Annotated in this window: 53 protein-coding genes and 1 pseudogene (1 of these 54 cut by a window edge); 21 read left to right on the forward strand and 33 right to left on the reverse strand. The window is 73.3% G+C overall.

The features are described 5' to 3' along the window. A pseudogene (locus AC5RWQ_RS24885) lies at positions 1-552 on the forward strand (hypothetical protein); the annotation flags it as partial. Positions 553-872: 320 nt separating this feature from the next. Here AC5RWQ_RS24885 and AC5RWQ_RS24890 read toward each other — a convergent pair. Then, positions 873-1661, reverse strand: a complete 789-nt coding sequence (locus AC5RWQ_RS24890) for a TioE family transcriptional regulator (protein WP_494285070.1) — start codon at positions 1659-1661, stop codon at positions 873-875. A 61-nt stretch (positions 1662-1722) separates the two neighbouring features. Between AC5RWQ_RS24890 and AC5RWQ_RS24895 the strand changes: the two genes are divergently transcribed. Then, positions 1723-2925, forward strand: coding sequence for an erythromycin esterase family protein (locus AC5RWQ_RS24895; RefSeq protein ID WP_494285071.1), 1203 nt, complete (start codon positions 1723-1725; stop codon positions 2923-2925). 164 nt (positions 2926-3089) lie between these two features. Here AC5RWQ_RS24895 and AC5RWQ_RS24900 read toward each other — a convergent pair whose 3' ends face one another. The 3 genes from AC5RWQ_RS24900 to AC5RWQ_RS24910 are packed head-to-tail and all read right to left on the reverse strand — an operon-like array spanning position 3090 to position 5478. Beyond that, positions 3090-3863, reverse strand: a complete 774-nt coding sequence (locus AC5RWQ_RS24900) for an ABC transporter permease (RefSeq protein WP_494285072.1) — start codon at positions 3861-3863, stop codon at positions 3090-3092. Further along, positions 3860-4798, reverse strand: coding sequence for an ATP-binding cassette domain-containing protein (locus AC5RWQ_RS24905; RefSeq protein WP_494285073.1), 939 nt, complete (start codon positions 4796-4798; stop codon positions 3860-3862). The genes AC5RWQ_RS24900 and AC5RWQ_RS24905 overlap by 4 nt, the downstream gene beginning before the upstream one ends. 11 nt (positions 4799-4809) lie before the next feature. Further along, a complete protein-coding gene (locus AC5RWQ_RS24910; protein WP_494285074.1) occupies positions 4810-5478 on the reverse strand; it encodes a DUF4097 family beta strand repeat-containing protein in 669 nt (222 codons plus the stop codon). A 226-nt stretch (positions 5479-5704) separates the two neighbouring features. On the opposite strand from AC5RWQ_RS24910, the gene AC5RWQ_RS24915 reads away from it, so the two are divergent. After that, positions 5705-6451 (forward strand): helix-turn-helix domain-containing protein, encoded by a 747-nt coding sequence (locus AC5RWQ_RS24915; RefSeq protein ID WP_494285075.1) that lies wholly within the window; start codon positions 5705-5707, stop codon positions 6449-6451. Positions 6452-6529: 78 nt separating this feature from the next. Here the strand turns inward: AC5RWQ_RS24915 and AC5RWQ_RS24920 are convergent, their stop codons facing one another. Continuing rightward, positions 6530-7132, reverse strand: coding sequence for a TetR/AcrR family transcriptional regulator (locus AC5RWQ_RS24920; protein WP_494285076.1), 603 nt, complete (start codon positions 7130-7132; stop codon positions 6530-6532). 48 nt (positions 7133-7180) lie between these two features. On the opposite strand from AC5RWQ_RS24920, the gene AC5RWQ_RS24925 reads away from it, so the two are divergent. After that, positions 7181-8074 (forward strand): alpha/beta fold hydrolase, encoded by an 894-nt coding sequence (locus AC5RWQ_RS24925; RefSeq protein WP_494285077.1) that lies wholly within the window; start codon positions 7181-7183, stop codon positions 8072-8074. 188 nt (positions 8075-8262) lie between these two features. Here AC5RWQ_RS24925 and AC5RWQ_RS24930 read toward each other — a convergent pair whose 3' ends face one another. Then, on the reverse strand, positions 8263-8757 hold the full coding sequence (locus tag AC5RWQ_RS24930; protein ID WP_494285078.1) for a DnaJ family domain-containing protein: 495 nt from the start codon (positions 8755-8757) through the stop codon (positions 8263-8265). A 159-nt stretch (positions 8758-8916) separates the two neighbouring features. Here AC5RWQ_RS24930 and AC5RWQ_RS24935 point away from each other — a divergent pair, with 159 nt between their 5' ends. Then, on the forward strand, positions 8917-9327 hold the full coding sequence (locus tag AC5RWQ_RS24935) for a YkvA family protein (RefSeq protein WP_494285079.1): 411 nt from the start codon (positions 8917-8919) through the stop codon (positions 9325-9327). Further along, complete coding sequence (locus AC5RWQ_RS24940) at positions 9324-10049, forward strand: sulfite exporter TauE/SafE family protein (protein WP_494285080.1); 726 nt, start codon at positions 9324-9326, stop codon at positions 10047-10049. The genes AC5RWQ_RS24935 and AC5RWQ_RS24940 overlap by 4 nt, the downstream gene beginning before the upstream one ends. Before the next feature lie 3 nt (positions 10050-10052). Here the strand turns inward: AC5RWQ_RS24940 and AC5RWQ_RS24945 are convergent, their stop codons facing one another. Then, on the reverse strand, positions 10053-10607 hold the full coding sequence (locus AC5RWQ_RS24945) for a GNAT family N-acetyltransferase (RefSeq protein WP_494285081.1): 555 nt from the start codon (positions 10605-10607) through the stop codon (positions 10053-10055). Between the two features lie 75 nt (positions 10608-10682). Here AC5RWQ_RS24945 and AC5RWQ_RS24950 point away from each other — a divergent pair, with 75 nt between their 5' ends. After that, positions 10683-11615 (forward strand): DNA-3-methyladenine glycosylase family protein, encoded by a 933-nt coding sequence (locus AC5RWQ_RS24950; RefSeq protein WP_494285082.1) that lies wholly within the window; start codon positions 10683-10685, stop codon positions 11613-11615. Between the two features lie 25 nt (positions 11616-11640). Next, entirely contained in the window at positions 11641-12291 is a 651-nt protein-coding gene (locus AC5RWQ_RS24955; protein WP_494285083.1) for a LysE family translocator, read from the forward strand. 26 nt (positions 12292-12317) lie between these two features. On the opposite strand, the gene AC5RWQ_RS24960 is transcribed toward AC5RWQ_RS24955, so the two are convergent. Genes AC5RWQ_RS24960 through AC5RWQ_RS24975 form a run of 4 tightly spaced genes read right to left on the reverse strand, consistent with a single transcriptional unit; the run spans position 12318 to position 15739 of the window. Continuing rightward, positions 12318-12827 carry an NUDIX hydrolase gene (locus AC5RWQ_RS24960; protein WP_494285084.1) on the reverse strand — a complete coding sequence of 170 codons (510 nt, stop codon included), beginning with the start codon at positions 12825-12827 and terminating at the stop codon, positions 12318-12320. Positions 12828-12836: 9 nt separating this feature from the next. Continuing rightward, positions 12837-13661 carry an SDR family NAD(P)-dependent oxidoreductase gene (locus AC5RWQ_RS24965; RefSeq protein ID WP_494285085.1) on the reverse strand — a complete coding sequence of 275 codons (825 nt, stop codon included), beginning with the start codon at positions 13659-13661 and terminating at the stop codon, positions 12837-12839. Next, the gene (locus tag AC5RWQ_RS24970) at positions 13658-15034 is read right to left on the reverse strand and encodes a flavin-containing monooxygenase (RefSeq protein WP_494285086.1); all 1377 of its coding nucleotides are present in this window, start codon (positions 15032-15034) and stop codon (positions 13658-13660) included. Before AC5RWQ_RS24970 ends, AC5RWQ_RS24965 begins: the two co-directional genes overlap by 4 nt. 60 nt (positions 15035-15094) lie before the next feature. Then, complete coding sequence (locus AC5RWQ_RS24975) at positions 15095-15739, reverse strand: TetR/AcrR family transcriptional regulator (RefSeq protein WP_494285151.1); 645 nt, start codon at positions 15737-15739, stop codon at positions 15095-15097. Between the two features lie 64 nt (positions 15740-15803). On the opposite strand from AC5RWQ_RS24975, the gene AC5RWQ_RS24980 reads away from it, so the two are divergent. Both AC5RWQ_RS24980 and AC5RWQ_RS24985 read left to right on the forward strand, forming a co-directional pair. Then, a complete protein-coding gene (locus AC5RWQ_RS24980) occupies positions 15804-17144 on the forward strand; it encodes an MFS transporter (RefSeq protein WP_494285087.1) in 1341 nt (446 codons plus the stop codon). Between the two features lie 31 nt (positions 17145-17175). Beyond that, on the forward strand, positions 17176-18336 hold the full coding sequence (locus AC5RWQ_RS24985) for a hypothetical protein (protein WP_494285088.1): 1161 nt from the start codon (positions 17176-17178) through the stop codon (positions 18334-18336). Between the two features lie 18 nt (positions 18337-18354). Here AC5RWQ_RS24985 and AC5RWQ_RS24990 read toward each other — a convergent pair whose 3' ends face one another. Beyond that, positions 18355-20412 carry a molybdopterin-containing oxidoreductase family protein gene (locus AC5RWQ_RS24990; protein WP_494285089.1) on the reverse strand — a complete coding sequence of 686 codons (2058 nt, stop codon included), beginning with the start codon at positions 20410-20412 and terminating at the stop codon, positions 18355-18357. A 44-nt stretch (positions 20413-20456) separates the two neighbouring features. Next, entirely contained in the window at positions 20457-21938 is a 1482-nt protein-coding gene (locus tag AC5RWQ_RS24995) for a peptide MFS transporter (protein WP_494285152.1), read from the reverse strand. A 218-nt stretch (positions 21939-22156) separates the two neighbouring features. On the opposite strand from AC5RWQ_RS24995, the gene AC5RWQ_RS25000 reads away from it, so the two are divergent. After that, a complete protein-coding gene (locus tag AC5RWQ_RS25000) occupies positions 22157-22498 on the forward strand; it encodes an RNA polymerase-binding protein RbpA (RefSeq protein ID WP_334494118.1) in 342 nt (113 codons plus the stop codon). Positions 22499-22562: 64 nt separating this feature from the next. Here the strand turns inward: AC5RWQ_RS25000 and AC5RWQ_RS25005 are convergent, their stop codons facing one another. The 3 genes from AC5RWQ_RS25005 to lnt all read right to left on the reverse strand — a co-directional run bounded on the left by AC5RWQ_RS25005 (position 22563) and on the right by lnt (position 25609). Then, a complete protein-coding gene (locus AC5RWQ_RS25005) occupies positions 22563-23090 on the reverse strand; it encodes an FxsA family protein (RefSeq protein WP_494285090.1) in 528 nt (175 codons plus the stop codon). Positions 23091-23181: 91 nt separating this feature from the next. Further along, entirely contained in the window at positions 23182-23961 is a 780-nt protein-coding gene (locus tag AC5RWQ_RS25010) for a polyprenol monophosphomannose synthase (RefSeq protein ID WP_494285091.1), read from the reverse strand. Between the two features lie 34 nt (positions 23962-23995). Beyond that, a complete protein-coding gene (lnt, locus tag AC5RWQ_RS25015) occupies positions 23996-25609 on the reverse strand; it encodes an apolipoprotein N-acyltransferase (RefSeq protein WP_494285153.1) in 1614 nt (537 codons plus the stop codon). A gap of 142 nt (positions 25610-25751) precedes the next feature. On the opposite strand from lnt, the gene AC5RWQ_RS25020 reads away from it, so the two are divergent. Then, entirely contained in the window at positions 25752-26378 is a 627-nt protein-coding gene (locus AC5RWQ_RS25020; RefSeq protein ID WP_494285092.1) for an alpha/beta fold hydrolase, read from the forward strand. A 382-nt stretch (positions 26379-26760) separates the two neighbouring features. Here the strand turns inward: AC5RWQ_RS25020 and AC5RWQ_RS25025 are convergent, their stop codons facing one another. From AC5RWQ_RS25025 to kdd, 6 genes are all read right to left on the reverse strand, one after another. Next, on the reverse strand, positions 26761-28098 hold the full coding sequence (locus AC5RWQ_RS25025) for a glutamate mutase L (RefSeq protein WP_494285093.1): 1338 nt from the start codon (positions 28096-28098) through the stop codon (positions 26761-26763). Further along, positions 28095-28487 (reverse strand): 3-aminobutyryl-CoA ammonia lyase, encoded by a 393-nt coding sequence (gene kal / locus AC5RWQ_RS25030; protein ID WP_494285094.1) that lies wholly within the window; start codon positions 28485-28487, stop codon positions 28095-28097. The genes AC5RWQ_RS25025 and kal overlap by 4 nt, the downstream gene beginning before the upstream one ends. Further along, positions 28484-29263 (reverse strand): lysine 5,6-aminomutase subunit beta, encoded by a 780-nt coding sequence (kamE, locus tag AC5RWQ_RS25035; RefSeq protein WP_334493955.1) that lies wholly within the window; start codon positions 29261-29263, stop codon positions 28484-28486. The genes kal and kamE overlap by 4 nt, the downstream gene beginning before the upstream one ends. Beyond that, positions 29260-30822: a lysine 5,6-aminomutase subunit alpha gene (kamD, locus tag AC5RWQ_RS25040; protein WP_494285095.1), complete on the reverse strand. Its 1563-nt coding sequence runs from the start codon at positions 30820-30822 to the stop codon at positions 29260-29262. Before kamD ends, kamE begins: the two co-directional genes overlap by 4 nt. A 75-nt stretch (positions 30823-30897) precedes the next feature. Continuing rightward, entirely contained in the window at positions 30898-32469 is a 1572-nt protein-coding gene (locus tag AC5RWQ_RS25045; protein WP_494285096.1) for an amidohydrolase, read from the reverse strand. A gap of 4 nt (positions 32470-32473) precedes the next feature. After that, entirely contained in the window at positions 32474-33535 is a 1062-nt protein-coding gene (kdd, locus tag AC5RWQ_RS25050; protein ID WP_494285097.1) for an L-erythro-3,5-diaminohexanoate dehydrogenase, read from the reverse strand. A 144-nt stretch (positions 33536-33679) separates the two neighbouring features. On the opposite strand from kdd, the gene AC5RWQ_RS25055 reads away from it, so the two are divergent. Next, entirely contained in the window at positions 33680-35086 is a 1407-nt protein-coding gene (locus tag AC5RWQ_RS25055) for a KamA family radical SAM protein (protein WP_494285098.1), read from the forward strand. 366 nt (positions 35087-35452) lie between these two features. Here AC5RWQ_RS25055 and AC5RWQ_RS25060 read toward each other — a convergent pair whose 3' ends face one another. The 4 genes from AC5RWQ_RS25060 to AC5RWQ_RS25075 form a co-directional block, all read right to left on the reverse strand. Next, a complete protein-coding gene (locus AC5RWQ_RS25060) occupies positions 35453-35788 on the reverse strand; it encodes a YnfA family protein (RefSeq protein ID WP_494285099.1) in 336 nt (111 codons plus the stop codon). Positions 35789-35850: 62 nt separating this feature from the next. After that, positions 35851-36042, reverse strand: coding sequence for a CsbD family protein (locus tag AC5RWQ_RS25065; protein ID WP_494285100.1), 192 nt, complete (start codon positions 36040-36042; stop codon positions 35851-35853). 188 nt (positions 36043-36230) lie between these two features. Next, on the reverse strand, positions 36231-36629 hold the full coding sequence (locus tag AC5RWQ_RS25070; protein WP_494285101.1) for a PIN domain-containing protein: 399 nt from the start codon (positions 36627-36629) through the stop codon (positions 36231-36233). Then, positions 36626-36931, reverse strand: coding sequence for a hypothetical protein (locus AC5RWQ_RS25075; RefSeq protein WP_494285102.1), 306 nt, complete (start codon positions 36929-36931; stop codon positions 36626-36628). Before AC5RWQ_RS25075 ends, AC5RWQ_RS25070 begins: the two co-directional genes overlap by 4 nt. A 474-nt stretch (positions 36932-37405) precedes the next feature. Between AC5RWQ_RS25075 and AC5RWQ_RS25080 the strand changes: the two genes are divergently transcribed. After that, entirely contained in the window at positions 37406-37909 is a 504-nt protein-coding gene (locus tag AC5RWQ_RS25080) for a maleylpyruvate isomerase N-terminal domain-containing protein (protein ID WP_494285154.1), read from the forward strand. A gap of 40 nt (positions 37910-37949) precedes the next feature. Next, positions 37950-38519: a histidine phosphatase family protein gene (locus AC5RWQ_RS25085; protein WP_494285103.1), complete on the forward strand. Its 570-nt coding sequence runs from the start codon at positions 37950-37952 to the stop codon at positions 38517-38519. A 9-nt stretch (positions 38520-38528) separates the two neighbouring features. On the opposite strand, the gene AC5RWQ_RS25090 is transcribed toward AC5RWQ_RS25085, so the two are convergent. From AC5RWQ_RS25090 to AC5RWQ_RS25110, 5 genes are all read right to left on the reverse strand, one after another. Then, positions 38529-39011 (reverse strand): Lrp/AsnC family transcriptional regulator, encoded by a 483-nt coding sequence (locus AC5RWQ_RS25090; RefSeq protein ID WP_334489081.1) that lies wholly within the window; start codon positions 39009-39011, stop codon positions 38529-38531. 10 nt (positions 39012-39021) lie between these two features. Continuing rightward, positions 39022-39249: a DUF433 domain-containing protein gene (locus AC5RWQ_RS25095; RefSeq protein WP_494285155.1), complete on the reverse strand. Its 228-nt coding sequence runs from the start codon at positions 39247-39249 to the stop codon at positions 39022-39024. Positions 39250-39294: 45 nt separating this feature from the next. Continuing rightward, entirely contained in the window at positions 39295-40437 is a 1143-nt protein-coding gene (locus tag AC5RWQ_RS25100) for an acyl-CoA dehydrogenase family protein (RefSeq protein ID WP_494285104.1), read from the reverse strand. Beyond that, the gene (locus tag AC5RWQ_RS25105; protein WP_494285105.1) at positions 40434-41549 is read right to left on the reverse strand and encodes a M24 family metallopeptidase; all 1116 of its coding nucleotides are present in this window, start codon (positions 41547-41549) and stop codon (positions 40434-40436) included. Before AC5RWQ_RS25105 ends, AC5RWQ_RS25100 begins: the two co-directional genes overlap by 4 nt. 114 nt (positions 41550-41663) lie before the next feature. After that, positions 41664-43127 carry a hypothetical protein gene (locus tag AC5RWQ_RS25110; RefSeq protein WP_494285106.1) on the reverse strand — a complete coding sequence of 488 codons (1464 nt, stop codon included), beginning with the start codon at positions 43125-43127 and terminating at the stop codon, positions 41664-41666. A gap of 154 nt (positions 43128-43281) precedes the next feature. Here AC5RWQ_RS25110 and AC5RWQ_RS25115 point away from each other — a divergent pair, with 154 nt between their 5' ends. Continuing rightward, entirely contained in the window at positions 43282-44316 is a 1035-nt protein-coding gene (locus AC5RWQ_RS25115; protein ID WP_494285107.1) for an aldo/keto reductase, read from the forward strand. A gap of 83 nt (positions 44317-44399) precedes the next feature. On the opposite strand, the gene AC5RWQ_RS25120 is transcribed toward AC5RWQ_RS25115, so the two are convergent. Next, a complete protein-coding gene (locus AC5RWQ_RS25120; RefSeq protein ID WP_494285156.1) occupies positions 44400-48848 on the reverse strand; it encodes a hybrid sensor histidine kinase/response regulator in 4449 nt (1482 codons plus the stop codon). Between the two features lie 324 nt (positions 48849-49172). Between AC5RWQ_RS25120 and AC5RWQ_RS25125 the strand changes: the two genes are divergently transcribed. Then, positions 49173-49505 carry a cupin domain-containing protein gene (locus AC5RWQ_RS25125; RefSeq protein ID WP_494285108.1) on the forward strand — a complete coding sequence of 111 codons (333 nt, stop codon included), beginning with the start codon at positions 49173-49175 and terminating at the stop codon, positions 49503-49505. Here the strand turns inward: AC5RWQ_RS25125 and AC5RWQ_RS25130 are convergent. Then, the gene (locus AC5RWQ_RS25130) at positions 49489-50403 is read right to left on the reverse strand and encodes a winged helix-turn-helix transcriptional regulator (RefSeq protein WP_494285109.1); all 915 of its coding nucleotides are present in this window, start codon (positions 50401-50403) and stop codon (positions 49489-49491) included. The genes AC5RWQ_RS25125 and AC5RWQ_RS25130 overlap by 17 nt on opposite strands. A gap of 85 nt (positions 50404-50488) precedes the next feature. Between AC5RWQ_RS25130 and AC5RWQ_RS25135 the strand changes: the two genes are divergently transcribed. The 4 genes from AC5RWQ_RS25135 to AC5RWQ_RS25150 all read left to right on the forward strand — a co-directional run. After that, complete coding sequence (locus AC5RWQ_RS25135) at positions 50489-51751, forward strand: MFS transporter (RefSeq protein ID WP_494285110.1); 1263 nt, start codon at positions 50489-50491, stop codon at positions 51749-51751. Positions 51752-51901: 150 nt separating this feature from the next. After that, positions 51902-53017, forward strand: a complete 1116-nt coding sequence (locus AC5RWQ_RS25140) for a MerR family transcriptional regulator (protein ID WP_494285111.1) — start codon at positions 51902-51904, stop codon at positions 53015-53017. A gap of 6 nt (positions 53018-53023) precedes the next feature. After that, a complete protein-coding gene (locus AC5RWQ_RS25145; protein ID WP_494285112.1) occupies positions 53024-53644 on the forward strand; it encodes a DinB family protein in 621 nt (206 codons plus the stop codon). A gap of 291 nt (positions 53645-53935) precedes the next feature. After that, positions 53936-55099 carry the 5' portion of an IS110 family RNA-guided transposase gene (locus AC5RWQ_RS25150; protein WP_494285113.1) on the forward strand. 138 nt of this gene lie beyond the right edge of the window, so only the first 1164 of its 1302 coding nucleotides appear in the window; it begins with the start codon at positions 53936-53938; its stop codon lies beyond the right edge, outside the window.

Here is a 55099-nt window from a genome sequence, read left to right on the forward strand (position 1 = left end):
GTCACGGGCCACCCGCACAACATCATCGCGGAACTCACGAGGGTAGGGCTTGGGCACAGCAACATCCTTCCAGCCCGCCACCAGGGCAAGCCATCTCAGATGTCACCTACCGGTGCAGCAGACCCGATCAACCGCCGGGTCTGCTCGGTGAGTTCGGTTATCTGCTTACCGGCGGCGCGGCTTGCGGCTGTGGTGAGGGCGGCCGCCGAGCGGCACGGCAGCTACGGGTACGGCAACCCGGTGATGCTGGTGCACGCCGTCACCGCACCGAACGCGGTCATGCGCGTCCTGCCGGTTCTTCCCGAGGCGATGTGGCCGGCAAGTCTCGCCGCGGCCTGGGCGGCAACGGCTGCGGTCACTGCCGCATACGCACCGGCCGAACCGCGCCTGCTACCGCAGCCTCGCCCCGACCTCACCATCGCGGAGCTGGCCGACCGGGCGGTGGCGATCGGCGATCCGCACGCGATCAAATACGCCGACGTACTCGCCGCCGCGCCCGACCCGGCGTTGCTCTCGGCGGCAGTACGCAGCGTTGATGAGCTGGCCGATTGACCGTGTCACCCCGAGTCTTGCGTGAGGTCTCGTAGCCGAATCTTCATGGTGATGACGTCCACGGCGGCCCGGTACATGTAATCACGTTCGTCGTACCGGGAGCTGCGGTCCGGCTGGGCCTGGTGGTCCTGGCTGCGGGTGGAGACCCGGGCGTACCTGACACGGATCCGGTCGTGCGGGCGCGCCGCGCCGTGGCGGTGTGGGCGGTCGTCATGCCGATGACCGTCCCGGGACCTGGTCGACGACACGCGGAGTCGGTACGGGTTTCGGGACCCAGTTGAGCGTCCCGGAAACGACCGTTTGGGGGACGACGGCGACGATCAGCGGGAGCTGTGGGGCGGCTGAGTCGGGTTCGTGGTTGACGAGGCGGCGGCGCGGGACCTCGGCCCGTCCTCGGGCGGGGTCGGTCGGCAGTCGAGGTAGGCGTCCAGTGCGGCAGCGCCGGTGAGCATGGCGCGGCTCCTGGCCGACAGGCGCGCACGCCAGTCGCGGAGCATGGACTCGAGCGGCGCGATGCCTCCGGCGGAGCGGACCTGGGCAATCAGCGGGGCGACCTGTTCGAGCAGGTAGCCGCCCCGTCTGAGCTGGTGGGTCAGCAGTGCGTCGCGCACGTCGGCCGCGCTGTAGACCCGATAGCCCGTCCGCGGGTCTCGGCGCGGCTGGACCAGGCCGGCGCGTTCCCACTTGCGCAGCGTGGCCGGGCGAATCCCGAGCCTTCTCGCCAGTGGACCGACGAACATGCTGCCTCGTTCCGGCGGAGCGGGTTCGAGGTCACGAACAGCGACTTCGACGGCCTGGAGGGTCCGACGGTCGTCAAGAAGCTGGGCGTGACTCTCGTCGATGAGCTGGAGCGCATCCCCGATCGCGTCCCGGTTGATCGCCTGCATGATCGACGTGGCCGTCTGGTGGCCGTGTCCGAGCGCGAGGGTGAGGAACGCACGCAATGCCTGCGCGTGCAGCGGCGTGTAGGTGCGGTAGCCATGCGGGGTGCGTTCAGCCGCCGGAAGGATGCCGGCCGCCTCGTAGTTCCTGATCGCCTGTGTGGACAGACCGTGCGCTCGCGCCAGGTCAACCGGCCTGAGTTGTCCGCCGCTTTGAAGGTTTCGCATCGCCGCTCTGCTCATATCGACGAGAAGTTTCCACCGTCGGTTCAACGATACCGTTGAGGGCATGACTGCTGGTATCACAGACGCCGCCCATGCCGTCGACGCTGCCTCCGTCATGGGGTTGCTCCCGGCCCGGCCGCGGCTGCTTGCCCTGGGTGAGCCGACCCATGGCGAGGACGCTCTGCTCGAGCTGCGGAACGAGATCTTCCGGCAACTCGCCGAGCAGGAGGGCTACCGGACGATCGCCATGGAGAGCGACTGCATGATGGGCCTGGTCGTGGACGACTACGTCACGTCCGGCACGGGCACCCTCGACGAGGTCATGGAGCGTGGCTTCAGCCACGAGTGGGGCGCCTTCGCGGCCAACCGCGAGCTGGTGCGCTGGATGCGCGCGTACAACGACGACCGGCCCGTGTCAGAGCGGCTGCGCTTCGCCGGTTTCGACGGCCCGCTGGAGATCACCGGCGCCGCGAGCCCTCGGCAGGCCCTCACCGCACTGCACGCCTACCTCACCGCCTGGGCCGACGCCGACCTGCTCCCCTGCGCCGCCGATACGCTCGACCGCCTGCTCGGCGCCGACGACCGCTGGACGAACCCTGCCGCGATGATGGACCCGTCGGAGTCCGTGGGGCAGACACCCGAGGCCAAGCAGCTGCGGCTGCTCACCGACGACCTGGTGACGCTGCTCGACGCGCAGACGCCACAGCTGATCGCGGCGTCCTCACCGGACGACTGGGACCGGGCACGCCTGTACGGGCGCACCGCCACCGGGCTGCTGCGATACCACTTCTGGATGGCCGACACGTCACCCAGCCGCATGGCGCGGTTGCTGGCCCTGCGGGACTCGATGATGGCCGCCAACCTGCTCGCCCTCGCCGAACGGAGTCCGACGCTGGTGAACGCCCACAACGGCCACCTCCAGCGGGACAAGAGCACGATGCGCATGGGCGACCTGCCGCTGCAGTGGTGGAGCGCCGGCGCGATCGTCAGCGCCCACCTGGGCGACGGGTACGCCTTCCTGCCCACAGCCCTCGGCACGATCCGCCACCATGGCGTGGACACCCCACCTCCGGACACCATCGAAGGTCTGCTGTACGCGCTCCCGAAGGACCGGTACGTCGTCGACGCCCGCCGGCTGGCCACCGTCCTCGGCGACGTGACACCCGTTCCCCGCGTCTCCCCCTGGTACGGCTACTCCCCACTGGACCCGGCCCAGGTGGCCAGCAACGACGGGATCGTGTTCGTCAAGGATGCCCGGCGGAGCTAGCCCTCCAGCGTTCAGCAACAACTGACCAGTACTGGTCCAGGTGGCGGTCGGCGTCGTCGGCTACTCGTCGAGGGCGTCCGGGCTGGCCAAGGCGCTGGACTACCTGCGGAGGTTCAGGGCCGTCAGACCCGGCGGTCTGACGGCCCTGTTCGTCCGGTTCACGGTCAGGCCTTGTTGAAGGTCTTCTTGGCCCAGAGGTAGGAGACGGCGCCGATGCCGACGCACCAGGCGGTGGCGATGGCGGCGCTGTTGCCGATCGGGGTCCCGAGGAGGAGACCGCGAACGGTTTCCATGATCGGGGTGAAGGGCTGGTATTCGGCGAACCAGCGAAGGACGGTGGGCATGGAGTCGGTGGGGACGAAGCCGCTGCCGAGGAAGGGCAGCAGGATCAGGGGCATCGGGGCGTTGCTGGCGGCCTCGGGGGTCGGGGAATTCAGGCCGAGGGCGACCGACAGCCAGGTGATAGCCACGACGAACAGGGTGAGCATTCCGGTGGCGGCCAGCCATTCACCGGCGGTGGCGTTCGGGCGGAAGCCGATCGCCAGGGCGATGCCGATGAGGACGGCCATGCCGAGGAGCTGCTGGATGACGCTGCCGACGACGTGGCCGGTGAGGACCGAGGCCCGGGAGATCCGCATGGTGCGGAAGCGGGCGATGATGCCTTCGGTCATGTCGGTGGCGACCATGACGGCGGTTCCGGTCGCGGCCGTGGCGGCCGCCATGAGCAGGATGCCGGGGACGACATAGTTGGCGTAGGTGTCGCGGCCGCCGCCGAGTCCATCGCCGAGGGTGCCGCCGAAGACGTAGACGAACAGGAACAGGATGATCACGGGCGTGGCGATCAGCTGCACGGTCATGGACGGGTAGCGCAGCAGGCGCTTGAGCTGGCGCCGGACCATGGTGGAGGAGTCGCGCATGGCCAGGGTGAGGGTGCTCATCGGGTGGCCTCCTTCTGCCGGCCGGTGAGGGTGAGGAAGACGTCGTCGAGGTCGGGGGTGTGGACGCTCATGGCGTCGATGTCGATCGAGCGTTCGTCCAGGAGGGCGAGCAGCTCGCGAATCGCGCGGACGCCTCCGTCGCTCTGCACCTGCAGTGTGAGCGCCTCGGGATCGGCGATCCCTGCGCCGAGGAGGTGGCGAGCGGCGTCGAGCAGGTGCGTGTCGGTGAAGGTGAGCTCGATGTGGCCGCCGGGGATGCGCCGCTTGAGCTCCTCGGCGGTGCCTTCGGCGATCAGCCGTCCGTGGTCGAGCAGGGCGATGCGGTCGGCGAGCTCGTCGGCCTCCTCCAGGTACTGGGTGGTGAGGAAGATGGTGACGCCGCTCGCGACGAGTTCGCGCACGATCTGCCACATGGAGCGGCGGCTACGCGGGTCGAGGCCGGTGGTGGGCTCGTCCAGGAAGATCAGGCGGGGGTCACCGACCAGGCTCATCGCCAGGTCGAGCCGGCGTTGCATGCCGCCGGAGTAGTTGCCGGCGGGTTTGCGCGCAGCGTCGACCAGGTCGAAGCGGTCGAGCAGTTCGGCGGCCCTGCGCTTACCGTCCCTGCGGGACAGGTGCCTGAGGTCGGCCATGAGGAGCAGGTTCTCCTCGCCGGTGAGCAGCTTGTCGACGGCCGAGTACTGGCCGGTGACGCCGATCGCGCCCCGCACGTCGTCCGGCCTGCGGGCCAGGTCATGGCCGGCGACCTGGACGGTGCCGCCGTCAGCCGGGGTCAGGGTGGACAGGATCTGGACGGTGGTGGTCTTGCCGGCGCCGTTCGGGCCGAGCAGGGCGAAGACTGTTCCTTCGGGGACGGCCAGGTCGACGCCGTCGAGCACGACCTTGTCGCCATAGGACTTGCACAGCCCGTTCGCCGCGATGGCCAGGTTCGTCATGTTGGTGCTCCTCAGAGGCTGCGGGCGACGATGTCGCCGTAGGCGGTGGTCGCGTGGATGTCGAGCTGGGCGGCGGCGCCTTCGGTGTTCTTGAGCGCGTTGTGGATCCGGCCGTAGGAGGTGCCGGCGTCCAGGCAGGCCGAGACTCCGGCGGCGGCGCCGACCGACACCTCGCCGGCCTCGGTACGCAGCACGACCCTGCCGCGCACGGCCTCGGCGATGCGGATGTCGCCCTTTCCGGTGCTGATCTCCCCGGGGCCGTTGAGGCGGCCGACCGAGACGTCACCGGCGACGGCGGTGAGGCGGACGCTCGCGGCCTCGTCGAGCTTGATCGAGCCGTACGCGCCTTCGAAGGTGACGTCGCCGAACCGTCCGACGGCCCGGAATTCGGCGCTGGCCGCCTTCGCCTCTACCCGGGAACCGGCGGGCAGCTGGACCGTCACCTCGATGGATCCGGAGGGGCCGAGGAGCTGGTTCTTCCCCGAGGCCCCAATCCGCAGGACTCCGTCGCCGTACTCGACCTTGGTCTGCTCCGCCATCTTCACGTCGCGGCCCTTCGAGGCGTCCGCGGGCAGGACCTCGACCGTGGTGTCGGCCCGGTCGGCGGCGATGAACCGGACGCGACCCGCGGGAATGTCGAGGACGGCGGAGATCGGGGCCGGGGTGTCGAACTTCTGCATCGTGCTCTCCTCCTGCGCTTTGTGTTTCTGACACCGGAAACGCTACGTTGCGTTCATTGATCCGCACAACAACGTTGTTGCGCACGGTCAGCAATGCTGCAGTTCAGGGCGCCTTTTTCGTTGCAACGTTATTAGTTTCAACGCAACGGCGGCTGGCATGTTCGTTGCATTGGATTGGAGTGAACGCTATGCTGCGGGCGTCATGAAAGCGTGAAGGGAGATCGCGATGCCGGGGGGCAGACTCACCCAGCAGGAACGCCAGCAGATCGCGCTGGGGCTGGCCGACGACCTCGCCTACGCGGAGATCGCCAGACGCATCGATCGTCCGACCTCGACGATCACGCGTGAGGTGATGCGCAACGGCGGCCCCACCGCCTACCGCGCCGACCTGGCCCACCGCGCCACCGAACGCCGCGCCCACCGGCGCAGGCCCGCCTCCTCCCGAGGGGCGGAGTCCGTCCCCCAGCCGCACGGACGCGACGCCGAGGCCGTGGCCGAGTACGAGGAGACGTTCACCACCGTCCTCATGGCCTCGGGCCTGACCAAGATGACGGCCCGGGTGCTGACCTGCCTGGTCACCACCGACGCGGGCAGCCTCACCGCGTCCCAACTCGCCCAGCGCCTCCAGGTCAGCCCGGCGTCCATCTCCAAAGCGATCGCCTTCCTGGAGAGCCAGAGCCTCGTCCGCCGAGAACGCGACGAACACCGCCGCGACCGCTACGTCGTCGACGACGAACTCTTCTATCAGGCGACGATCGCCAGCGCCCGAGCCAACGACCAGGTCGTCGAAACCGCCCGCCAAGGCGTCGCCATCCTGGGCCCCGACACCCCCGCCGCCACCCGCCTGGAGAACATCGCCCGCTTCCTCGACTTCATCAGCGAAAGCATCACCCGCGCCGCCGAACAGGCCCGCGAAGTCCTCCACGCGAAAGCCGAAGCGACCTCAGGCGGCACTGCCAACCCACGTTCCTGAGGCTTACCCCGGGGGGCGGCGTCGGTAGCCGCACAGGGAGCAAGGGGCGGCTTGCGAGGGCTACGGCCGGATGGTGCCTCAGGAGGGAAGGAACAGGCGGTCGAGGTGGTAGGTGAGGATGCGCAGTGCGGCGTCGGCGTCGCGCTGTCCGCCGAGGACGCTGGAGCCGAGGCCGTTGGTGAGGGCGAGCAGGCCTGCGGCGGTGAGTTCAGGGTCCAGATCGGTGTGCGCGGTGCCGGCCTGCTGGGCGGCGCTGAGCTGGTTGGTGAGAAAGCGTTCGAGCAGGTCGGGGTGGGGTGCTCCATGCCTGGTCAGTTCGGGCTCGGCGAGGACCAGGCTGTAGAAGGCCGCATAGGTGCGGGTCAGTCGGGTGCTCTCCGCGTCGGTCGGCAGGATCGCGGTCAGGGTCGCGGATACGACCTCGCGCGGGGCGGGTGGCGAGCCGAGCTCCTTGATGCGGCGAGCGACCCGGTCGCCGAGCTCTTCGGCCAGGTAGCCGAGAGCCGCCAGGAGCAGCTCGTCCTTGGTGCGGAAGTAGTACTGCACCAGCCGCACGGACACCTCGGCGGTCGCGGCGACCTCACGCATGCTCGCGTGCTGCAGACCGCGCTGCTCGGCGATGCGCAGCAGAGCGCCGGCGATGTGGCGTCGCCGCTGGTCATGGTCGACGCGTTTGGGCATTGGGCACCATCCATATGCTCGGAATCCCTTTCATGATACGGTCGTATCATGAAAGCGCCGGATCAGATCAGCGACTTCACCGGCGACCGCGCCCGGACACGATTCCACACCGCCTACCAGGAGGCGCTGGCGCGGCTGTGGCCCGTGCAGCCGGAGACGGTGGTCGCGCCGACTCGCTTCGGTGACGTCATCGCGTACCGCTTCGGCGCCACGCAGGGCACGCCGGTCGTGCTGCTGCCCGGCGCCGGCGGCAACGCCCTGAGCTGGACCCGGTACGTGGCGCGTCTGGCCACTTGCCATCCGGTCATCGCCTTGGACCTGGTCGGCGAGCCCGGCGCGGCCCGGCAGACCGCGCCAATCACCAGTGACCGCGACGCTGTCGACTGCCTGGCCGAGGCGCTCGCCGTCCTCGGCGCGCAGCGGGCGCACGTCGTCGGCATGTCCTATGGCGGCTGGTTGGCGTTGCGCCACGAGCTGCAGTTCCGCGGCCGTAGTGCCAGCCTGACCCTGATCGACCCGGCGGGATTCGGTGTCGTCAGCGGCCGGTTCCTGCTCTGGGTGATCGCCGGCGGCCTGGCCAGCCTCTCGCCCGGGCCGGTACGCCGCCGCCTGGCGGGCCTGCTGGCCAACGCCACCCTGCGCGACGAGGAACTCATGGGCCTACTGCGGGCATCCCTGTCGTTCCGGCGGCGGCTACCAGCCGCCACCCCGCTCACCGACGACGAGCTGGCCTCGATCGGCACCCCCACCCTGGTCCTGCTCGGCGCCCGCAGTCAGATGTACGACGCGAGAGCCGTCTCCGAACGTATTCGCACCCTCATGCCGGCGTCCCGCACCGAGATCGTCCCGCACGCCGGACACGACCTGCCCCTGCACTCCCCGGACCTGGTCGCCGCCCGCATCGAAGAGTTCCTGGCTACCCGGACCGGGTGGCACCGCTGACGCCGTACGGTTTGTCGGCCCGCGGAAGCGACCCGTTCCCTCGGGACGCTTGGCGTGATGTGACCTCGCCGTAGGTTCCAGCAGACGTTGGTTTTTGCTGGAACCTACGGCGAGGCTGCTGCCGGCGTCCTGCCCGCCGACCCCCGCACCGGGCCTGACCGTCATCGCCGGTAGGGATGACGGTGCCGTCAGCGCGGGCGCCGCCACGGCAGCCGCCAACGACGGCGCCGGGCCGTCCGGGTCACGGCGGGCGTCATCTCGGTCGGGGCCGCCGCAGCCCGGGCCGCCGCCGACCGCTGCTCCCGGTCCGCGCGCCAGCGCCGTACCGTCTCCTCGACGTTGACCGGCCGGACCGCGACCCGCGGCCCGGTGGGGTTACGCAGCCAGGCGACGATCTCGGCGTTCAACACCCCGACGTACGCCCGGACAGACTCCTCGGTGGGCAGGTCCCGGACCTCGTCGGGGACCTGCTCGATCCGGCGGCGCAGCTGCAACGGGGTGGGCAGCAGCAGGTCGGAGGGGAGCTTCTCGCGCTCCAGGAAGCTCTTGATCCACCAGGACTCGTCGTAGGGGGCGTCCCGGCCGGGGATCGGCTTGCCCATGCCCGGCAGGTTGTCGAACTCGCCGCGCTGCTGGGCGGTGCGGATCTGCGCCTCGACCGCCGCTTCCCACGCGTTGCTCACCGTCGTCCACCTCCCCGAACCACCGTAACCGGGCTACCGCCGAGGTTCAGCGTGCCCGCGGCGGCAGGCATTCCCGGCCGACGGGCGGACCCGCACACCGGGGCGTACATTCCCCGCAGGGTCGACGCCGGTCGACCCGGACCGGTCGAGGAGGACGGCGTGCGGGACTGGCTGATCGGGCTCGGCATGGCGGTGGCCTGCCTGCTGGCCAGCTGGGCGCTGCTGGTGCTGCTGGCCCGGCGGCTCCCGCCGGGGATCCTGCGCGACCTGGCCGCGTTCATCCCCGACTGCCTGACCACGGTACGGCGGCTGCGCGCCGATCCCCGGGTCCCCCGCAAGGCGAAGATCGCGATCGTGGTGGCCGGGATCTGGCTGGCCAGCCCGATCGACCTGATCCCGGAGTTCCTGCCGGTCATCGGTCCGCTCGACGACATCGTGGTGGTCGCCCTGGCGTTGCGCTACGCGGGCCGGCAGGTGCCCCGCGAGGTGCTGCTCGCCGCCTGGCCCGGTGAACCGCGGCTGCTGCTGCGGCTGCTCGGCCCGGCCGGGGCGGCCGCCCCGCCGGCGTGAGCCCGGTCGAGACCCTGCTGGTCGCCTCCGCGGCGGCCTTCGGCCTGGCACTGCTGTCCGCGGTGACCGGTTTCGGCGGCGGCGTGCTGCTGCTGCCGGTCTTCACCGCGCTGTTCGGGCTGCGGGTCGCCGTGCCGGTGCTCACCCTGGCGCAGCTGTCCAGCAACGGCGCCCGGGTGTGGCTCAACCGCCGCGAGCTGTGCCGGCCGCTGGTGGGCCGGTTCGCCCTCGGCGCGGTGCCGTTCGCCCTGGCCGGGGCGCTGCTGCTGGCACACGCCCCGATGGCCGCACTGAAACGGCTGCTCGGGGGGTTCCTGCTGGCCGTGGTGGCCTGGCGGCGGTGGCGACCGGACCCGGCCCGACCCGGCGACCGGACCTTCGTCGCGGTCGGCGCGGCGTCCGGGCTGGGCTCGGCGCTGCTGGGCTCCGTCGGGCCGCTGACCGCGCCGTTCTTCCTCGCGTACGGGCTGACCCGGGCCGCGTACGTGGGCACCGAGGCGGCCGGCGCGCTGACCCTGCACCTGGCCAAGACCGCCGGCTACGGCGCCGGCGGCCTGCTGGACCGTCAGGTGCTGCTGCTCGGCGCGGCGTTGACCCCGGCCACCCTGCTCGGCGCGGCGGCCGGGCGGCGGATCGTGGCGCGGATCAGCGACCGGCTCTTCGTGCTCCTGGTCGAGGTGGGCCTGGTCGCCGCCGGCGTGCTGTTTCTGGCCGGCGGGTGAGGATCAGTTGCGCCACCGGACGTGCCGGTGCCCGTCGCGCGGGAACGGCGGCCGGGCGGGCAGCACCTCCACGAACCCGTACCCGGACTTCTCCGCCACCCGGCAGGAGGCAGGGTTGTCGATCTGGTGCAGCAGCTCCAGCCGGGTCAGCCCGGCGGCGGCGAACCGGGTGAACGCCCAGCCGCTCACGGCGTCGACGGCGCGCGGGGCCACTCCCCGACCGCGAGCCGCCGCAGCCGTCCAGTAGCCCACCTCGGCGTCCGGCCGGCCCGGCGTGACGTCCTTGAGCACGACGCAGGCGACGAGGCGGTGCCCACCGTTGGCCCGGTCCGTCTCGCACACGGCGAAGCCGAAGCGGCGCCCCGCCGCCCAGCCCTGCCGGTGGCGGGCCACCCAGCGGCGCGCCTCGGCCGCGGTGCCCACCGGCTGCCGGGTCCGGGCGCGCAGTTCCGGATCCCGGTAGACCTCCAGCAGCGCGTTGACGTCGTCGTCGCGCCACGGACGCAGGACGAGTTCGGCGGCGGACGTGGTGGGCGGCACCCGCAGGACGACGGACATCTGAGCAGTGTCACCGCTGAACGCCCCGGCGGAAAGACCCCGATCTGTCGGCCCCCGCTGGTACACCTGGCGTCGATGAGCACAGCGGAGCAGTTCACGATGACCCCGCGCGGCCCGTTCTCGCTGGCCGCGAGCATCCGCTTCCTGGAGGGCTTCGCCCCGGCCGGCCACGCCGGCGCGGATCAGCCGGTGCTGCGGGTGGCCTTCCCCGTGGAGGGCGGGTGGACCCCGGTCGGCGTCGAGGTCCTGCAGGGCGCCGACGGTGTGGTGCACGCCCGGGTCTTCCCGGCCGGCGCCGCGCCCGAGCGGGAGGCGGTGCGCGCCCAGCTGCGGCGGATCCTGTCGCTGGACGTCGACGGCACCGGGTTCGCGCGAATCGGCGCCGACGACCCGGTGGTGGGCGGGTTGCAGCGGCGCTATCCGGGCCTGCGTCCGGTGACCTTCTGGTCGCCGTACGAGGCGGCCTGCTGGGCGGTGATCAGCCATCGGATCCGGATCACCCAGGCCGCCACGGTCAAGGCCCGGCTCACCGAGCGACTCGGCACGGCGACCCCGCTGCCCGACGGCCCGGTCACCGCGTTCCCCGCCCCGGCCGTGCTGCGCGACGCCGCAGGCGAGCTGACCGGCCTCGGGCTGGCCGGCCGCAAGCCGGAATGGCTGCGCGGCATCGCCGAGGCGGCGCTGGACGGCAGCCTGGACGCGGCCCGGCTGCGGGCCCTCGAGCCGGCCGACGCCCTGCGGGAGTTGACCGCGCTGCCCGGCGTCGGGCCGTTCTCCGCCGAGCTGATCCTGCTGCGCGGCGCCGGCGCGCCCGACGTGGCGCCGCGCAGCGAACGTCGGCTGCGGCAGGCCGTGCGGGACGCCTACCGTCTGCCCGCCGACGCCGACGACGAGACCCTGGCCCGGATCAGCGACCGGTGGCGGCCGTACCGGACGTGGGTGAGCCTGCTGCTGCGCACCTGGAGGGAGGACGAGACCGGCGAGATCGCCGGCGGGCGTAGGGTCTGAGCGGGTACGAGAGGCGGGGGCGGCGATGGTGACGGTCGGCGCGGTGGTGGGGATCGCCCTGGTGGCGTTGGGTCTGGTGCTGACACCCGGGCCGAACATGGTCTACCTGGTGTCCCGGTCGGTCACCCAGGGCCGGCGCGCGGGGCTGGTGTCGCTACTCGGCGTGGCCGTCGGCTTCCTGGTCTACCTGGCCGCGGCGGTGGCCGGGATCGCCACCGTGTTCGTGCTGGTGCCGCCGCTCTACCGGGCGGTGAAGCTGGCCGGCGCGGCGTACCTGCTCTGGCTGGCCTGGCGCACGGTGCGCCCGGGCGGGCACTCGGCGTTCACCCCGGCGCCGCTGCCACCGGACCGGCCGCGCCGGCTGTTCACCATGGGCCTGGTGACCAACCTGCTCAACCCGAAGATCGCCATCCTGTATGTCTCCCTGCTGCCGCAGTTCATCGATCCGGCGCGCGGGCACGTGGCGGTGCAGAGCCTGCTGCTCGGGCTCACCCAGATCGGGATCGCCCTGACGGTGAACGCCCTGATCGTGCTGACCGCCGGCGCGGTGTCGGCCTTCCTGACCCGCCGGCCCGCCTGGGCGCGGGCGCAGCGGTACGTGATGGGCAGCGTCCTGGCCGGCCTGGCGGTGCGGATCGCCGCCGACCGGTCCCGGGCCGCCGTCGCCGCGGGCTGACCGCGGCGGCGTCCTCGACGTGTCGTTCAGAGCGCGTCGGGCTGGCCGAGCGCGGGGTGTCGCTCGCCGGGGCGGGCGTGCCAGGCGGGCGCGTCGCCCTGGAGTGTCGTGTCGATCAGCAGCCGCACCCAGTCATTGAGGGCGGGCAGGGCGAGCGGGTCGAACCAGCCCACCTCGGTGGACTCGTCGTCGTCGGCCCGCGGTTGGCCGCCCACCGGCCGGCAGTGGAACCAGACGTTGAGGTATTCGCAGACGTCGCCGTTGGGGTAGACCACCGGGTGGGTGGCCACGCCGCCGACCCCGTCGACGGCCACCCGCACGCCGGTCTCCTCGTACACCTCGCGCAGCACCGCGTCGGCGGGCTGCTCGCCGGGGTCGATGATGCCGGCGGGCAGTGACCAGTGGCCGTTGTCGCTGCGCCGGGCGAGCCGGACCCGGCCGGCGTCGTCGCGCACGACCGCGGTGACCCCCGGCAGCAGGAGCAGGTCGTGTCCGATGTGGGCACGCAGCCGGGCGACGTACGGGGGGACGGCCATCGGGCCAACCTAGCCGGCGGCGTCGCGGTGCCGGCGGACCATCCCGGCCGCCAGCGGCGCGGCGTCGAGATCCCCGGCGGCGATCCGACCGGCGACGGTCCGGCGCACGAGCCGGTCGGCCAGCGCCGGCGCGTGCCGGGCCAGCGCCATCTCCAGGCGTCCCCGCCGGGTGGTGGCCACGTCGCGGGGCGCCCGCCGGGCGGTGGCGGCGCGCAGGATCGCCGCGACCACCCCGTCGACGGATTCCAGCCGGGACACCCCGCGCAGCGACAAACCGGCCTCGGCGGTGCTGTCGTGGATCGGCGAGGCGACCATGCTGGGGTAGACGACGCTGACGCCGACGTGGGTGCCGACCTCGTGGCGCAGTGCGTCGGCGTACGCGACCAGGGCCCGCTTGCTGACCCCGTACGCGGCGGCCAGGGGCAGCGGCAGCACCGCCATCCGGCTGGACACGAAGATGACCCGGCCGCGGGCGGCCTCCAGGGCGGGCAGGGCGGCGGCGGTGGTCCGCCAGGCGGCGAGCAGGTTCACCTCGATCTGCTGGCGCACCACCTCGTCGGGGGCCAGCTCCGCCGGGGCGGGGCCGCCGACGCCGGCGTTGTTCACCAGCAGGTCCAGCCCGCCGAGCCGGTCGACGGCCGCGCGGACGGCGGGGGGCACGGCGGCGGGGTCGGTGAGGTCGCAGCCGATGACCGGCGCGCCGGCGGCGGTGCCGGTGAACCGGTCGAGTCCGACCACGTTGGCGCCGGCGGCCTGCAGCGCGGCGCAGAGCTGCCGGCCGAAGGTGCCGTGGGCGCCGGTGACGATCACCCGACGCTCGTGCAGGCCGGTCATGCGCTCTCCTTCGTCGCTGCGGGGGCGGGGGCCGCCGGGTGGGCAGCGGGGAAGGCGACACCCCGACCGCGGGCCGCCCGGCGGGTGCCGGCGGTCAGCTCCCGGGCCAGTTGGGCGAGGTAGGCGTCGAAGTCGACGCGCACGGCGGGGCGGCGGGCGCCCCAGCGGGCGGTCGCCGCGCGCAGCTCCGCCCGGATGTCGGCGTGCTGCTGCTGCCGGTCGGGCAGCGCGTACCTGCCGGCGAGGTGGGCGGCGACCAGCCGGGCCTGCGCCTCTACCAGGGGGAACGCCGCGCCGGTGGACTGCATCAGCCCGACGAACGCCAGTCCCGGCGTGTCCGGGTGGAAGACGTGCCGGTACAGCGGCAGGGTGTCGGCGCCGTCGCCGAGCAGCGCCGGGTCGAGGAACGGGATCTCCACCCGGTAGCCGGTGCACCAGATGACCAGGTCGACCTCGTCGGTCCGGCCGTCGGTGAAGGTGACCGTGTCGCCGTCGAAGCCGGCGATGCCGGGGCGCGCCTGGATCTCGCCGTGGGCCAGCCGGGACAGCAGGCCGTCGGAGAGGGTCGGATGGTCCTGGAGGAACCCGTGGGCGGGCGCGGGCAGGCCGTAGCGGGTCGGACTGCCGACGGTCGCGGCGAGCATGGTCTGGCTGATCCGTTGCCGCAGCCGCCACGGCAGCCGCCGGGCCAGGGCCCCGTTGAGGGTGTCCGACGGGCGGCCGAGCAGGTACTTGGGCACCACCCACACGCCGCGGCGCAGCGAGAGCAGGGTCCGGGCGGCGGCGTACGAGGCGTCGACGGCGATGTCCATGGCGGAGTTCCCGCCGCCGACGACCAGCACCCGCCGGCCGGCGAGCTGTTCGGGGCCACGATATGCGTGGCTGTGCAGGTGCGTGGCGGTGCTGGCGCCCGCGACGTCGCCGATGGTGTTCGGCACCCGGTTGTGGCCGTTGGCGACCACCACGGCGTCGACGGTGACCTGGACGGGGCCGTCGGGGCCGTCGGCGTGCACGGTCCACCGGTCGCCGGTCTCGGGGACCACCCGGTCGACGGTGTGCCGCAGCCGGACCGCCTCGTGCAGGCCGAACCGGTCGGCGTAGTCGGCGAGCCAGCCGGCGACCCGGGTGTGGTCGGGGAAGTCGGGCCAGTGCGCCGGCATCGGGTGGTCGGCGAACTGGGTGCGCCCCCGGCTGGTGTTCAGGTGCAGGGTGCGGTACGCGGGCGAGCCGGGCGCGCCGTACACCCAGAGGCCACCGACCCGGTCGCCGGAGTCGAAGCAGAGCGCGGGCACGCCGGCGTCGGCGAGGGCCTTGAGGGTCGCCAGACCGGCCGCGCCCGCGCCGATCACCGCCACCCGGGGCTGCACGCCCATGGTCGGCTCCTTCCCCTTAATCCAACGACCGTCGGATAATGGCCGGGCCGACGCGGCGCGTCAAGTGCCGGCCGGGCCGTACAGCCCGTCGAGGAACCGGTGCACGAAGCCGCGGAACTCGCGGCGCTCCCGGGCCGGCGAGCCGTCGGCCGCGGCCAGCGCCACCACGTGCCCGTGCACCGCCCAGACCAGGCTGCGCACGGTGACCTGGGGCGCCGGCTCGACCAGCGCCCCGGCCGTCGCGGCGGCGCTGAGCAGCTCGGCGACCAGCTGGTACAGCGGGGCGGCGTACCGCTGGTCGAGGTCGGCGTGCCGGTGCGGCTCCAGCCAGCGCCGCAGCCACAGCGCGGTGGTCTCCGGCCGGTCCTCGAGGAAGTCGACGAAGACGTCGACGAGGTCGTGCAGCGCCCGCCGGGCCGCGGCCGGCCCGGCAGCCAGGGCGTCGCGGGCCCGGGCGGCGGCGCCCTCGACGACCTCCCGCTCGGCGGCGAAGACCCGGGCGAAGCAGGCGTCGTAGAGCTGCGCCTTCGTACCCGTGTGGTGCGAGACCGTGGCCACGTCGACGCCGGCGGCGGCCGCGACCTGGCGCAGCCCGACGGCGTCGAAGCCCCGTTGGGCGAAGAGCGTGGTGGCCGCCGCGAGCACCGCCTCGCGGGTGTCGCGGGTCTCGTCGCGGCGGGGTCGGCCCGGTCTGCGGCGGGGCATGGTCATGGCCGCCATTCTGCCCCTACAATCCAGCGACCGTTGGATTGGCCGGGAGGATGCGGCGATGACCGGGCTCGACCAGCAGCCGATCACGAGCACCGCGCTGCCCCGCACGCCGCTGGTCGGCTTCGCCGCCGGCTCCGTCGGCATGGGCGTGTGGGTGACCGTGCCGGGCCTGCTGCTGCTGTACTTCCTCACCGACACCCTCGGGGTGGCCCCCTGGCTGGCCGGGCTGACCCTGCTGGTGCCGAAGGTCGCCGATGTCCTGCTGCACCCCTGGATCGGGCACCGCTGCGACGTCGAGCAGGCCCGTCGGGGTGACCGGCGGCGGTTGCTGCTGCTCGGCTGCGCCCTGCCCGTCGCCTTCGCCGCGCTCTTCGCCGTTCCCGGCGCGCTGACCGGCGCCGCGGCGGCGGGCTGGGTGGCGGTCGCGTTCGTCGCCGGCAACCTGCTCTTCGCCAGCTACCAGGTCCCCTACCTGGCCACCCCCGCGGACCTGCGGATCGGCTACCACGAGCGGACCCGGCTGATGGCGTTCCGGATGGTGGTGCTGACCCTCGGCATCCTCGCCTCCGGCCTGCTGGCGCCCCTGCTGGCCGGCGGCGACGACGCCACCCGGGACGGCTACCGGCGGATGGGCGCGCTGCTCGCGGTCGGCATGCTGGCGGCCATGCTGGTCGGCGTCGCCGGGATCGCCCGGCTGCGTCGGGCCGCCGCCGCGGCCCCCGCCGGGCACGCCGGGGGCTGGCGGGCGCTGGCCGCCGCGCTGCGTGACCGGCAGTTCCGCGCCCTGGTCGGCGCGTACCTGGCCATGTCCACCACCACCCACCTGGTCCTGGCCGGGGTTCCCTACTACGCCGAGTACGAGCTGGGCCGGCCGGGACTGACCACGGTGCTGGTGGCCGCGTTCGTCGCCCCGGCGCTGCTGGTCACCCCCGGCTGGCTGGTGCTGGCCCGCCGGGTCGGCAAGCAGCGGGCGCTGCTGGGTGCGCAGGGCGCCTTCGCCGCCGGCGCGCTGGTGCTCGCGGTGGGCCGGCCGGCGGGCCTGCCGGTGCTGGTCGCCGCGGTGGCGGTGCTCGGGGTGGCCTTCGCGGGCATGCAGCTGCTGCCGTTCGCGATGGTGCCGGACGTGATCCGCGCCGGCACCGGCGCCGCCGGCACCTACACCGGGGTGTGGACGGCCACCGAGGCGGTCGGCGCGGCGCTGGGCCCCTGGGCGTACGCGCTCTGCCTGGCCGCCGGCGGCTTCGTCGCCTCCACCGCCGGGCAGGCGGTCACCCAGCCGGCCCCGGCGCTGGCCGCGATCCGCTGGGGTTTCGGGTTGCTGCCCGCCGCGGCGATGCTGGTGGCGCTGCTGCTGCAACGCCGCTACACCCTCGACCGCACCGCCCGCGCCACCCACTGACCATCGGCGGCGGCAGTACACTTCCGCCTCGATGGACCTCCAGCCCGCCCCCACCGAGACCCGTCCCTGCGCGCACTGTGGACGGGAGGTGCCGCAGCGCGCCGGCGCGGGCCGGCCGTTCCGCTACTGCCGGGACAACGACGGCGCCTGCCAGCGGGCGTCGCGCAACTCCCGGATGCGGCACCGCAACGCCCCCGGCCTGCCCGGTCAGGTGGCCCGCACCTGGGAGGCGGTGGACCGCCTCGACCAGATCGTGGAGTCGCTGACCGAGGCGCTGCACGCCGAGCTCTCCCCGGTCGGGGTGGAACGGCAGCTCGCCCAGCTGCGGGCCGAGGCCGCCGCGCAGGTGGCGCAGGCGCACACCGAGCGGGACGAGGCCCGCCGCGACGCCGACGCGGCCGCCGCCGAGGCCACCCGGGCCCGGCAGGAGGCCCGCGCCGCCGCCGCCGACCGGGACGCCGCCCGCGCGCTGGCCGGGCGGGCCGAGGCGAGCGCCGCCGAGGCGGCGGAGCGCGCCGAACGGGCGGAGACCGCCCGGGACGCGGCCCGCCGCGACGCCAGCGCCGCCGAGGCGCTGCGGGTCCAGGCCGAACGCGACCGCGACGCCGCCCGCCACGAGCTGCGCACGCTGCGCACCGAACGCGACGCCGAGCGGCGGCGGGTCGCCGACCTCACCGCGGAACGCGACGGCGCCCGCGCCGACGCCGAGCGGGCCACCGCCGCCGCCGGGGAGGCGCTGCGCCAGGCGGAGCGTTCGGCGGCGGAGGTGACCCGGGCGCGGGCCGACGCCGACGCGGCGCGCGACGAGGCCCGCCAGTTCCGGACCGACGCGGACGCGGCGCGGGAGCAGGCCCGGCGCAGCGGCGCGCAGGCCGACGCGACCGCCCGTGACCGCGACGCCGCGCGGGCGGCGGCCGAGGCGGCCCGGCAGGAGACGGCGGCGGTGGCGGCGCGGGCCCGTGAGGAACTGGCCGCCGCGGCCGTCCAGCGGGACGCCGTCGGCGCCGAACTGGCCGCGGCGCGGCAGGCGGGCGCCGACGCGCAGGCCCGGCTGGCCGGGCTGGAGGCCCGCCTGCACGCCGCCGAGGGTGACCGGGACGCCGCCCAGCGGCGGGCGGCGCAGCTCGCCGACCAGGTCAGCGACCTGGCCGCCGCGCTGGCCCGACTCGGCTCGGCCGGTCGACCCGGCTGAGCGCCGGCGACCGCGGGGTCAGGCCGGCGGGGCGGCCTCGACCTGCACCCGGGTGTCGTGGAAGGTCGGTCCGCCACCGAGGTCGGTGTCCCGGACGCCGGTGACCGCGTTGACGGTGCTGCCGCCCGGGCTCAGCCGCGCCCAGTACGCCTTGTAGGTGAACGCCAACCCGGGCCGGGTGGCGTCGTCGACCGCCACCTCGGCCAGGAACGATCCCCGGTCGTTGTGCACCCGCGCCGGGTCGCCGTCGGTCAGGCCCCGCACGGCGGCGTCGTCGGGGTGCAGGTGGATCCGGGGCGGCCCGGTGCGGTCGCGGTGCCAGGGCAGCGAGGCGAAGGTCGAGTTCATCAGGAACCGGCCGGCCGGGGAGATCAGGGCGAGGGGGAAGCGCCGCGCCAGCTCGGGGTCGGCGACCTCGGCCGGCGGGGTGTAGCCGACCAGCGGGTCGACGCCCTGCGCGGTCAACGCCGGGTCGTACAGCCGGGCCCGGCCGTCGCGGGTGGGGAAACCGCCCTTCGCGTACGGGGCGGAGCCGACGTCCACGCCGGTGGCCCGGGCGTACGTGCGCTCCACCAGGTCCTCGTAGCGCAGCCCGGAGCCGTCGAGCAGTTGCCGGGCCAGTTCCTCGTCGCTGTCGCGCAGCCGGGGGTGGTCCAGCCCGAGCGCGGCGGCGAGCCGGCGGAAGATCTCGGTGTTCGGCAGCGCCTGCCCGGGCGGGGCCACCGCGGGCAGGTTGAGGGTGGCGTAGTGGTGCCCGTACGAGGTCTGCAGGTCGAGGTGTTCGGGTTGCATGGTGGCCGGCAGCACCACGTCGGCCCAGTCGCAGGTGTCGGTCCAGCGCTGTTCCAGCACGACGGTGAACAGGTCGGCCCGGCGCAACCCGGCGCGGACCCGGTTCTGGTCGGGGGCGGTGGCGGCCGGGTTGGCGTTGAACACCACCAGCGACGTCACCGGCGGGTCGGCCTCGCCGGTCAGCGCCGCGCCGAGCCGGCTCATGTTGATCGACCGGGCCGCCGGCGCGGGCATGCCCGCCGGGGTGGTCACCCGGCCGGGGTCGATGCGGTGGTGCCCGGAGGTGGTGCACAGCGCCCCGCCGCCCGGGTGGCGGAAGTCTCCGGTGACCAGCGGCAGCGCGCAGATGGCCCGGATCGCCTGGCCGGCGCCGGCGTGGCGTTGCAGGCCCAGTCCGACCCGGATCGCGGTGGGCCGGGTGGTGGCGATCCGCTCGCCGAGCCGGCGCACGACGGCGACGTCCAGGCCGCACTCGGCGGCGGCCCGCTCGACGGGCCACTCGTCGAGGCGGGCCTCCAGGCGGTCCCAGCCGACGGTGTGCGCGGCCAGCCACTCCCGGTCGGCGGCGCCGAGGTCGCGGACGTGGCGCATCAGCCCGAGGGCGAGGGCCGCGTCGGTGCCGGGCAGCGGCGCGACGTGCTCGTCGCTGCGGGCGGCGGTGTCGGTACGCAGCGGGTCGATGGTGACCAGGTACGCGCCGCGCCGCCGCGCCTCCTGCACGAACGGCCAGTGGTGCAGGTTCGTGGAGAGCAGGTTCGCCCCCCAGAGCACGACCAGCCCGGCGTCCACGATCGACTCCGGTTCGAAGCCGACCGAGGCGCCGTAGAGCGAGCCGAGGGCGGCGCGGGCGGCGGCGGTGCAGATGGTGGTGCGCAGCCGGGACGCCCCGAGGTGGGCGAATAGCCGCGGGCCCATCGTCCAGCCCTGCACGAAGCCCATGGTGCCGGCGAAGTAGTACGGCAGGACCGACTGTGGTCCGTGCCGGTCGATGCCGGCGCGCAGCCCCGCGGCGACCCGCCCGAGCGCCTCGTCCCAGCTCGCCGGCCGGAACGCCACCGGCCCGGCGCCCTTGGGGCCGACCCGGACCAGGGGCTCGGTGAGCCGGTCGGGGCCGTTGACCGCGTCGAGGTAGCGGTTGACCTTGCCGCAGAGCGCGCCGCGGGTGAACGGGTGGTTCTTGTCGCCGCGCAGCGCGACGGCCCGGCCGTCGGTGACGGTGAGCTGCCACACGCAGGTGTCCGGGCAGTCCAGCGGGCAGGCGCCCCGGTGCACGGTGGTGGTCATGGCGCGGATGCTATCCGGGGCCCGCCCGGGCGGGCCGCCCCGCGTCAGTGGATGCCGGCCATCAGCCGGGAGATGTGCCGGCTGAACATGACCGCGCCCAGGCCCAACGCCACCGACGCCAACCCGAAGGTGAGGAAGTACGTCGGTTCGGGCCACTTCTCGGCCAGCCGGGCGACCTGGCCACCGATGGCGTCGCCGACGGCGGTGGCCAGGAACCACAGGCCGACCATCTGACTGGCGTACTTCACCGGGGCGAGTTTGGTGGTGGCGGAGAGCCCGACCGGGCTCAGGGACAGCTCACCGGCGACCTGGATGGCGTAGACGGCGACCAGCCACCACGGGGAGACCAGGTCGCCGCCGACGGCGGCCTGCGCGGCGGCGGCCATCAGCACGAAGGACAGGCCGTTGAGCACCAGGCCGACGGCGAACTTAGCCGGCGTGGAGACGCGGTGGCCCAGGCGCAGCCAGAGCCAGGCGAACAGCGGCGCGCCGATGATGATCAGGATCGGGTTGACCGACTGGAGCCAGGAGGCGGGGAAGGTGAAGCCGAGGGTGTTCCGGTCGGTGCGGTCCTCGGCGAAGATGTTGAGCACCGAGCCGGCCTGGTCGTAGATCAGCCAGAACGCGGCGGCGAAGACGAACAGCCACAGGTACGCCTTCATCCGGCTGCGTTCGGCGGGGCTGATCTCCCGGTCGGTGATGATGCGGGTGAAGTACCCGACGGCGATCAGCACGGTGGCGACGGTGAGCAGGTTGACCACGGTGTCGACGCTGAACAGCCCGGCCACGGCGAGCGCGGCGAGGACCAGCAGCAGCACCAGCACGCCGACGCCGATGCGGGTCAGCGCGCGGCGGCGGTCCGCGCCGAGCAGCGGGTCGGCGGGGCGGGCGCCGGCCTCACCGAGGTTGCGCCGGCCCAGCACGTACTGGAGCACGCCGAAGGTCATGCCGACCGCCGCGGCGCCGAACCCCAGATGCCAGTTGATCTTCTCGCCGAGGAAGCCGCAGACCAGCGGGGCGAGGAATGCGCCGAGGTTGATGCCCATGTAGAAGATCGAGAACCCGGCGTCGCGGCGTGGGGAGTCCCGGTCGTACAGGTCGCCGACCATGGTCGAGATGTTGGGTTTGAGCAGGCCGGTGCCGAACACGATCAGCGTCATGCCGGCAAAGACGCTCCACCCGGTGGGGATCGCCATCACGTAGTGTCCGGCGGCGATGACCACGCCGCCGGCCAGCACGCTGCGCCGGGCGCCGATCAGCCGGTCGGCGACCCAACCGCCGGGTAGCGCCATCAGGTACACCATGGCGTTGTAGGTGCCGTAGACGGCGTTGGCGGTGGACTCCCCCATGCCGAGGCCCTCGTCGGCGACCGACGCGGTCAGGTACAGCACCAGGATGGCGCGCATGCCGTAGAAGCTGAACCGCTCCCACATCTCGGTGAGGAAGAGCGTGGACAGGGCGCGCGGGTGACCGAAGAAGGTCCGGCCCGCCGGGGGGCGGTCGTGGACCGGCGCGTCACTGGTCATCGTCACCTCCGGCACCTCTGGGGCGGCTAACATCCCCGGTGAGCGCCGAAACACTCCACCGATTCGACCCGGCCGGGGACGACCCCGCCGGGTTCGCGTGATGGCCGGCTACCCTTGCAGGGGCCGTGCGGCCGGATCACCCACCTGGGCGGGAATGCCCCGGCGGCGACGGACCGTTACACCGAGAGACCAGCACCACGAGCGAGGGGAAGTCGATCATGGGCGATCGTATGCTGCGCGGAAGCCGACTGGGCGCGGTCAGCTACGAATCCGACCGCAACACGGAGCTCGCGCCGCGTCAGACCCGCGAGTACCTCTGCGCCAAGGGTCACCAGTTCGAGGTCCCGTTCGCCGTCGACGCCGAGGTCCCCTCGACCTGGGAGTGCAAGTTCGACGGCAGTGTCGCCCGGCTGGTCGACGGCACCGAGCCGGAGCAGAAGAAGGCCAAGCCGCCGCGTACCCACTGGGACATGCTGCTGGAGCGTCGCTCCATCGCCGAGCTGGAGGACATCCTGGCCGAGCGGCTGCAGGAGGTCCGTACCCGCCGCGGTCGCGCCTGAGCGCCCCACCTGAACGAATCGGCGCCCCCGGGATGATTCCCGGGGGCGCCGTCGTGTCCGCGGCTCACGGCCGCGGTTCGACGATCTCCCCCTCGATGGCCCGCCCGCCGTCGACCACCGTCGGCCGGACGACATCGGCGTCGACGGTCGGCTCGCCGGTCGGCGCGCCGCGGCGCACCCGCACGACCCGCGGACCGAACAGGTCACCGGCGACCATCGACGACACCCGGCGCTCCGCGGCACGTTGCACCCCGCCGCGGGCCAGCCGACGCACCGGCGGCACCAGCAGCAACAACCCGACCACACCGCTGACCAGGCCCGGGGTGGCCAGCAAGAGCGCGCCCACCAGGCCCACCAGCCCGTCGGTGACCTGCTGACCCGGCGGTTGCCGCGACTCCACCGACTCCCGGAACCCGCGCCACGCCCGCATTCCCTCCCGGCGCAGCAGCACCAGGCCGAGCAGCGACGCCGCGAACACCAGCAGCACCGCCGACGGATAGCCGATCGCCCGGCCCACGCCCACGAACGCGGCCAGTTCCAGCAGCACCACCACCAGCAGGGCCGGCGGCACGAACCTCAGGTATCGGCGCATCTCACCTCATCGCCTCACGCGGGCGCCTCGCCCGGAAACCGGACCCGGGAAGGAACGGACATCCCGCCCCTCCAGCATGACACGCCGCCGCTCACGGCCACCGGTCGTGGCCGCCGCGCTGGCGGTGGGGACGCCGATCGCGCAACCCCCACGTGGTGATCCGCCACAGCGCCTCGGCGACGATCAGCGGGCTCATCTTGCTGGCCCCCCGCTCCCGCTCGGCGAACGTGATCGGCACCTCCACGATCCGCGCCCCGGACCGGTGCGCCAGCCGGGACAGCTCCACCTGGAACGAATACCCCTGCGAGCGGACCGCGTCCAGCTCCATCGCCCGCAACGCGGCCGCCCGGTACACCCGGTAACCGCCGGTGGCATCGGAGACCGGCATGCCCAGGGCCAGCCGCGCGTACAGGTTCCCGCCGCGCGACAGCAGCAGCCGCCGCAGCGGCCAGTTCACCACCTTCGCCCCGCTGGTCCACCGCGACCCGATGACCACGTCGGCGTCACGGGCGGCGTCCAGCAGCGCCGGCAGGTCCTCCGGGGCGTGCGAGCCGTCGGCGTCCATCTCCACCACGGCGTCGTAGTCGCGGGCCGCCGCCCACCCGAACCCGGCCAGGTACGCCGCGCCGAGCCCCTCCTTGCCGGGGCGGTGCAGCACGTGCACGTGCCGGTCGGTGGCGGCCATCGCCTCGGCCAGCGCACCGGTGCCGTCGGGGCTGTTGTCGTCGACGACGAGGATGTCCACGGCCGGTGCGGCCACCCGGACACGGGCCACGACGTCGGTGACGTTGTCGGCCTCGTTGTAGGTGGGGATCACCACCAGCACCCGACCCACGCCGGGGTGGCCCCCGTCGACTGCGTCGCTGCCCACCGCATCCTCCGCATCTGCCGGCGCGGTGTCCGGCCTACCGGCCGGGTGTGGCCTCCCGGCGGCGTGCGCGGCGCAGCACCGCCGCGCCGGCCAGCGCCGCGACGGCCAGTCCGGCCAGCGCGACCTCCGGCCACACGCCGGCCCGGCTGGCCGGGGTACGCCCGTCGGTGAGCGTCACCTGCCGCAGCACCACCGCGCGGGTGTTGAACCCGGTCGCGCCGCTTACCCGCCCGTCCGGGGTCACGAACCCGGACACCCCGACCGTGGAGGCCATCAACGCGTCGCGACCGTGCTCGACGGCGCGCAACCGGACCATGGCCAGCTGCTGGCGGGCCTCGGCGACGTCGAAGGTCGCGTTGTTGGTCTGCACCACCAGCAGCTGCGCGCCGCCGTCGACGGTGTCGCGGACCAGGCCGTCGTAGGCGACCTCGAAGCAGATCACGTCGCCGAGCACCGCCGGGCCGGCGTCGACCACGCCGGGGGTGGCGCCGGGGACGAAGTCGGCGCGGATCCGGTCGACCTGGGAGCTGACCGCCCGGGCGATGGTGCGCAGCGGCACGTACTCGGCGAACGGCACCGGGTGACGTTTGGTGTAGAGCTGCCGCATGTCGGGGCCGGTGCCGGGGCGCCAGAGGATGCCGGCGTTGCGGACCTGGCCTCGGTCGGGGCCGAGCAGCACCGCGCCGACCAGGATGGGCGCGCCGATGGCGTCGGCGGCGGCGGAGATCCGCTCCCCGGCGCCGGGGTTGCGCAGCGGGTCGATGTCGGAGGAGTTCTCCGGCCACACCACCAGGTCGGGGCGGGACTTCGTGCCGGCGCTCACCTCGGCGGCCAGGGCGATGGTGGCGTCGACGTGGTTGTTGAGCACGGCCTGCCGCTGGGCATTGAAGTCCAGCCCCAGGCGGGGCACGTTGCCCTGCACCACGGCCACGGTGACCGTCCGCCCGGCGCCGCCACCGGTGGGGGCGAGCAGCCCGACGCCGGTCACCGCCAGCGCCGCGGCGGCGAGCCCGGCCACCGGCGCCCACGACCGCGGGTCGCGGGCCGGCCGGCGCCGCCACGCGGCGGTCAGCAGCAGCCCGCCGGTGAGCGCGGCGGCGAGGGTGACCAGCGGGGCGCCGCCGAGCCAGGCCAGTCCGAGCAGCGGGGAGCCGTCCTGGCTGAACGCCAGGCGTCCCCACGGGAACCCGCCGAACGGGGTCCGGCCACGCAGCGCCTCCTGCCCGACCCAGAGCAGCCCGGTGACCGCCGGCCAGCTCCACCGCCACCGGTCGACCAGCGGGGACACGAAGGCGGTGGCGGCGCCGAGCAGCGCCAGGTAGCCGGCCTGCAGCAGGGACAGCAGCGCCCACGGCAGGTAGCCGGTGTGCAGGTTCGTCCACTCCAGCAGCGGCGCGAACAGCGCCACCCCGGTCAGGAAGCCCAGGCCGGCGCCGGCGCGCAACCGGCGCCGGTGCGCGGCCGCGCCCAGCGCCGCCACCCCGACCGGCGCGAGCGGCCACACCCCGTACGGGGGGAAGGCCAGCAGCAGCGCCACGCCGGCCGCGACGGCCAGCGGCACGGCCACCCGCAGCGGCAGCGGCCGCCCGGCGCCCGCCCGGCGGGCCACCGCAGGGGTGCGCGTCTCATTCCGGTCGAGCGTCGTCACCGGCACCTCACCACGATCACGGGCCGAAGGCTACCCGGCCGACGTCGGCATCCGCCGCCAGCCGCCCGTCCGCGGTTCCCGTCGTACCCGGCTGGCATGCTGCGCCGGTGGGACTGACCGAGCCCGGCCGGCGGAGGCGACGATGACGTACCTGCTGATCCCCGGCGCCGGTGGCAGCGCCACCTACTGGCAGCTGCTGGTTGACGAGCTGCGCCGGCGCGGCCGCCTGGCCGTCGCGGTGGACCTTCCCGCCGCCGACGAGCACGCCGCGCTGCCCGAGTACGCCGACACGGTCCGCGCCGCCGTCGACCCGCACCCGGAGGTGGTGCTGGTGGCGCAGTCCCTGGGCGCGTTCACCGCGCCGCTGGTCGCCGACCATCCGGCGGTGCGGCTGCTGGTCCTGGTCAACCCGATGATCCCCGCGCCCGGAGAGTCGGCGGGCGACTGGTGGGCGGCCACCGGCCACGCCGGGGCCCGCGCCGCGTACGCCGCCGCGCAGGACCGCGCCGACGGTGACCACGTGGACCTGATGGTGGACTTCTTCCACGACGTGCCCGAGGAGGTGACCGCACGACTGATGGCGGCCGGCGAGCCGCAGGAGTCGGCGGCGCGGTTCTTCCCGGCGGACTTCCAGCGCCGCCTGGCCGCCGAGCGTCTCGGCGTCGAGCCGGACGAGCTGCCCGGCGGTCACCTGCTCGCCCTCAGCCAGCCGCGGCTGCTCGCCGACCGTCTGGAGGCGTACCGGCGGCAGGTCCGAGGCGGGAACTAAATCGGGGCGCGGCTTCCGCCGCGCCCCGATGCTCCCAGGCCCTTCCCGGCCGGTGGGGCGAGGATGAGCGGCGCCGACCTTCGGACCGACCGGACGTGGACTGGCTGCCCCCGCCTGGCCGTTGTCTACTGGCCGTGCCTTTCACCCTGCCCGTACACCGGTAATCGCGGCCGGTTCGCGCCGCCCCGCCGACCCCCGCCCGCTGGACCTGGCCGCCGCGACGACGTGCACCGTGTCGCTCGGCCAGCGGACGAAGGGACGAAGCGAACAACAGCCGCTTCCCGTAGTAGGACTCAAAGACGGTACGGCTTGCACCCCCGCCGCTGTCAACCCGCCTTGGGCCAGTCGTGTGTTGCAACACGGCGTGTCGCGTCGGCGCGTCTCAATCCGTGCCGAGACGCCCGCGCAGCAACGCCCGCGCCGCCCGCGGATGATCTCCGGCGAGCAACCCGCCGGCGGCCAGCACGTAGTCGACGTCGACCACGGCGCGGGCGGCGCGGGGCAGCGGCCACCCACCGGCGTGGTCGCCGAGGACGGCGGCGAGCACCCCGGCGGCGTCGGCGGTGGCGGCGTGACGCAGCACACCACCGGAGCCCACCATCAGCCGCACATCGCGCAGGTCCCGGCCGGCCCGTTCCCCGGTGGCGGCGCCGCGGGCGTGCCGGCGCAACGCCACCGTGGCGGCCAGTGCGGCGATGCGCCGGTCGGCGGCCCGGTCGGCGTCGGTGCCGGCGAGGAAGCCGGGATCGGCGGCGCGGACCGCCGCGGCGGCCGCCAGGTCGTCCTGCTCCCCCACCGCGAGCAGGCGTTCCTCGGCGGCGGCGCGGACCACCCCGGGTGCGCTCCACCGCATGCCCAGGTCGCCCTCGACGGTGCGGGCCCGCCACAGCGTCCCGGCGACCTCCCGGCCCGGGCCGGTGGCCCGCTCGTCGGGGGTGAGCACCGAGTACACGTCGGTGGTGGCCCCACCCACGTCGACGACCGCCAGGTCGCCGCCGAGGGCGTCGGCGAGGACCTCCACCCCGGTCAGCACCGCGTCGGGGGTGGCCGCGCGGACCAGCCGGGCGAACCGGTTGCCCCGGGACAGCCGCTTGCCGCCGATGACGTGCCGCAGGAACACCTCCCGGATCGCCGCCCGCGCCGACGCGGGGGCGAGCACCCCGATGCGGGGCAGCACGTTGTCGGCCACGGTGACCGGCACCTTCGCGGCGGCCAGCAGGGCGTGCAGGTCGTCGCGGACGTCGACGTTGCCGGCCAGCACCACCGGCACCCGCCAACGGGCCCTCGCCAGCCGGGTCGCGTTGTGGGTGAGGGTGTCGGCGTCGCCGCCGTCGGTGCCGCCGACCAGCAGCACCACGTCGGGGCGGGCGGCCCGCAGCGCGGTCAGCTCCGCCGCGCCGAGCCGCCCGGCGGCCACGTGCACCACGTTCGCCCCGGCGGACAGGCCGACCCGCCGCCCGGCCTGCGCGGTCACCAGCGGCTCGTAGCCGATCACCGCTAGGCGCAGGCCACCGCCGGCCGACGAGCAGACGTACCAGGGCACGTCGCGCACGGCGAGGCCGGCGGTCGCCGCGCCGACCGCGGCGTCCAGGCCGTGCAGCACGTCGGTGCCGACGGTGGTCGGCGCGGACCCGGCGGCGACCAGCCGGCCGCCGTGGAGGTCCACCACCGCGACCTTCGTGTACGTCGACCCGACGTCGGCGCAGACGGCGAGGTTCACGCCACCGGGGGTACGACCACGGTGCCGGTCGCGGCCACCGCCACGATCGGCGTGTCGAGGACCTCCGCGGCCGACTCGCCCCGGTCGGGCCGGCCCCGGCACACCACCCGGGCCTCGAAGTCGATGGTGCGGCTGCGGGTGCCCACCCGGGTCACCGTGGCCACCACCTCCAGCACGTCACCGGCCTTCATCGGCGCCCTGAACTGCACGTCGGAGTAGGAGGCGAACAGCCCCTCGTCGCCGTCGGTGCGGATGCACACCTCGGTGGCGACGTCCCCGAACAACCCCAGCGCGTACGCCCCGTCGACCAGGTTCCCCGCGTAGTGGGCGTGCGCGTACGGCACGTACCGGCGGTGGGTGACGGTCAGCCCGACCCGGGAATCACTCATGCCTTCGCCTTCTTACTCGTGATCAGCGCGTGCACCAGGTAGGAGGCCACCTCACCGGGGGTGGTGCCCCGGCCGAAGATGCGGTCCACGCCCAACTCGTCGGTCATCTTCTCGTCGAACCGCGGCCCACCCACGATCAGCAGCGGCCGCTTCCCGGCCGGCATGGCCTCCCGGAACGCCGCCGACATCTCCCGGGTGTTGTGCAGGTGCGCGTCACGCTGCGTCACCACCTGCGACACCAGCACCGCGTCGGCCTTCTCCACCCGCGCCGCCTCCACCAACTCCGGGACGCTGACCTGCGCGCCCAGGTTGGTGACCTTCAGCTCCCGGTAGTACTCCAGGCCCTTCTCCCCGGCGATGCCCTTCACGTTGAGGATCGCGTCGATGCCCACGGTGTGCGCGTCCGTACCGATGCACGCGCCGACCACGGACAGCTTGCGCCGCAGCCGCTGCTTCACCACCGTGTTGACCTCCTTGGCCGACAGCAGCGGGAAGTCCCGCTCCACCACCTGCACCTGGGAAAGGTCGACCAGATGGTTCACCCGCCCGTACACCACGAAGAAGGTGAACCCGTCGCTCATCGGCTTGGCGTGCACCAGCATCGCCGGGTCGATGCCCATCCTGTTGGCCAGCTGAATCGCCGCGCCCTCGGCCCGCTTGTCGTGCGACACCGGCAGCGTGAACGACACCTGCACCATGCCGTCGCCCGTGGTGTCCCCGTACGGCCGGACGATCTTCTTGTCGGCGCCCGCGGCACCCGTGTCGACGCCACTCATGCGGCCGGCCCTTCCAGGATCTCGGTGGCCGGGTTGTAGTAGTCGCCGTCGTGGGCGGCCACCCCGGACAGGCCCTTGCCCCGGTCAGCGGGCCGCTTCATGATCCCGAAGGTGCCCTCGGCGATCGCCGACAGCAGCGACTGGTCACCGATGCGCTCCAGCAGGTCCAGCGCCTCACCCAGGACCCGGTTCGCGCGCTGCTGGATGAACCCGCCCGGCGCCGGCACGAAGTCCTCGTGCAGCCCACCGGCCGCCCCGAGGACGTAACGGACGTTCTGCAGGGCGATGTCGCGGTCCGACAGCCACGGCGTCACCACCGCCTCGGTCATCATGCCGACCAGCAGGATGCCCTGACCGGTCATGGCGCCCACCAGGTTGAAGAACCCGTCGAGCAGGTTGCCGCGGAACACGTCACCGGTCATGTGCTTCGTCGGCGGCATCCACTTCAGCGGCGCGTCCGGGAACAGCTCCCGGGCCAGCAGCGCGTGCGCCAGCTCCAGCCGGAACGACTCCGGCACATCCGGGTTGATCTCGAACGCGTGCCCCAGCCCCAACTGCCAGTCCGCCAGCCCCGCCTCGTGCGCGAAATACTCGTTGAGCAGCTGCGACACCGTCACCGTGTGCGCCTCGTCCACCGCGTCGGCGGTGGTGAGGTAGTTGTCCTCACCGGTGTTGATGATGATGCCCGCCCGGGCGTGCACCTGCCGGGAGAACCGCTGGTCCACGAACGTGCGGATCGGGTTGATGTCGCGGAACAGGATCCCGTACATCGAATCGTTGAGCATCATGTCCAGCCGCTCCAGGCCGGCCAACGCCGCCATCTCCGGCATGCACAGCCCCGACGCGTAGTTCGTCAGCCGCACGTACCTGCCCAGCTCCCTCGACGTCTCGTCCAGGGCCGCCCGCATCAGCCGGAAGTTCTCCTGCGTGGCGTACGTGCCGGCGAACCCCTCCCGGGTCGCCCCCTCCGGCACGTAGTCCAGCAGCGACTGCCCCGTCGACCGGATCACCGCGATCACGTCCGCGCCCGCCCGGGCCGCCGCCTGCGCCTGCGGAATGTCCTCGTAGATGTCCCCGGTCGCCACGATCAGGTAGATCCACGGCCGCTGCTTGGGGTCCCCGTACCGCTTCACCAGCCGGTCCCGCTCGGCCCGACGCCGGTCGACCTGCCGGATCCCCGCCGCCACCGCCCTCCGCGCCGCCTTGCGCGCCGCGGTGGCCGCCTTCCCGGTCGGCTGCGCGAAACGCACCGACCCCGCCGCCGCCTTCTGCGCCAGCAGCGTCACGTCGGTGATCCCCTCGCGGGCCAGGGCGTCGAACACCGGCGCCGCCACCCCGTGCCCCAGACCCACGTCCGCGACCACCGCGTCGACGAGACGATTCACCCACGGAATGCCGTCCGGGTCCGCACCGGTCACCCCGGCGAACCGCAGCACCGCCCGCTCCACCGACACCGTGGTGTGGCTGCGCGCCAGATCCACCACCGGCCGCCCGGCGCGGCGCGCCAACTCCCGCGCCCGGGCGACCAGCGCCGGATCCAGGTCAAGCTTGCCTGTCACGCCGTCACCTCGCTGCGCTCGGCCACGGCGCGACACGCGCCTGCGCTGTATCGATGGTTCGCTCGCTACGCTCGCTCACGAATTGCCTTCCTCATAGATGACCTCACCGCGCAGCACCGTGCGCCGGCACACCGGCAACGGCGTCGGGTCGTCCGCGCCGCGCAACTCCGGATCCTCGGCCTGCAACACCGGCAGACCCCGCTCCGCCCCCACCGGGGTCGACCACACCGCGAACGTCGCCGGCGCGCCCAACGCCAGCACACCCTCACTGTCCAGGTGCACCGCCCGCCAGCCACCCCGGGTGTGCGCGGCGAACGCCGCCCGCACACTCATCCGCTGCACCGGGTTGTGGTGCGCCGCCGCCGCCCGCACCGAACCCCACGGGTCCAGCGGCGTCACCGGCGAATCCGACCCGAACGCCAACGACACCCCGACGCCGTGCATCGCCCCCATCGGGTTCGACTCCAACGACCGGTCCAACCCCAACCGCGACTCGTACATCCGACCCGCGCCACCCCACAGCCGGTCGAACGCCGGCTGCATGCTCGCCACGATCCCGTACTCCACGAACCCGGCGATCAACCGCTTGCTCATGATCTCCGCGTGCTCCACCCGGTGCCGCGCCGCGCGCACCCGATCCGTGCCCAGCTTCGCCGCCGCCGCCGCGAACCCGTCCAGCACCGTCGAGATCGCCGCGTCGCCGATCGCGTGGAACCCGCCCTGCATGCCGTGCGCCGCGCAGTCCAGCAGATGGTCGCGCACCTGATCGGCAGTCAGATACCCGTGCCCGCACGCGCCGGTCTCCCCGTCCCGGTACGCCGCCGACACGTGCGCCGTCCGCGACCCCAACGCCCCGTCGGCGAACAGGTCCCCGCCCGCGCCGACCGCGCCCAACTCCCGGGCCCGCGCCGCCCCCGACAGCTCACCCCAGTAGCCGTACACCTCCGGCAGCCCCGCGCCCGAGATCCCCAGCAGGCCGATGAAGTCCTCCTCGTCGGAGATCTCCGGGCCGCCGCACTCGTGCACCGCCGCGATCCCCAACGACGCCGCGTGGGCCAACGCCACCCGCTGCGCAGCGACCCGCTGCGACCGCGTCACCGACCCCTGCGCCGCCGCCCGCACCACATGATGGGCGTCACGGCGCAACCAGCCCGACACGTCGTACCCGGGGGCCGCCGCCGCGTCCGGGCACGCCGCCAGCAACGCCGACGACACCAGCGCCGAATGGATCGACGCCTGCGACAGGTACACCCGCCGACCACCGGCCGCCCGGTCCAGCTCCGCCGCGCCGGGCAGCCGCTGGTCGGACCAGTTCGACTCGTCCCAGCCGTGCCCCAGCACCACCGCGTCACCGGGCAACCCCGCCGCGAACGCCGACACCGCGTCCAGCAACTCCCCCGCCGACCGCACCCGGGACAGCTCCAGCCCCGACAGGGCCAGCCCGGTGTCGGTGGCGTGCACGTGCGCGTCCACGAACGCCGGCGTCACCAGCGCCCCGTCCAACTCCACCACCCGGTCGGCCGCCGGCGCGTCGACATCGGCGCCCAACCAGGCGATCCGGCCGTCGCGCACCAGCAGCGCCGTCGCGGTCGGCTCGGCCGGACAGTGCAGCATTCCACCGCGGTACAAGGTCGAGGGGTTCGTCATGGTCTCAGTCTGCCGCCAACCGGGATTCGAACAGTCCACGGACCCCGGGCTCCGCGCGCAGCAGCCCCAGCGCCAACTCCGCGTGACCCGGCACGTACCCGTTGCCCACCAGCATCGTCACATCCGCCGCGAGACCCTCCGCGCCCAACGCCGCCGCCGCGAAGCTCGTCGCCATCGAGAAGAAGATCACCGTGCCGCCGTCCGCGGTGGCCAGCACCGCCCCGTGCTCGCAGCCCGGCACGTCCACGCAGACCACCGTCACGTCCGCCGGCACCCCCAGCGCCGTGGTCACCGCCGTGGACAGCGCCACCGGGTCCCGGGCGTCGGCCAACGCGACCACCGACGCCAGGCCGGCGCCCTCCAGCGCGTCGCGCTCCGCCGCCACCGGCACCACCCCGACCGTACGACCCGCGCCCGCCCGCCGCGCCGCGGCCAGCGACAGCGACCCGCTCTTGCCGGCCCCGCCGATCACCGCCACGGTCACCGGCGTCGGGTCACCCGCGCGTTCCTTCCGCGCCACGTGCTCCGCGACCACCCGCGCGGTCAGCGCCGGAGCCCCACACACGTCCAGCACGGCCAGCGACAGCTCCGGGTGCAGGTCCGCCGGGAGCACCGCGGCGATGGACCGGGCGAACAGGATCGCGTACCCGTCGCAGGGCACCTGCTCGCTGCGCCCGTCCCAGCGGGCCAGCCCGTCGAGGATGGTCAACGGGGTCAGCGTCAGCGACACCAGGGTGGCCACCCGGTCACCGACGGTCAGCTTCAGCGGGGAGCGCCGGCCCGCCTCCTCCACCGTGCCGATCAGCATGCCGCCGGACCCGGTGACCGGGTTCTGCATCTTGCCCCGGGTGGAGATGATCTCCAGCACCTCGGCGCGGACCTTCTCCCCGTCGCCGCCGTGCTTCTCCGACAACTGGCGGAAGCTCGCCGCGTCCAGGTTCAGCCGTTCCACCCGGATGCGTACCTCGTTCGCCGCGATCCGCGGGTCGGCGTCCAGCCGCCAGGCCGCCTGCGGCAGCACCCCCGCCGGTTCCACGACGCGGTGCAGACCCACCGGTGACGTCACGCCGACCTCCCCTGCTCAGCCGCGCGAAGCCCCGGTCAGGACTCGCGTCGCGGGAAAACTTACGGCAGACTAATTTCTTCACCGGATATTTTCCAGTAGCCTTCGGGTCCGCTGATCATTCGCACCACGCACCGAGGAGGGGCCGTGACCCAGACCCAACCGGTTGAGACCATCCCTCAACCCCGTCACGCCCCGGTCGCCGTACCGACCGCAGGGCAGCCCTACGAATACCGCCGCAGCCCCCTGGTCGAACCCGACTGGACCCGCTTCCCCGGCTGGCGCCACATCACCCGCGAACAGTGGGAGAGCGCCCAGTGGCAGCGCGTCAACTGCGTCAAGAACATCAAGCAGCTGCGCACCGTCCTCGGCGACACCGTCGACGAGACCTTCTACGCCGACCTCGAGGCCGACCAGAAGGCCCTGGCCACCATGTCCATGCTGGTGCCGCCGCAGATGATCAACACGATGGTGCCGTTCGCGCCGATGACCACCGAGGCGTTCCTCGCCGACCCCATCCGGCGCTACATGATCCCCGTCGCCTCCGACCGGCGCACCGACTGGCCGTCGCACCCCTACGCCAGCCGGGACTCACTGCACGAGCACGACATGTGGGTCGCCGAAGGGCTCACCCACCGCTACCCCACCAAGGTCCTCGCCGAACTGCTCTCCACCTGCCCGCAGTACTGCGGCCACTGCACCCGGATGGACCTGGTCGGCAACTCCACCCCCGCCGTCGACAAGCTCAAGCTCACCCTCAAGCCCGTCGACCGCTACGACGCCCACATCGCCTACCTCAAGGCCCACCCCGGGGTCCGCGACGTCGTCGTCTCCGGTGGCGACGTCGCCAACGTGCCGTGGCGCAACCTCGAGTCGTACCTGATGCGGCTGCTGGAGCTGGAAACCGTCCGCGACATCCGGCTCGCCACCAAGGCCCTCATGGGCCTGCCCCAGCACTGGCTCCAGCACGACGTGGTCGAGGGCCTGGAGCGGGTCGCCCGCACCGCCGCCCGGCGCGGCGTCAACCTCGCCATCCACACCCACGTCAACCACGCCCAGTCGATCACCCCGCTGGTCGCCAAGGCCGCCCAGACCGCCCTCGACGTCGGCGTCCGCGACGTCCGCAACCAGGGCGTGCTCATGCGCGGCGTCAACGCCACCACGCCCGACCTGCTCGACCTCTGCTTCGCCCTGCAGGGCGAGGCCGGGATCCTGCCGTACTACTTCTACATGTGCGACATGATCCCCAACGCCGAGCACTGGCGGGTCCCCGTCTGGCACGCCCAGCAGCTCCAGCACGACATCATGGGCTACCTGCCCGGCTACGCCACCCCGCGGATCGTCTGCGACGTCCCGTTCGTCGGCAAGCGCTGGGTGCACATGCTCACCGAGTACGACCGCGAGCGCGGCATCTCCTACTGGACCAAGAACTACCGCACCTCCATCGAGTCCGCCGACCTGGAGGCGCTCAACAAGCGCTACGCCTACTACGACCCGATCGACACCCTGCCCGAGTCCGGCCAGCAGTGGTGGGCCGAGCACCGCAACGACTGATCCACGCGCCGAGCGCGGAGGGCCCCGGTTTTCCGGGGCCCTCCTTTCTCGTTCGCAGGTGGCGGGCCGGGGCGTTGCTGCCCGGCCACCCGCCCGCCGTGGCTCTGAGCGGCCCAACGGCCCTACCCGCCAGGTGTGGCCGTTGCTGTACTCAAGGCATGACCGTCAAGCTGCTCACGGCGGTGCGGCGCCGGCCGGTGACGTCGTTCTTCATCTTGGCGTACCTGCTGTCATGGAGCTGGTGGGTGCCGGTCGCGCTCGCCGGTGGTGTGGTGCACGGCGGCGATGCTCGACGGCCGGTGCCGGCCGGCCGACTCTGGCAGCCCCACCGCCGAACCGGCACCGCAAGGAGGCTGGGCAGAGCGTTCAGCCGGAGCGCGGGGCGTACATGATGACGGCGACGCCGACCAGGCAGATCGCCGCGCCGGCCAGGTCCCAGCGGTCCGGCCGGAAGCCGTCCACCGCCATCCCCCAGGCCAGCGAGCCCGCCACGAACACCCCGCCGTACGCGGCGAGGATCCGGCCGAAGTGCGCGTCGGGCTGGAACGTCGCCACGAAGCCGTACGCGCCGAGCGCGATCACGCCGGCGGCGATCCACCACAGGCCCCGGTGCTCCCGCCAGCCCTGCCAGACCAGCCACGCCCCGCCGATCTCGGCGAGCGCGGCGAGGACGAACAACAGCAGTGAGCGCGCGACCAACATCCGCAGAACCTAACGCGAGCGGCCCCCGGAGTTCCGGAGGCCGCTCGTCCCGCGTACGCGGGTCAGCGAAACGCGTCCTTCGCGTTGCGGCCGGCCTCCTTGGCGTGCTCGCCGGCCTGCTTGGCCCGGGCCGCGCTCTGTTCGTTGGCGCCCTCGGCTCGCATCCGCTCGTTGTCGGTGACGTCGCCGATCCGCTCCTTGGCAACGCCGGTCAGCTCCTGGGCCTTGCTCTTCGCCTTGTCGGTGAAGCTCATGTCGCCTCCTGTCGCTCCGGCGGTCGCGGGGCTGCTGCCCCGCTCCCCCGTGCGTCCCCGGTGCAGGCCCCGGGAAACCGGTCCGTTCCGGATGATCAGGCTGTGCCTTTGGACGGTGCTGGACACACCCTGTAGCGCGTCCTAGGACGCTAGGGTGTGGTCTTCCGGTGGTGTGACGTCTGCGGCGGTCAGGACGGAAACGCGATGACCGGCAGATCGTCGTCGCCGTAGCGGGCCTCGCCCGAGAGGATGGGCGCGTCGTGCTCCAGGCACGCCAGCACGGTCGTGGCCAGGTCCGCGCGGCCGGTGAAGCCCCGCCAGTACGCCAGCTCCTGCCAGGCCTCCCCCGGGGTCGGGAGCACCGCGCAGGCGTCCAGGGCGAGCAGTCGGTGCAGCGCCGCCCGGTCCTTGGGGTCGTCCACCACCGCCAGCGTCTCGGCGGCGGTCACGGCGGTGACGCCGAAGCGCACCCCGTCGGCGATCACCTCGTGCAGCGGCTCCCCGACGTGCACCGAACCGGCCAGGTAGGCCAGCAGGGCGGACCGGTCCAGTACCAGCCGGACCGGCAGGGTCTCCCCCGCGGTCACGCCGCCGGCGCCCGACCTGCGGCGGGATCCTCCCGCGCCGTACGGCGCACCCGCTCCCGGAGCGCCTCGTAGCGCTCCGCCGGCCATGCGGCGTCCAGCGCGGCCCGGGTCGCCCGGGCCCTGGCCACACCCTCGTCGGTAACCGAGATCCCCTGGTGGGCCAGCTCGGCGGTCAGCGCCTCCCGGCGCATCAGCGCCCGGGCGGCGTCCACCAGGTAGGCGCTCGCGTTGGGCTCGCGCTCCAGCCGTTCCGCCACGTCCGGCGGAACCGAGATCGACAGCTTGCGCACCGCTCCGGTCATACCGGGAAGCATACGCCGGTGGCACCGGACCCACCCGAGCGCGACACGTCACCACCTCTACGGCGTCCTAGGACGATGGTGGTCGGCCACACCCTGCTGCTTTAGCGGGTCCGCACCGAACCGGTGCGGGCGAAAAGCTGTCGGACGAGGACCGGCGCGGGCTCACCGCGCTGTTCTGGTCGAACATCAACTCGTAGAGCACGTTCCGCCGAGGGCGCGCGGCCCGTGCCGCGCGCTTGCGTCGGCTGTGAAAATCGCTGTCCGGTTGTCGGAGCACGGTGATAGACAGCCGCAGTGAAAAGACGCTGGAGTTCCCCGATCTGCTGCGGCTGATCGACGAACGATCGACCGCCTTCCGCGCCGCGGTCGCCTCCGCGCCCAGCCTCGACGTGCAGGTGCCGACCTGCCCCGAGTGGACGCTGTTCGACCCTGGCGCAGCACCTGGGCGAGGGGCGCCGCTCCTGGGCCGCCACCATCGCCGCAGGGCCTACCGCCTCGGCCAAGTCCCCATCGGAGGGCCCGGCTGCACCTCGGGAGCGCGAGGCCCTGCTGGCCTGGTTGGCCGCATCGACGCAGCAGCTACTGGACGCATTGCGGGAGGCCGGCCCGGATCGCGGTTGCTGGACGTGGTGGGGTACGTCGCAGTCTCCGCAGACCTGCGGTGCCGTCGCCCGACACCAGCTCCAGGAGATCGCGGACACCTACGACACTCAGCTCACCCTGGGCGCCCCGCAGCCGCTGCCGGACGAGGTGGCACTCGACGGTGTCGAGGATTTCCTGTCCACCTGCTGCACAACGACGGCCGCCTGGCCGCACGAGCCCGCTGCCGTCGACTACCACGCCACCGAGGGCCGCTCCTGGCGCAACTGGCTCTCCGCCGACGGCGCACGGGCCGCCCGCCTGCCCACACCCGCCACCGCTGCCGGCGGGGACCCGGACCAGGCCGACGCCTCGTTCTGCGCGTGCGCCGCGCACTGACACGGTTCTGTCGACCCTCGGGACCTGGTTGACTGGGCGGATGAGCGAGATCGTCCTGATCCGGCACGGCGAGACCACCTGGAGCGCCACCCACCGGCACACCTCGTACACCGACCTGGAGCTCACCGCCGACGGGGAGCGGCAGGCCCGCGCGCTCGCCGGGGTGCTCGTCGGCCGGCGGTTCGCCCGGGTGCTCTCCAGCCCCCGGCTGCGGGCCCTGCGCACCGCGCAACTCGCCGGCCTGACCGTGGACGCCACCGACGACGACCTCGCCGAGTGGAACTACGGCTCCTACGAGGGTCGGACCACCGTGGACATCCACGCCGAGGACGATCCGAACTGGAACATCTGGACCGACGGCTGCCCCGGCGGGGAGTCGCCCGAGCAGGTGGCCGAGCGGGTCGACCGACTGCTCGACCGGATCACTCCCCTGCTGGCGCAGGGCAGCGTCGGCCTGGTCGGCCACGCGCACAGCCTGCGGGTGGTCGGCGCCCGCTGGATCGGCCTGCCGCCCGCCGGCGGTGGCCGGCTTCGACTGGACACCGCCACGGTGAGCGTCCTCGGTTACGAGCACGGCCGGCAGGTCATCCTCCGCTGGAACGGCGGCTGAGCCCGCCGGTCAGGCGTCACCGTTGCGGGAGCGGCGGACCGGCTCGCCGGCGGCGATCTTCGGCGGTCTCGACTCGTACGGGGTGGACAGCACCACGGTCGTGCGGGTGGTGACGTTCGCCGCCGTACGGATCTCCTGCAGCACCCGCTCCAGGTCCGCCGGACCGGCCACCCGCACCAGCAGCAGGTAGAAGTCCTCCCCCGCCACCGAGTAGCAGGAGTCGATCTCGGGCAGGTGGGCCAGCCGCTCCGGCGCGTCGTCCGGCTGCGACGGGTCGAACGGCCGGATCGCCACGAAGGCGGTCAGCGGCAGGTCCAGCGCCTCGAACGACACCCGCGCGGTGTAGCCGCTGATCACGCCGCGCTGCTCCAGCCGGCGGACCCGCTGGTGCACCGCGGAGACCGACAGCCCGACCTTCTCGGCCAGATCGGTGTACGACAGCCGGCCGTCAGCGGTCAGCGCGGCGACGATGGCCCGGTCGATCTCCTCCACGGCACGCAACCTACCCGGTCGAGCGCTCCCACGCGACGACGGTCCCGCCGGCGTGACGTTCAGCGGGCCGTGCGGTCGCGCACCGCGTCCGCAGCGAAGTTGAGCACCTCGGCCATGTCCTCCTCGTCCAGGAAGGGCAGGTCGTGAGGATGTCCGTGACGGACATCCCCTCCGCCATCATCGCCAGCAGGGTCGCCACCGGGATCCGGGACTGCCGCACGCAGGGTGCGCCGCCCATCACCTCGGGGTCGACGGTGATCCGGGGGAACGTCACCGGTACAGGTTAGTCCCTGGCCAGCGCCCGGGAGATCACCAGCCGCTGGATCTGGTTGGTGCCCTCGACGATCTGGAGCACCTTCGCCTCCCGCATGTACCGCTCCACCGGGTGGTCGGCGACGTAGCCGGCCCCACCGAGCACCTGCACCGCGTCGGTGGTCACCCGCATCGCCACGTCGGTGGCGAAGAGCTTCGCCTTCGCCGCCTCGATGGAGTACGGCCGGCCGGCGTCGCGCAGCCGGGCGGCGGCCAGGGTCAGCGCCCGGGCGGCGGAGATCTGGGTGGCCGCGTCGGCCAGCCCGAACCCGAGGCCCTGGAAGTCGATGATCGCGCGACCGAACTGCCGCCGCTCCTTCGCGTAGCCGACGGCGTAGTCCAGCGCCGCCTGGGCCAGGCCGACCGCGCAGGCGGCGATGCCGAGCCGCCCCGAGTCCAGGGCGGACATGGCGATGGTGAAGCCCATCCCTTCCCCGCCGATCAGCCGGTCGGCGGGCACCCGGGCGTCGTCGAAGGCGATCTGCGCGACCGGGGAGGAGTGCAGGCCCATGGTCCGCTCGGCCGCCTGCGGGAGGATCCCGGGCGTGCCCCGGTCGGCCAGCAGGCAGGAGATGCCCTTCGGGCCGGGCTCGCCGGTGCGGCAGAAGATGTTGTAGAAGTCGGCGACCCGGGCGTGGGTGATCCACGCCTTGGTGCCGGTGACCACGTACGCGTCGCCGTCGCGGACCGCCTTCGTGGTGAGCGAGGCGGCGTCGGAGCCGCCCTGCGGCTCGGAGAGGCAGTACGCCCCGAGCAGCTCCCCGCCGATCATGTCGGGCAGCAGCTTGCGCTGCTCGGCGCTGCCGAACTGGGCGACCGGGTAGCAGGACAGCGTGTGCACGCTGACCGCCTCGGCCACGGCGAGCCAGCGGCCGGCCAGGATCTCCAGCACCTGGAGGTAGACCTCGTACGGCTGGGCGGCGCCGCCGTGCTCCTCGGCGTACGGCAGGCCGAGCAGGCCGGCCCGGCCCAGGGTGCGCAGCACCTCGCGGGGGAACTCGGCGCGCTCCTCGAAGCCGGCGGCCTTCGGGGCGAGCTCGCGGTCGGCGAGTTCGGTGACGAGGTCCAGCAGGTCGTGGGCCTCGTCGGTGGGGAGGATCCGGTCGACAGTCATAGCGCGATGAGCTCCGTGGGGGTGGTGTTGAGCCGTCGGACGCCGTCCGTCGTGCAGACGACGATGTCCTCGATCCGGGCGCCGTGCCGCCCGGCGAGATAGATGCCCGGTTCGATCGAGAACGCCATGCCGGGCTCGAGTGGCCGGGGGTTGCCGGCCACCACGTACGGCTCCTCGTGCCCGTCGAGGCCGATGCCGTGGCCGGTGCGGTGCAGGAAGGCTTCCCCGTACCCGGCGGCGGTGATCGGCTCGCGGGCGGCGGCGTCGACCGCCTCGGCGGTGACGCCGGGCGCGACGGCGGCCACCGCGGCCACCTGGGCCGCGTGCAGCACCGTGTAGTAGTCGGCGAACTCGGCCGGCGCGGGGCCGCCGGCGACGTAGGTGCGGGTGGAGTCGGAGCAGTAGCCCGACGGCATGGTGCCGCCGATGTCCACCACGACCGGCTCGCCGGCGCCGATCGGCCGGTCGGAGGTGCCGTGGTGGGGGCTGGCGCCGTTCGGGCCGGCGGCCACGATGACGAAGTCGACGGTCGCGTGGCCGGCGGCGCGGATGGCCGCGGCGATGTCGGTGGCGACCTCCGCCTCGGTCCGGCCGGGGCGCAGCCACTCCCCCATCCGGGCGTGCACCGCGTCGATCGCCGCGCCGGCCTCGGCGAGCGCCGCCACCTCGGCCGGGGACTTGCGGATCCGCAGCTCCCGCAGCACCTCGCCGGCGAGCCGCTGGGCGGCGCCGGGCAGCGCGGCGCGCAGGGCCAGGACCTGCTCGGCCCACATCCGGTCGGCCAGGCCGACAGCGGCGACCGGCCCGTCGAGGGCGGTGGTGACCAGCGGGTACGGGTCGCTGCCGTCGGTGTGGTCGACGATCCGGACGCCGGTGGCCGGAGCGGGGGACGCCTCGGCGGCGGGGCGCTCCAGGGCGGGCACGATCAGCGTCGCCTCGCCCCGCGCGGGCAGCACCAGGCAGGTCAGCCGCTCCCCCGCGTGGGCGTGGTAGCCGGTCAGGTAGCGCAGGTCCGAGCCGGGGGTGAGCAGCAGCGCGTCCAGGCCGGCGGCGGCGGTGGCGCGCTGCGCGGCGGCCAGCCGGTCGGCGGGGTACAGCTCGTCGGTTCCCACCCCGCCAGCTTAACGGTCGTTTGGGCGCCGACCCAGCCGGGCAGGTGCGCCCGACCCGAGCCGCGGCGGCTCCGGTGCGGTTGCGGCGGGGCGTGCGGGCGCCGCGCCACCCGGTCAGGCGCGGGCGCCGCCCAGACCGAGCAGCACCGCAAGGCCGAGGGCGCTGCGCGGGGCGTACGGCACCCGCCAGAGCCCGCCGTGCGCGGCCGCGTACGCCTCGTCCTGCCAGGGGTGCGGCTGCGCCGGGCCGCCGCCGGTGCGCAGGTCGTGCACGAGCAGCGCGGCCATCAGCGTGTTGCTGGTGGCCGGATCGAACACCTCGATGCCGAACCGGTGCGCGCCGGCGTACGCGGCGGCCAGGGCCCGGTTGCGCAGCACCGAGCGGGTGCGGGTGGGCGGCGCGACGGTGAACGACACCGTCGACCCGGCGTCCCGGGCCACCGCGGCCCGCCAGCGCTGCAGCCGCTTGGCCAGGGCGTAGTTCGGCCCCTGCTGCGGGACCAGGCTGTCGTTGACGCCGGGGTCGGCGCCCGGCGGGTAGTTGCGGTGCAGCAGCCGGCCGCCGGAGGCGAGCCGCAGCGAGCGGCGTACCCAACCCCGGTCGGCGTAGCCCCGCTCGGCGTGCCGCACCGCATCGGCCGGGACGGCGAAGACGTCCGTGGGCGTGGCGAGGAACGCCAGCGCCAGGTCGTCGCGCTGCCGTTGGAGGTGGACGGTCAGCGCGTCGACGGCGGTGGCGACCCGTACGTTGGTCGCCCCGTCGGCGTAGACGTAGTTGCCGAGCACCAGCCGGCCGTCGACGCCGCCCAGCCAGTCGGCGACCTGCGGCAGGCGGTGCAGCAGGTCGGCCCCGGCGTGCGCGGCCAGCGCCGGGTCGTCGCCGGCGGTGCCGGGCCGCACCGGCAGCCGGAGCCGACCACCGTGGCGGCGGGCGGTCTGCAGGACGCGCCGCCACAGCTCCGGCCGGGGCAGATCCACCGCGAGGACGTCGCCGCCCCAGCGCAGCAGCGACGGCAGCGGACCCATCTCCGCGCCCGCGCCCAGCACCACGACCTGTTGGTCGCGCAGGTCGAGCCAGTCCGGGTTGGCGAGCACCGCGCCGACCGCCTCGGCGCAGGACGGCTCGACCACGCCCGCGCCCACCCAGGCGTCGAGCCGGCGGCGCAGGTCGTCGCCGCGCAGCCGCTGGCCCCGGTACGGCAGCGACAGCTCCCGCTCGACCGGACCGCCGCCGCTGACGGTGGCCGTCTCCAGCGGCTCGTGGTCGGTGGGGGCGGCGAAGACCTCGCCCAGCCCGGTCTCGCGCCCGTCCGCGCCGACCACGGTCATCCGGGAGTGCAGCGAGGCGAGTCCGTCCCGGGCGATGGTGAGCGCGGCGTCGCGGGAGAGCAGCCCCGCCTCGACGAGCCGGCGGAAGTGCGCCAGGTAGCCGTGCCGCCAGTTGGTCTCGTGCTCGGCCGCCCGGGCGCCGACCGGGTCGACCGCGCGCAGGGCGTCCGCGACGACGGCCCGGCCGACCGCGCTCGTGCTGCGTCCCGCACCGGTACGGGGGAACACCACCCCGCTCGGACCCTCCACGATGACCACCCCTTCCCCGCCTCGCGCCGGACCGCCCCGACCGCGGGTGCCACTCTGCCTCATGCCGGGCTGACCTGCACCGCGGGCGGCGCTCGCCCTGCGCCCGGCGCGGCCCGGTGCGAGGATCGGCGCAGTCCACGACCGGAAGGAAACCATGCGCTACCGCACCCTGGGCGCCACCGGCACGGTGGTGTCGAACCTCTGCCTCGGCACGATGACCTTCGGCGCGGAGACCGACGAGGCGGGCAGCTTCGCCCAGCTGGACCGGTTCGTCGAGGCCGGCGGCACCTTCATCGACACCGCCGACGTCTACTCCACCGGGGTCTCCGAGGAGATCGTCGGCCGCTGGTTGCGCGGCCGACCGGGCGTGCGCGACCGGGTGGTGCTGGCCACCAAGGGTCGCTTCCCGATGGGGCCGGGCCCGAACGACGCCGGCCTGTCCCGGGTGCACCTCACCCGCGCCCTGGAGGCCAGCCTGCGCCGGCTCGGCGTCGAGGCGGTCGACCTCTACCAGGCGCACGCCTGGGACCCGCTGACGCCGCTGCCGGAGACGCTGCGCTTCTTCGACGACGCGATCCGCGCCGGCAAGATCCGCTACGCCGGGGTCAGCAACTTCACCGGCTGGCAGCTGCAGAAGGCGGCCCTGCTGACCCAGCACCTCGGGCTCGCCCCGATCGTCACCCTGCAACCGCAGTACAACCTGCTGGTCCGGGAGATCGAGTTCGAGCTGGTGCCGGTCTGCGAGAACGAGGGCATCGGCATCCTGCCCTGGTCCCCGCTGGGCGGGGGCTGGCTGACCGGCAAGTACCGGCGGGACAGCCCGCCCACCGGGGCCACCCGGCTCGGCGAGGACCCGGAGCGCGGCGTCGAGGCGTACGCGGGGCGCAACTCCCAGGAGCGGACCTGGCGGGTGCTCGACGCGGTGCGTACCGTCGCCGACCAGCGTGGGGTCTCCATGTCGGCGGTGGCGCTGGCCTGGCTGGCCGACCGGCCCGCCGTCACCTCGGTCATCCTCGGCGCCCGCACCACCGACCAGCTCGACGACAACCTCACCGCCGCCGACCTGCGCCTGGACGAGGAGCAGTCCCGGCTGCTGGACACGGCCAGCGCCCCGGCGGTGGCCGACTACCCGTACGGCGAGGCGGGGGTGCGCCAGCGCGGCCGCGACCTGCCCGGCACGCCGGGCTGACCGGTCGGGCGGAGCGCGCCGACGACGCGCTCCGCCCGGTCGTGGGTAGGCTGCGGCGGTCTCGGACCGCCCGGCCGTAGCCGTCAGCTGTCGAGCCAGCGGCGGATGCAGTGCAGGAGATCCTCGGCGTCGACCGGCTTGGTGACGTAGTCGCTCGCGCCGGAGGAGAGGCTCTTCTCGCGGTCGCCGTACATCGCCTTGGCGGTCACCGCGATGATGGGCAGATCGGCGTAGCGGGGCATGGCGCGGATCGCGGCGGTCGCGGCGTAGCCGTCCATCTCCGGCATCATCACGTCCATCAGGACGAGGTCGATGTCGTCGTGGCGCATGAGCGTCTCGATGCCCTTGCGGCCGTCCTCGGCGTAGACGACGTCGATGCCGTGCAGCTCGAGGATGTTGGTCAGGGCGAACACGTTACGGGCGTCGTCGTCCACGACGAGGACCTTCCGGCCCGCCAGCGCCGTGGCGAAGGGTTCGTTGACGGACGGGAGGTCGACGGCCGCGGGAGCGAGCGGCACGACCCGCTCGGGGCTCTCCGCCGACAGATGCAGGGCGATGCGCTCACGCAGGTCGTCGAGACTGCGCAGGACCTCCAACGGCCGGTCCTGGGCGATGGTCCGCAGCAGGGTCTCCTGGCCGGCCGCCAGCGGCCGCCCGTGGTAGGCCAGGACGGGCACGCCGCGCAGGCCCGGGGTCTCGTCCAGGGCCTTGAACAGCGCGGTGCCGCTGTCGGCGGACGTGTCGAGGTCCAGCACCAGCAGGTGGTGGCGATGCGCGGTGAGTGCCTCGATCGCCGACGTGGCGTCCACCGCCGTCGACACGTCAGCCCCGTGGCCCGCCGGTCCCGCGGCGACACCCTGGGTCAGCATGGTGAGCAGCCCCTTGTCGTGGGGCTCCAGCACCAGCAGGCGCCGCTGCTCGGTACGCCGCGGCCCGTCCGGCTCGACCGCCGACAGTGCGACGGTGGCCGAGGGCGGCGCGGTGTCGACCGCGAACGACGGGCCGGCGCTGGCGGGCAGGTAGAGCGTGAACGTGCTGCCCTGCCCGAGGACGCTGCGCGCCGTGATCCGACCGCCCAGCAGGTGGGCGATCTCCCTGCTGATGGAGAGGCCCAGTCCGGTGCCGCCGTAACGGCGGCTGGTGGTGCCGTCGGCCTGCTGGAAGGCGTCGAAGATCGCGGTCAGGTGCTGCTCGGCGATGCCGATGCCGGTGTCGATGACCCGGAACGCGATGACGTCCTCCGCCGGCCCGACGCCGCCGGGAAGCTCGTCCGGGCGGGCCCGCTCGATGCGCAGCTGCACCTTGCCGTGCTCGGTGAACTTCACCGCGTTGGAGACCAGGTTGCGCAGCACCTGGCGGAGCCGCTGCTCGTCCGTGTGCAGCTGGGTGGGGACGTCCGGGCCGGTGACGATGTCCAGCTCCAGGCCTCGGGGCGTGGTCAACGGACGGAAGGTCGCGTCGACGTAGTCCCGCAGGACGGACAGCTCGAACGTCTCCGGGTTGATGTCCATCTTGCCGGCCTCGACCTTCGACAGGTCGAGGATGTCGTTGATGAGCTGGAGCAGGTCGGTGCCGGCGGAGTGGATCACCGTCGCGTACTCGACCTGCTTGCTCGTCAGGTTGCGGTTCGGGTTCTGGGCGAGCAACTGGGCGAGGATGAGCAGCGAGTTCAGTGGGGTACGCAGCTCATGACTCATGTTGGCGAGGAACTCGGACTTGTACTTCGAGGCGAGCGCGAGCTGCTGGGCCCGGGCCTCCAGCTCCTGGCGGGCCTGCTCGATCTCGGAGTTCTTCGTCTCGATGTCGTGGTTCTGCCGAGCCAGCAGCGCCGCCTTCTCCTCCAGCTCCGCGTTGGAGCGCTGGAGCTCCTCCGAGCGGGCCTGCAGCTCCTCCGAGCGGGCCTGCAGCTCGGCGGCGAGGCGCTGGGACTCGGTGAGCAGGACGTCGGTCCGGGCGTTGGCGACGATGGTGTTGACGTTGACGCCGATCGTCTCGGTGAGCTGGTCGAGGAAGTCGCGCTGCACCTCGGTGAAGCGGCTCATGCTGGCCAGCTCGATGACGCCGAGGACCTGGTCCTCGAAGAGGACCGGCAGCACCACCAGGTGCAGCGGCGCGGCGGCGCCGAGGCTGGAGGAGACGGTGACGTAGTCGGCCGGTACGGCGTCGACCACGATGGCCCGCTTGCTCACCGCGGCCTGCCCCACGAGGGAGTCGCCGAGGGCGTACCGGCGGCGGGCGGCGTCGTGGCCGTAGCCGCCGACCACCCGCAGAGCGGCCCCCTGGGCGGTGTCGTCGACCAGCAGGAACGTGCCGAGCTGCGCCGACACCAGGGGCGCGAGCTCGTTCATCACCAGGCCGGCGACCACGTCAAGGTCACGGTGCCCCTGCATCAGCCCGGAGATGCGGGCCAGGTTGGTCTTGAGCCAGTCCTGTTCCTGGTTGGTGCGGGTCGTCTCGCGCAGCGACTCCACCATCGAGTTGATGTTGTCCTTGAGCTCACCGACCTCGCCCGGGGCGTCCACGGTGATCGACCGGGTCAGGTCTCCGGTGGCGACGGCGCTGGTCACCTCGGCGATGGCGCGCACCTGCCGAGTGAGGTTTCCGGCCAGCTCGTTGACGTTCTCGGTGAGCCGCTTCCAGGTACCCGAGACGCCCTCGACCTCGGCCTGACCGCCCAGGCGGCCCTCGCTGCCCACCTCCCGGGCGACCCGGGTGACCTCGGCGGCGAAGCTGGAGAGCTGGTCGACCATCGTGTTGATGGTGGTCTTCAGCTCGAGGATCTCGCCGCGCGCGTCGACGTCGATCTTCTTGGTCAGGTCGCCCTGCGCGACGGCGGTGGTGACCTGGGCGATGTTGCGGACCTGGCCGGTCAGGTTGTTGGCCATCGAGTTGACGTTGTCGGTCAGGTCCTTCCAGGTGCCCGCGACGTTGGGCACCCGGGCCTGACCACCGAGCCGCCCCTCGGTGCCCACCTCGCGCGCCACCCGGGTCACCTCGTCGGCGAACGCGCCGAGCGTGCCGACCATCGTGTTGATGGTCTGGGCGAGGACGGCCACCTCGCCCTTGGCCTCCACGGTGATCTGCCGGCTCAGGTCGCCCTGCGCGACGGCCGTGGCGACCAGCGCGATCGAGCGCACCTGGTTGGTCAGGTTGTTGGCCATCTCGTTGACGTTGTCGGTCAGGTCCTTCCAGGTGCCGCCGACGTTGAGCACCCGGGCCTGACCACCGAGCCGCCCCTCGGTGCCCACCTCACGCGCCACCCGGGTCACCTCGTCGGCGAACGCGGAGAGCTGGTCGACCATCGTGTTGATGGTCTCCTTCAGCGCCAGGATCTCCCCGCGGGCGTCGACCCGGATCTTCTGGGTCAGGTCGCCCTTGGCCACCGCGGTGGTCACCTCGGCGATGCTGCGGACCTGGGCGGTGAGGTTGTCGGCCATCACGTTGACCGACTCGGTGAGGTCCTTCCAGGTGCCGGAGACGCCCTTGACGTCGGCCTGGCCGCCGAGGCGCCCCTCGGTGCCCACCTCGCGCGCCACCCGGGTGACCTCGTCGGCGAATGACGACAGCTGGTCCACCATCGTGTTGATGGTGCTCTTCAGCTCCAGGATCTCCCCGTGGGCGGTGACGGTGATCTTCTGGGACAGGTCGCCCCGCGCCACGGCGGTGGCCACCTGGGCGATGCTGCGGACCTGGTCGGTGAGGTTGCCGGCCATCGAGTTGACCGAGTCGGTGAGGTCGCGCCAGGTGCCGGCGACGCCGCTGACCTGGGCCTGGCCGCCGAGCCGGCCGTCGGTGCCGACCTCGCGGGCCACCCGGGTGACCTCGTCGGCGAACGACGACAGCTGGTCCACCATCGTGTTGATGGTGCTCTTCAGCTCCAGGATCTCGCCGCGCGCGTCGACGGTGATCTTCTGGGACAGGTCGCCTCGCGCCACGGCGGTGGTGACCTGGGCGATGTTGCGGACCTGGCTGGTCAGGTTGCCGGCCATGAAGTTGACCGAGTCGGTGAGGTCGCGCCAGGTGCCGGCGACGCCGGGCACCTCGGCCTGGCCGCCGAGGCGCCCCTCGCTGCCCACCTCCCGGGCCACCCGGGTCACCTCGTCGGCGAACGACGACAGCTGGTCCACCATCGTGTTGATGGTGATCTTCAGTTCGAGGATCTCACCCCGCACGTCGACGGTGATCTTCTGCGACAGGTCGCCCCGGGCGACCGCGGTGGCGACCTCGGCGATGTCGCGGACCTGGTCGGTCAGGTTGCCGGCCATCGCGTTCACCGAGTCGGTGAGGTCCTTCCAGGTGCCCGAGACGCCAGGCACCTCGGCCTGGCCACCCAACTGCCCCTCGGTGCCCACCTCCCGGGCCACCCGGGTCACCTCGGAGGTGAAGAGCGACAACTGGTCGACCATGCCGTTGAAGACGGTGGCGATCTCGCCGAGCAGGCCGTCGGCGTCCTCCGGCAGCCGCGTGCCGAAGTCACCGTCGCGGACCGCCGTCAGGCCCGCCAGCAGCTGCCGCAGCCCCGGATCGGCCATCGGCGCGCTCGCACCAGTCGCCGGGGTACGTCGCTTCGCCGTCGTCTCGACCACCACAACCACCTATGCGTAGCAGCCGACGACGAGGCGCCGGCACAACATCAACCGCGCAAGTATGCACACGAAGCGGATATCCCGCAGCGCGGGCCGATCGCCCAGTGAGACGCGTCGGGGCCTGCGGAATCAGGCGTGCCCGCCCGGCCGGGTGGCACGCCGCCGTTCACCGGAACGGGATGCCCGGCGCGGCTAGAGTTCGCCCTGTCCATGGTGCCCGCGGGCCGCGTGCGGACCGGCGGTCGTCAGCGCCGACAGCAGGAGGACGCGATGGCGCAGCACGCCACGATCACGCGTACGGAGCTGCAACGGGCGCACGCCTCGGTGCCGGGACGGCTGATCGTCCAGACGTTGTTCCAGATCCCGCTGGGTCAGGCGTCGGGGCGGCACCGCCACCCGGGCGAGGAGGTCGGCTACCTCATCCAGGGTGACGTGGCGATGGAGTTCGACGACCGCCCCACCCTGACCATCCACGCGGGCGAGCCGTTCCTGATCCCCCCGGGCGTCGTGCACAATGCCCGCAACATCGGCACCGTGGAGACGATGATGCTCTCCACGTACCTGGCCGACGAGGCTCAGCCGCTGGTCACGATGTGCGACTGACGGCCGGGTCGGGGGGCGTCGGGGTGGCCCGGCGATGGAGCAGGTCGAGGATCTCGTCCACCGAGCCGGCCGGGTCGGTCACCGGGAACTGCACGGCACGGACCTGGGCCTCCGGGTCGACCAGCAGGGTGAGCCGCTTGAACCGGTCCACCCCGCCGGCGCGGAAGGTGGGCAGGAGCAGCCCCGCGGCGAACCGCCCGTCCTGGTCGGACAGGAGCGGGTACGGCAGCTTGGCGTGCGCCACGAACTCCGCCAGCTGGTCCGGGCGCTGGGTGCTCACCCCGCGCACCTCCGCGCCGGCGGCCGCGAAGAGCGGGTGGCGGTCGGCGTAGGTGCGGGATTCGAGGGTGCAGCCGCCCGCACCGGGGATGTCGCCCCAGCCGGGGGGCAGGGCCTGCCCGCCCGGGGCGAACGCCCCGGGGAAGAGGTAGAGCACGGTCCACCGGCCGGGTACCGCGGGGTTCTCGGAGCCGCCGTCGTGGCGGCGGAGGGTGAGCGGGGGCAGTCGCCGGCCGACGAGCTGGTGCATCCGGCGGGCCTCGGCGGACGCGGCGTCGGCGGTGGCGGTCAGCTGGCCGTCGCCCATCACGTGCCGGGTGCCCCAGTCCTGCAGTGCGATGAGCACCGGCAGCAGGCCCTCACCCTTGGCGGTGAGCAGGTAGTCGTAGCGCGGCGGATGCCGCGAGTACGCCTCGCGGCGCAGCACCCCGTGCGCCACCAGTGCGGTCAGCCGTTCGGTCAGCGCCCGGCGGCTGACCCCGAGCTCGCGTTGCAGCGCGTCGAACCGGGTGGTGCCGCCGGCCACGTCCCGGACGATCAGGAACGTCCACCAGTCGCCGAGCACGCCGAGGGCCTGGGCGATGCCGCAGTCGGCGTCGGAGAGATCGGCCCGCCTCACCTCGCACCTCCCGCCGCCCGGATCTCTCGACTATAGTCCGTTCCATGTTGGAACTGACCCGATCGCGGACGGGGGTTGGCGGCGAGTGACCGCCGGGGAGGCGACCGGGGTGTTCTGGCGCTGGTGGACCGCCGGCACGACCAGCTCGGTCGGGTCGGCGGTCGGCGCGGTGGCGCTGCCGCTGACCGCGCTGACCGTGCTGGACGCGTCGGCCTTCGAGATGGGGCTGATCGCCGCCGCGAGCTACGTCGCCTGGCTGGTGATCGGGCTGCCGGCCGGCGTCATCGTGCAGCGCCTGCCGCTGCGCGGCGCCCAGGTCGGCGCCGACCTGGCCCGGGCGGTCGCGGTCGCATCCGTCCCGGTGGCCTGGTGGTGGGGGCGGCTGACCGTCGCCCAGTTGGTCGTCGTGGCGCTGGTGGTCAGCTTCGCCACCGTGCTGTTCGACGTCGCCAACTCCACCTTCCTGCCCGCCATCGTCGGCCGGGAGCAGCTGCACGCCCGCAACAGCCTCACCTCCGCCACGCACGCCGTCACCCAGCTCAGCGGCCCGTCCCTCGGCGGCCTCGCCGTGCAGGCACTCGGTCCGGTGCCGACCGTGCTGGTCGACTCGGTCAGCTACCTCGTCTCCGCGACGCTGCTGGGCTCCCTGCCGACCCGCCGGTCGGCGGTGCCCGAGCGGTGGCCCCCGGTCCGCGAGATGATCGGCGAGGGCTGGCGGTACGTCACCCGCCACCAGATCATGGGCCCCACCATGTGGGCCGCGACCGCGGTGAACTTCGTCTGCGGGGCACAGCTCGCGGTCTACCCGCTCTACCTGGTCCGGGAGCTGCACGCCCCGGCCGCCCTGGTCGGCGTGCTGCTGGCCGTGGAGGGCGTCGGCTCGCTGGTCGGCGCGGCGGCCACGCCGTGGATCACCCGCCGGTGGGGCACCGCCCGCTCGGTGCTGGTCGCCTGCGCGATCGCCACCGCCGGCGCGTTCGTCGTGCCGCTGGGTGCCGGCTGGGCGGCGTACCTGGCGTTCGCGGCCGGCAACGTGGTCTTCGCCGGCGGCGTGGTGGTGCTCAGCGTGACCACCCGCACCTACCGGCAGATCGCCAGCCCGCCGCAGCTGCTGGCACGGGTGATGGCGACGGTCCGCTTCGTCTCCTGGGGCGCCATCCCGGTGGGCGGACTGGTGGCCGGCACGCTGGCCGGGGTGGTCGGTCCCCGGGTCACCCTGCTGCTCTTCGCCGCGGCGGCGACGCTCGCGCCGCTGGCGCTGCTCCGCTCCCCCGTCCGCCGGCTGCGTGATCTCACCGACGCGCCGGACGACCCGGTGACCCGGCCGCCGGTACCCGCCGTACGGTGACGGACCAGCGGTTGAGGGAATGGCAGCTTGCCGGCCGCTGACCGTCTCCGCTCATGCCCGGTATCGCGCGGTCATTCCGATGAGCGGAACTCGATCATGCTGGCAGCGAAGCTTGCACCTGACGCGGCGTCATGCCACATAGTCAGTGGCGTGGAGGAGCACCTGACCGTGGGGCGTGTGGCGGAGTTGGCCGGCGTCAGCGTCCGCACACTGCATCACTATGACGAGATCGGCCTCCTGGAGCCGTCTACGCGGACCGCGGCTGGGCACCGGGCCTACTCCGCGGACGATGTGGAGCGACTCCGGGAGGTGCTCGCGTACCGGCGGCTCGGCTTCGGATTGCGGGAGATCGCGGACCTGGTCGACGATCCGGCCACCGACGCAGTCGCACACCTGTGCCGGCTGCGCGGCCTGCTGATGGACCAGCGCGACCGGGCTGCTGCCATGGTGACGGCCATAGACAGGGAACTGGAGGCACGAGCAATGGGAATCCGGACGACGCCAGAGGAGCAACTGAAAGTGTTCGGCGCGCGGTTGTACGACGTCATCGGATCCGCTTACCCAGCGACGCGACGCACCGAGCCACGGATCGCTGCCCGCATCTGGGATGCGCTGGGGGACGCACGAACGGTGCTGAACGTCGGGGCTGGCACCGGCTCCTACGAACCACCCGACCGCGACGTCACGGCGGTGGAACCGTCGGCGGTCATGCGGGCGCAGCGTCCCGTGGGCGCGGCGCCATGCGTGGCCGCCGGGGCGGAGAGTCTGCCGTTCGAGGACCAGTCCTTTGACGCCGCGATGGCGGTCAGCACCGTCCATCACTGGCCGGACCCGGTCGCCGGGCTGCGTGAGATGCGACGGGTGGCCCGCCGGGTGGTGGTGTTCACGTACGACGCCGACGACACCGGCCGGAGTCAGCGGTTCTGGCTCACCCGCGACTACTTACCCGAGTTCGCAGACCTCCTCGTCGGCTGGCCGTCCCTGGCCGACCTGACCCGCGCGATCGGAGGACGCGCGGAGCCGGTGCTCGTCCCATGGGACTGCGCTGACGGCTTCTTCGAGGCGTACTGGCGCCGGCCTGAGGCATACCTTGACGAACATGTACGCCGCGCGGTTTCGGTATGGACCAGAGTCGGACCGCAGGCCGAGCAACGGGCAGTCGGCACACTCCGCGAAGACCTTGCCTCAGGCCGGTGGGCCGAGCGCAACCGCGACCTCGTCGCCCTCGACACGGCAGAGCTCGGTCTCCGCCTGCTCGTAGCCTGAACCACCGTGCGCGAAAACGCCGCCAGACGCGGGCGTCAGGGTCCGCACCTGCGAGACGGACAAGTCAGCCGACCGCTCGTGCCGATGTCGGCTGCTTGCTCCTGGGCGACGGTCTGGAAGGCTTCGCCCATGCCTTCCTACCCGCCCACCTTCGCCGACCAGGTCGTCGCACAGCCAGCCCGCTCCCAGTTCGAGGCGTTCCTCGACGAGCACCGCGGCGCGCTCAATGGCTGCTTGAACGGGCTGACAGAGGAACAGGCGCGCCGATCGTTGGTGGCCTCCCGGACCACGCTGCTGGGTCTTGTTAAGCACGCGACCTTCGTCGAGAAGGTCTGGTTCGACGAAGCCGTCACGTGCCGGTCGCGCGCTGAGATCGGCATCCCTGCGACATCGGACGAGTCGTTCATCCTCGATGACGACGACACGATCGCCACCGTCCAGCACGCACACCGCGAAGCCTGCGAAGCATCACGCCATGCGACGTCATCCCTGGCTCTGGACGACATCCTGCACGGGCACCGGCGGGGCCCGTTTCCGCTGCGGTGGGTGTATCTCCACGTGCTGCGCGAGCTCGCCCAGCACTGTGGGCACGCGGACATTCTTCGAGAGCAGCTCATCAACGAGTAGTGCGCGGACGCCCGCTCACTGCGCAGACTCTTCCTGTCGGCGGTCTCGTCGGGCACCGTGTCTGGTGCCGGCGATCTGGGGTCGTCGGCGCACCTGGTCTCCACCGGGCCACCGCCTCGTCCGCTTGACCGTGAGAGGTCCGGCATGAGTTCCGCGGGGCCCGGTGGTCTCAGGGCACGTATGACTGGCGACAGGGCTGCGCGCTGTCGAGCGCCGATCAGTGAGCGACCGGCTTCCGTGTCCTGAGACCACCAGGTGCCCACCTGCTGCTGCAACAGCAAGGAGGACACCGTGAGTGTCGAACACCAGCCCTCGGTGCGTCGACCAACGGCGGGCATCGACTGGGCCAGTACCGAGCACGCCGTCGCGATCGTTGGCCCCGACGGTGTCGAGGTTCAACGGATGATCGTCGAACACACCGCTGCGGGGCTGCGGAAGCTGCTGCGATGCCTGCAGCAGACCGGTGTGCTCGAGGTCGGTATCGAACGCCCCGACGGGCCCGTCGTCGAGGCCCTCCTCGATGCGGGGCTCACGGTCTTCGTGATCGCCCCGAACCAGATCAAACACCTGCGCCGCCGCTACGGCGCAGCCGGCAACAAGGACGACCGCTTCGACGCCTACGTCCTGGCCGACACCGTCCGCACCGATCACCACTGCCTGCGTCCCCTCACCCTCGACTCTCCCGCGACACTCACGTTGCGGATGACCGTCCGCTCCCGCAAGGACCTCATCGCCGCCCGTGTCGCGATGGCCAATCAGCTCCGCGCCCACCTCGAACACGTTCTGCCCGGCGTGATCGGGCTGTTCCGCGACATCGACTCCGCGATCACCCTGAGTTTCCTCACCCGGTTCGCGACTCAGGACAAGGTCGACTGGCTGTCGGCACGCAGACTGCAGAACTGGCTGCGCAGCGTCTCCTACCCCAACCCGACACGAGCCGGGCTGCTGCACGCCCATCTGCTCGCGGCTACCCGCGGGACCACCGGTCCTGAAGCCACCGCCCGGGCGCACGTCACCGCTGCGTTGGTGGCCGGGCTTACGGCCCTGCGGGAGCAGATCAGCGCGCTGGAGGAGCAAATCGAACTCCAGCTGCTGCAGCATCCCGACGCGGCAGTGTTCACATCCCTGCCCCGGGCAGGGATCGTGCGAGCGGCCCGGCTCCTGGCTGAGATCGGTGACGCCCGCGGCCGCTTCCCGACGCCCGAGGCACTCACCTGCCTGGCCGGGGCCGCACCCTCGACCAGGCAGTCCGGCAAGGTGAAAGTCGTCGGCTTCCGCTGGGCCGTCCACAAACAACTCTGTGCAGCGGTCATCGACTTCGCCGGCGACTCCCACCACGCCAACCCCTGGGCCGCCGACCTCTACCGGCGGGCCCGGGCTCGCGGCCACGACCACCCCCACGCAAGCAGAGGAACGACGTGCGGTCCACGAGATGTGGAGGCAGCAGCTCGCGCG

It is taken from the genome of Micromonospora sp. BS32 (assembly GCF_059089345.1).

What these genes read in the sequence shown, in the direction of transcription:
- AC5RWQ_RS24890 (WP_494285070.1), bottom strand. Translation starts at nt 1,661, where the DNA reads ATGCGAAACCTTCAAAGCGGCGGACAACTCAGGCCGGTTGACCTGGCG.
- AC5RWQ_RS24895 (WP_494285071.1), top strand. Translation starts at nt 1,723, where the DNA reads ATGACTGCTGGTATCACAGACGCCGCCCATGCCGTCGACGCTGCCTCC.
- AC5RWQ_RS24900 (WP_494285072.1), bottom strand. Translation starts at nt 3,863, where the DNA reads ATGAGCACCCTCACCCTGGCCATGCGCGACTCCTCCACCATGGTCCGG.
- AC5RWQ_RS24905 (WP_494285073.1), bottom strand. Translation starts at nt 4,798, where the DNA reads ATGACGAACCTGGCCATCGCGGCGAACGGGCTGTGCAAGTCCTATGGC.
- AC5RWQ_RS24910 (WP_494285074.1), bottom strand. Translation starts at nt 5,478, where the DNA reads ATGCAGAAGTTCGACACCCCGGCCCCGATCTCCGCCGTCCTCGACATT.
- AC5RWQ_RS24915 (WP_494285075.1), top strand. Translation starts at nt 5,705, where the DNA reads ATGCCGGGGGGCAGACTCACCCAGCAGGAACGCCAGCAGATCGCGCTG.
- AC5RWQ_RS24920 (WP_494285076.1), bottom strand. Translation starts at nt 7,132, where the DNA reads ATGCCCAAACGCGTCGACCATGACCAGCGGCGACGCCACATCGCCGGC.
- AC5RWQ_RS24925 (WP_494285077.1), top strand. Translation starts at nt 7,181, where the DNA reads ATGAAAGCGCCGGATCAGATCAGCGACTTCACCGGCGACCGCGCCCGG.
- AC5RWQ_RS24945 (WP_494285081.1), bottom strand. Translation starts at nt 10,607, where the DNA reads ATGTCCGTCGTCCTGCGGGTGCCGCCCACCACGTCCGCCGCCGAACTC.
- AC5RWQ_RS24950 (WP_494285082.1), top strand. Translation starts at nt 10,683, where the DNA reads ATGAGCACAGCGGAGCAGTTCACGATGACCCCGCGCGGCCCGTTCTCG.
- AC5RWQ_RS24955 (WP_494285083.1), top strand. Translation starts at nt 11,641, where the DNA reads ATGGTGACGGTCGGCGCGGTGGTGGGGATCGCCCTGGTGGCGTTGGGT.
- AC5RWQ_RS24960 (WP_494285084.1), bottom strand. Translation starts at nt 12,827, where the DNA reads ATGGCCGTCCCCCCGTACGTCGCCCGGCTGCGTGCCCACATCGGACAC.
- AC5RWQ_RS24965 (WP_494285085.1), bottom strand. Translation starts at nt 13,661, where the DNA reads ATGACCGGCCTGCACGAGCGTCGGGTGATCGTCACCGGCGCCCACGGC.
- AC5RWQ_RS24970 (WP_494285086.1), bottom strand. Translation starts at nt 15,034, where the DNA reads ATGGGCGTGCAGCCCCGGGTGGCGGTGATCGGCGCGGGCGCGGCCGGT.
- AC5RWQ_RS24975 (WP_494285151.1), bottom strand. Translation starts at nt 15,739, where the DNA reads ATGCCCCGCCGCAGACCGGGCCGACCCCGCCGCGACGAGACCCGCGAC.
- AC5RWQ_RS24980 (WP_494285087.1), top strand. Translation starts at nt 15,804, where the DNA reads ATGACCGGGCTCGACCAGCAGCCGATCACGAGCACCGCGCTGCCCCGC.
- AC5RWQ_RS24985 (WP_494285088.1), top strand. Translation starts at nt 17,176, where the DNA reads ATGGACCTCCAGCCCGCCCCCACCGAGACCCGTCCCTGCGCGCACTGT.
- AC5RWQ_RS24990 (WP_494285089.1), bottom strand. Translation starts at nt 20,412, where the DNA reads ATGACCACCACCGTGCACCGGGGCGCCTGCCCGCTGGACTGCCCGGAC.
- AC5RWQ_RS24995 (WP_494285152.1), bottom strand. Translation starts at nt 21,938, where the DNA reads ATGACCAGTGACGCGCCGGTCCACGACCGCCCCCCGGCGGGCCGGACC.
- AC5RWQ_RS25000 (WP_334494118.1), top strand. Translation starts at nt 22,157, where the DNA reads ATGGGCGATCGTATGCTGCGCGGAAGCCGACTGGGCGCGGTCAGCTAC.
- AC5RWQ_RS25005 (WP_494285090.1), bottom strand. Translation starts at nt 23,090, where the DNA reads ATGCGCCGATACCTGAGGTTCGTGCCGCCGGCCCTGCTGGTGGTGGTG.
- AC5RWQ_RS25020 (WP_494285092.1), top strand. Translation starts at nt 25,752, where the DNA reads ATGACGTACCTGCTGATCCCCGGCGCCGGTGGCAGCGCCACCTACTGG.
- kal (WP_494285094.1), bottom strand. Translation starts at nt 28,487, where the DNA reads ATGAGTGATTCCCGGGTCGGGCTGACCGTCACCCACCGCCGGTACGTG.
- kamE (WP_334493955.1), bottom strand. Translation starts at nt 29,263, where the DNA reads ATGAGTGGCGTCGACACGGGTGCCGCGGGCGCCGACAAGAAGATCGTC.
- AC5RWQ_RS25045 (WP_494285096.1), bottom strand. Translation starts at nt 32,469, where the DNA reads ATGACGAACCCCTCGACCTTGTACCGCGGTGGAATGCTGCACTGTCCG.
- AC5RWQ_RS25060 (WP_494285099.1), bottom strand. Translation starts at nt 35,788, where the DNA reads ATGTTGGTCGCGCGCTCACTGCTGTTGTTCGTCCTCGCCGCGCTCGCC.
- AC5RWQ_RS25065 (WP_494285100.1), bottom strand. Translation starts at nt 36,042, where the DNA reads ATGAGCTTCACCGACAAGGCGAAGAGCAAGGCCCAGGAGCTGACCGGC.
- AC5RWQ_RS25075 (WP_494285102.1), bottom strand. Translation starts at nt 36,931, where the DNA reads ATGACCGGAGCGGTGCGCAAGCTGTCGATCTCGGTTCCGCCGGACGTG.
- AC5RWQ_RS25085 (WP_494285103.1), top strand. Translation starts at nt 37,950, where the DNA reads ATGAGCGAGATCGTCCTGATCCGGCACGGCGAGACCACCTGGAGCGCC.
- AC5RWQ_RS25095 (WP_494285155.1), bottom strand. Translation starts at nt 39,249, where the DNA reads ATGGGCGGCGCACCCTGCGTGCGGCAGTCCCGGATCCCGGTGGCGACC.
- AC5RWQ_RS25100 (WP_494285104.1), bottom strand. Translation starts at nt 40,437, where the DNA reads ATGACTGTCGACCGGATCCTCCCCACCGACGAGGCCCACGACCTGCTG.
- AC5RWQ_RS25115 (WP_494285107.1), top strand. Translation starts at nt 43,282, where the DNA reads ATGCGCTACCGCACCCTGGGCGCCACCGGCACGGTGGTGTCGAACCTC.
- AC5RWQ_RS25120 (WP_494285156.1), bottom strand. Translation starts at nt 48,848, where the DNA reads ATGGCCGATCCGGGGCTGCGGCAGCTGCTGGCGGGCCTGACGGCGGTC.
- AC5RWQ_RS25125 (WP_494285108.1), top strand. Translation starts at nt 49,173, where the DNA reads ATGGCGCAGCACGCCACGATCACGCGTACGGAGCTGCAACGGGCGCAC.